This is a genomic window from Isoptericola sp. b515 (assembly GCF_030588125.1).
GTDB lineage: Bacteria > Actinomycetota > Actinomycetes > Actinomycetales > Cellulomonadaceae > Isoptericola > Isoptericola sediminis.
On record NZ_JAUQYR010000001.1, the window covers coordinates 583,265 to 640,935 of the forward strand.

Consider the following 57,671-nt stretch of genomic DNA (forward strand, 5'->3'; position numbering starts at 1 on the left):
CCCCTCCCTGATCGACCCCCGGCGGCGGCCCGGTGCGACCTGGTCGGAGGTCCTCGAGCTGCTGCGCAAGCGCCGCAGCCTCCTGGACGGCCTGGTGATCTCCGGCGGTGAACCCACCCTCCAGCCCGGCCTGGCGGACGCCTGCCGCGACGTCCGCGACCTCGGGCTCGAGGTCGGCGTGCACTCCGGCGGCCCCTGGCCGACCCGGCTCGCCCGCGTGCTGCCCCTGGTGGACTGGGTCGGCCTGGACATCAAGGCGGTGCCGGACCGGTACGAGCTCGTCACCGGAGCGGCACCGTCCGGGCGGGCGGCGTGGGAGTCGGCCCGGCTCGTGGTCGAGTCCGGGGTCGACCACGAGATCCGCACCACCGTCGACCCCACCGTGCACACCCGCGAGGACGTCCTGGCGATCGGCGCGCGCCTCACCGCGCTCGGCGTCCGCCGGTGGGTGCTGCAGGAGGCGCGACCGGACGGCGCACGGGCCGGGTGGGTGCGCCGCCTGGACCGCCGACGGCTGTCCGACGTGCTGCGCGAGGACGACCTGCCGGGCGTCGAGCGCCGCGTGGGGGTCTGAACCGCCCGGACCCGGAAGGAGCGCCCGGCTCGGTAGGTTGGCTCCCATGACCGAGCGCCCCGAGGACGACCTCTCCTTCGCCTCGCCCGGCCCGGAGGCGTCCGGCCCCGCCCCGGACGGGACGCGGGGTCCGGCCCGTCCCTCCCCCGGCCCGGCACCGACGGGCGCGTCGGACCGCCGGCCGGTGGACCCCGGGGCCCGCTGGGGCGCCCCCGGACCCACGCCGGCCGAGCGCGCCGCGGCGCGGCGCCGGGCCCGGATCTGGGTGCTGTCGGTCCTCGCCCTGATCCTGCTCGTGGTCGGCGGCGCCGTGGGGGCCTCCTACCTGACGACGAGCACGCGCGAGGAGGCGTGGGAACCCGTCGCGGCCGACGTCACCGCGCCGCAGACCGTCAACGCCGTGCAGCTCGTCCTCGGCTCGTGCCTCGCCGAGGCCCCGACCGACGGCGCCGTGGGACGCGTCGAGGTGGTGCCGTGCGGCGAGCCGCACGCGGCCGAGGTGGTCGGGCGCACCGACGCGTCGGCGGACGCCGTCTGGCCCGGCGCGGACGAGGCCGCGGCCCGCACCGCGCGGGGCTGCACCCCGGACCTCCTGGGCCCGCAGGCGCGCGCGGACGACTCCACACGGGTCGAGCTGGTGGTCTGGGCGCCGAGCGAGGAGTCCTGGGCCGCCGGGGACCGCACGGGGCTGTGCGTGGCCGTCGTGGACGGCACGCGGACCGGCTCGCTCCTGGACTGAGCGGCCGGGAACGTCATCGGATCGGTGCCCGATCTTCACCTCCCCGGCACCCCGGATGGGTCGATCGCCCGATCCCGGCCCTCGGTCGACGGCCGTTTCCGACGGTTCCGGCGTGCCGTGTCCGTCATGTCGGACAGCGTCCCGCCGCCGGATCCCTTCACACCGCCTCCACCATCGGCGCAGGAGGTGACCGTTATCTGACCGTGACCTCCGACCGTTTCGGGGCTAGCGTCCTGTCGTCGCCCGGAGACCGGGCGGCGACCGGCCCGGTGCCCAGTGCTGCCGACGGGACGGCCCACCGGAGCACCGACGGCAGCAGCGGGAGACCCAGGTTCTTCGGGTGACGTCAGCGCCACCCTCGGGGTGAAGCCGTCCATCGGCGGCAGGCCACCACTTCTCGGCCTAACCCGACAGCTCATCTCGCCGGCTGGAGGAGTACCCCATGTCCACACCCTCGCTGGATGCTGCGCGCCCGCAGGGTGCCGTGCGCACCCCCAGGAAACGCCACGCCGCCGTCGCCATGACGCTCACGGCGGCCCTCGCCGGCGGCACGCTGGTCGCCGGCGCCGGATCGGCCGCCGCCGACGACGCGCTCACGACCACCACGGACGAGACCGTCGCCGACGAGACCACCTCGGCCGGCACGACCACCACGGACGCGACCGACACGTCGGTCTCCGACGGCACCGCGACCCCGACGCCGGAACCCGTCGTCGAGGACACCGCGTCGCCCGAGCCGACGACCACCACGGACGGGACGACCACGACGCCGACCGAGGAACCGGCCGCCGAGGACACCGGCACCGCCACCGAGGAGCCCGTCGTCGTGAGCACGACGCCCGACGTCTCGGTGTCGAAGTCCCGCAGCACCGGCCGCAAGGGACAGGGCCACACCCGCCCCCGCTACACGGTCCGCGCGACCGCGGACGGCGAGGCGTTCGCCGGCCGGGTCCGGCTCTACGTCCAGGGCACCAAGGTCGCGGTCAAGAGCCTCGACGGGGACGGCACGATCCACTTCCGCCCCGGGTTCTCCCACTACGACGTCGGCCGCAACGGCATCCGCGTCGTCGTCGCGCCGGCCGCCTCCACCGGGTTGGAGCAGGTGACGAAGCACCGCAGGGTGTGGATCAAGCCCAAGGCGACGACCAACATGTACGTCTCCAAGAGCCGTCACACGGCCACGAAGGGCAAGTGGCACACCCGCCCGAAGTACACGGTGAAGCTGCGCAAGTGGGGCGAGCCCGTCCAGGGCCGCGTGCGCCTGTTCATCTCCGGCGACAAGGTCGCCGTGAAGAAGACCAACAAGTACGGGGTCGTCCGGTTCCGGCCGGGGCTCGGCAAGTACGACCTGGGCAAGAACAGGATCCGCGTCGTCGGGGTGCCGGCCCGGGCCGAGGGACTCAAGAAGTCGACCAAGTACCGGAAGGTCCACGTCAAGCCGAAGATGACCCGCGGCCAGAAGGTCGTCCGGGTCGCCCACAACTACATCGGGCACCGGTACTCGTGGGGCGGCACGTCGCCCGCCACCGGGTTCGACTGCTCGGGGTTCACGTCCTACGTGTACAAGAAGGCGATCGGCAAGACCCTGCCGCGCTCGTCGTCGGCCCAGGCCTCTCTCGGCACGCGCGTCTCGCGCAGCAACGCCCGGCAGGGCGACCTGGTCTACTCGCCGGGGCACATCGGGATCTACGCCGGCAACGGCCGGATCATCGAGTCGGCCCGTCCGGGCGTCGGCGTGGTGAAGCGCCAGATCTGGCAGAGCAGCCCGCGGTTCATCCGCATCTGACCGGCACCGGTCCGGGCGCCGCGAGCGCCCGACGGCCCCGCCTTCCGCACGGAGGGCGGGGCCGTCGTCGTCCCGGCGACGATCAGGCCAGCGAGAGCCCCTCGGCACCCTCGACGCGGTCGACGACGACGGTGTCCCCGTCGGCCGTCTCGCCGGACAGCAGCCGGCGGGCCAGCCGGTCGCCGATCTCGCGCTGGACGAGCCGCCGCAGCGGGCGGGCGCCGTAGGCGGGGTCGTACCCCTCGACCGCCAGCCACCGGCGGGCGGACGGCGTCACGTCGAGCGTGATGCGCCGGTCGGCCAGCCGCTGGGCGAGCGCCGCGACCTGCAGCTCGACGATCCGTCCCAGCTCGTCGAGGGACAGCGCGTCGAAGAGGACCACGTCGTCCAGCCGGTTGAGGAACTCGGGCTTGAAGGCCGTGCGCACCGCCGTCATGACGCTCTCGCGCTTGGCCTCCTGGTCCATCACCGGGTCGACGAGGAACTGCGAGCCGAGGTTCGAGGTCAGCACCAGGATGGTGTTGCGGAAGTCCACGGTGCGGCCCTGGCCGTCGGTGAGGCGACCGTCGTCGAGCACCTGCAGCAGGATGTCGAAGACCTCGGGGTGGGCCTTCTCCACCTCGTCGAGCAGCACCACGGAGTAGGGCCGGCGGCGCACGGCCTCGGTGAGCTGCCCGCCCTCCTCGTAGCCGACGTACCCGGGGGGTGCGCCGACCAGCCGCGCCACCGAGTGCTTCTCGGAGTACTCGGACATGTCGATGCGCACCATGGCGCGCTCGTCGTCGAAGAGGAACTCGGCCAGGGACTTGGCGAGCTCGGTCTTGCCGACACCGGTCGGCCCGAGGAACAGGAAGGACCCCGTGGGCCGGTCGGGGTCCGCCACCCCGGCCCGCGAGCGCCGCACGGCGTCGGACACGGAGCGCACCGCCGCCTGCTGCCCGATGAGCCGCTCGCCGAGCACGTCCTCCATGTGCAGGAGCTTCTCGGTCTCCCCCTGGAGCATGCGGCCGGCGGGGATGCCGGTCCAGGCCGAGACGACCTCGGCGACCTCGTCCGCCCCGACCTTGTCGGCGATCATCGGCGTCTCGTGCGCCGCCTCCTCGGCCGCCTCCTCGGAGGCCTCGGCCTGCTCGGCCTCGACGAGCTCGCGCTCGACCTGCGGGATCTCCCCGTAGAGCAGGCGCGCGGCGGACTCGAGGTCGCCCTGGCGCTGCAGGCGGTCGGCCTCGGTGCGCAGCTCGTCGATGCGGGCGCGCAGGTCGCCCACCCGGTTGTGGCCGGCCTTCTCGGCCTCCCAGCGCGCGGTGAGGGCGGCGAGCTCCTCGCGGCGATCGGCCAGGTCGGCGCGCAGCTTCTCCAGCCGGTCCCGGGAGGCCGTGTCGTCGGAGTCCTTGAGGACGACCTCCTCCATCTCCAGCCGGGTGACGGCGCGCTGCAGCTCGTCGATCTCCACCGGGGAGGAGTCCATCTCCATGCGCAGCCGGGAGGCGGCCTCGTCGACCAGGTCGATCGCCTTGTCCGGGAGCTGGCGCCCGGAGATGTACCGGTCGGACAGCGCCGCGGCGGCGACCAGCGCGGAGTCGGCGATGGTGACCTTGTGGTGGGCCTCGTAGCGCTCCTTGAGGCCGCGCAGGATCGCCACCGTGTCCTCCACGGAGGGCTCGCCGACGAACACCTGCTGGAACCGCCGCTCCAGGGCGGGGTCCTTCTCGATGTTCTCGCGGTACTCGTCGAGCGTGGTGGCGCCGACCATGCGCAGCTCGCCGCGGGCGAGCATCGGCTTGAGCATGTTGCCGGCGTCCATGGCGCCCTCGCCGCCGGCGCCCGCGCCGACCACGGTGTGCAGCTCGTCGATGAAGGTGATGACCTCGCCGTCGGAGGCGGTGATCTCCTCCAGGACGGCCTTGAGCCGCTCCTCGAACTCGCCGCGGTACTTGGCCCCGGCGACCATGCCGGCCAGGTCGAGGGCGACGAGCCGCTTGCCCTGCAGGGAGGTGGGCACGTCCCCGGCGACCACGCGCTGGGCCAGCCCCTCGACGACGGCCGTCTTGCCGACACCGGGCTCGCCGATGAGCACGGGGTTGTTCTTGGTGCGGCGGGACAGCACCTGCACGACCCGGCGGATCTCGGCGTCCCGGCCGATGACCGGGTCGAGCCGGCCGTCCCGGGCCTGCTGGGTCAGGTCGGTGCCGTACTGCTCCAGGGCCTTGTAGGTGCCCTCGGGGTTGGGGCTGGTGACCTTCCCGGAGCCGCGGACGGCGGGCAGGGCCGCACGCAGCGCGTCCGCGGTGGCGCCGGCGTCGGTGAGGGCCTGGGCGGCGGCCGACCGGCCGGCGGCGACCGCGATGAGCAGGTGCTCGGTGGAGACGTACTCGTCGCCGAGCGCCTCGGCCTCCTGGGCCGCGGTGCTCAGCACGGTCTGCATGGCGCGGGACGGCGAGGGCTGGGCCACGCCCTCACCGCTGGCGGTGGGCAGGGCGACGAGGGCCGCACGGGTCTTCTGCCCGATCTGCTGGGGGTTGGCACCGACCGCCTCGAGCAGACCGACCGCCACCCCGCCGGTCTGCTGGAGCAGCGCCGACAGGAGGTGGGCCGGCTCGAGCTGCGGGTTGCCGGCCGCCGATGCCGACTGCACGGCGTCGCCGATCGCCTGCTGCGACATCGTCGTGAACTTGGTGTCCATGGATCCTCCGGGTCCGGGGTCGTGATGACTGCTGAGGTCAACCTCCGCAGAGTTGAGTCTATTCCGCTCAACTTTGCGTCGCCACGCGAGGGTCGGCGCTGATGGGACGTCGCCCGGCACCGCGGGTGAATCCTGCCGGGCGACCCGGGGCCGGGGTGCCGGTCCCCGCCCGGTCGGCGATGCTGGAACGGTGAGGACCATCACGCCCGTCCACGCGCCCGCCACGGACCGCCCCCGTCGCCGGCACCCGCTGCGGCGCGCCTCCGTCGCGGCGCTCGCGACCGTCGGCCTGCTCGCCCTGGGCGGCTGCATGAAGGTCGACTGGGACATGACCCTGCACGAGGACGACACCGCGTCCGGCACCGTGATCATGGGTTTCTCCGACGAGCTCGCCGAGTCGATGGGCATGGACCCCCAGGAGCTGTGGGACATGTCCAACGAGGGGGGCGACTCGTTCACCGAGGGCATGCCCGAGGGGTCCACCGAGCAGCCGTACTCGGACGGCGAGTACACCGGCGTGGAGGTCACGTTCACCGACCAGCCGATCTCCGAGATGGCCGGCGGCGCGGAGGACGAGCTCTCCGTCACCCGCGAGGGCGACGAGTTCGTCGTGGACGGCGTCTTCGACCTCAGCGAGGACGCCGCGGACATGGGGGACACCGGCGACCTGCCCGAAGGCCTCCTCGACAGCTTCGACATGCGCATCGCCGTGACCTTCCCCGGCGAGGTCACCGAGACCACGGGCGAGGTCGAGGGGACCACCGTCGTGTGGACCCCTACGTTCGGCCAGGTCACCGAGGTCTACGCCCGCGGCTCCGCGGTGGGCGACGGCGCGGCAGCCCCGGAGGAGGGTGCCACCGACGAGCCCACCGAGGACGCCGACGAGGGCACCACCGGCACCGGTGACGACGTCGCCGACGCGGCCCAGCAGGACGACGCGGGCTTCCCCTGGTGGATCGTCGGCCTGGTGCTCGGCCTGGCGGTCCTGGGTGTGGTGGTCGCCCTCGTCGTGCGCAACAACCGTCGGCCGGGTCCACCCGCCGCGGGGGCACCCGGGAGCGGCCCGGCGCCCTACGCCGCCGGCGGCGTCCCGCCCGGGTACGGTCAGCCGCAGCAGCCGGCACCGCCCGTCGTGCCACCGCAGCAGACCGCACCGCAGCCCTACCCCCCGCCGTACCAGGGACCTGCGCAGCAGCCGCCGGCAGGTCCGCAGCAGCCCCCGGCGGGCCCCCAGCAGCCTCCGCAGGACCCGGACGGCACCCCGCCCGCCGCTCCGCGCTGACCCTCCGTGGCCGCTAGCCTCGGGCCATGACGCAGCTCGAGGACGGCACGGCCCCCACGCCCGGCACCGACTGGCACCCGGACCTGCTGGGTGACGGGTTCGAGGCCCGGACACTGCACCTGCCCGACGACGCGACGGCCACCCTGGTCCGCCACACGCCGTCCGTGGCCCCGCAGGGCGCCCCGGCACGGGTCGCCGTGCTGGTCGTGCACGGCCTGGCGGACTACTTCTTCCACCCCCACGTGGCCAGGGCACTGGCGGCGGCCGGGTTCGCGGCCTACGCCGTCGACCTGCGCGGCCACGGACGATCCTGGGACGCCCACGCCGCCGCCGGCCGGGACCCGAACCAGGAACCGGACCTCGCGGTCCACGCCGTGGATCTCGACGCGGCTGCCGACGCCGTCCGCGCGGCCGGGCACGAACGCCTCGTGGTCATGGCCCACTCCACCGGCGGCCTCGTCGTGCCGCTGTGGGCGTCGGCCCGCCCGGGACGCGCCGACGCGCTGGTGCTCAACAGCCCGTGGTTCGAGCACCACGCCCCTGCTCCCGTGCGGTGGGTCTCCGCCGCCGTCGCCGAGGCGGTCGCCCCGCTGGCGCCCCGGGCCGTGCTCGGCCATCTCGACGACGCCTACCCCCGCGCCCTGCACCGCGCGCACGAGGGGGAGTGGGACTTCGACCCCGCGTGGAAGCCGCTCGAGCCGTTCCCGGTGCGGGCCGCCTGGTTCCGCTCCGTCCGTCGGTCGCAGCGACGTCTGGCGCGCGGGCTGGACCTGGAGATCCCGGTGCTCGTGCTGACCTCGGACCGCACGACCCGCACCGAGCACCTGAGCAGCGACACGGTGCTCGACGTCGGCCACATGCGCAAGATCGCCCCCCGGCTGGGGGACGACGTCAGCCTCGTCACGATCCGCGGTGGGATGCACGACCTCGCGCTCTCGCCCTCCCCCGCGCGCGAGGAGTACCTGCAGGTCGTCGTCGACTGGATCCGCGCCGCCGTCTGAGCCGCGCCGCCCGGGCGCTCACCGTCGTGTCCGATTCCCGCTAGCCATCGTGCCGCCCGCCGGGTGACGATGACGCCATGACCGACGAACGTGCCGAGCGCTACCGCGCCATCGCCGCGCGCGACGCACGGTTCGACGGCCAGTTCGTCACCGCCGTGCGCACCACCGGCATCTACTGCCGGCCGTCCTGCCCCGCCCGCACGCCCAAGCCCGAGAACGTCACGTTCTACCTGACCAGCGCGGCCGCGCACGACGCCGGCTTCCGCGCCTGCAAGCGGTGCCTGCCCGAGGCCACCCCCGGCACCCCCGCCTGGGACGTGCGCCGGGACGCCGCGGGCCGCGCGATGCGACTCGTGGCCGACGGCGTCGTGGACCGCGAGGGCGTGGCCGGGCTCGCCGCACGCCTGGGCTACAGCCCCCGCCACCTGCACCGGGTGCTGCGCACCGAGCTCGGCGCGGGCCCCCTCACCCTGGCTCGCGCGCAGCGTGCCCAGACGGCGCGCACCCTGCTGACGGGCACGGACCTGCCCGTGGCGGACGTCGCCTTCGCCGCCGGGTTCGGCAGCATCCGCCAGCTCAACGACACCGTGCGCGCCGTGTTCGCCACCACGCCCACGGACCTGCGGCGACGGCGTCCGGCACCCGTCGGCACCGCGACGGCCGGGGACCGGGTCCACCTGGACCTCACCCTGCCGGTGCGCGAGCCGTTCGACGCCGCGGGCACGGTCGCCTACCTGGCGGCCCGCGCCGTCGCGGGCGTCGAGACCGCCTCGCTCGACGGCCCCACCGTGCGCTACGCCCGCACCCTGCACCTGCCGCACGGCCCGGGTGCCGTCGCGGTCACCGCCGGGCCCACCGTCGGACCCGGCCGGGTCGCCGCCCACCTGGAGCTCTCCTCGTGGCAGGACGTCGCCACCGCCGTGGCCCGGCTGCGCCGGCTGCTGGACCTCGACGCCGACCCGGTCGCCGTCGACACCGCGCTGGCCGACGACCCCGTCCTCGCCCCGTCGGTCGCCGCCCGCCCCGGGACCCGGGTGCCGGGGGCCGTGGACGCCCACGAGATCGTCGTCCGCGCCTGCGTGGGACAGCAGATCTCCGTGGCCGCCGCCCGCACGCACCTGGACCGGCTCACGTCGGCCGCCGGCACGCCGTACCCGTCCACGATCGACGGCTTGGACCGCCTCTTCCCGACCGCCGCCCAGGTGGCCGACGACGACGGGACGCACCTGGCGCTGCCCGCCCGGCAGCGCCGCACCGTCGTCGACACGGCCCGCGCCCTGGCCGACGGCACCCTCACCGTCGACGTGGGCGCCGACGCCGCCGACCTGCGCGCCGTCCTTGAGGCCCGGCACGGGATCGGCCCGTGGACGTCGGGCTACGTGGCCCTGCGGGTCCTGGGCGACCCCGACGTCTGGCTGGACGGGGATGCTGCCCTGCGGGCCGGGGCCCGCGCCCTGGGGCTCCCTGACGACGCCTCCCTCGCCGCCCGGGCCGACCGCTGGGCCCCGTGGCGCTCGTACGCCGCCCGGCACGTGTGGCAGGCCGCCGCACCCCGCTCTGGAAGGAACACCCCATGATCGCCGCCACCACGCTCGACACCCCCGACGGAGCATTCACGCTCGTCGCCGACGACGGCACCGTCCTGGCCTCGGGCTGGACCGACGACGTCGACGCGCTGGTCGGACTCGTCCACCCGGACCTGCGCCCCACCGCCGTGACCGAGGTCGACCCGGGGCACGCGGCGGTCTCCGGACCGGCCGCGGCCGTCGCCGCGTACTACGCGGGCGACCTCGACGCCGTCGGCCGCGTCGCCGTCGTCCAGCGGTCCGGCCCGTTCCGCGAGCACGCCTGGCAGGTGCTGCGCCAGGTGTCGCCCGGCGCCCCGGTCACCTACGCCGAGTACGCGGACCGGGCCGGGCGCCCGGCCGCCGTCCGGGCGGCGGCCGGGGCGTGCGCGCACAACGCGGCGGCCCTGTTCGTCCCGTGCCACCGGGTGCTGCGCAGCGACGGCACGACGGGCGGCTTCCGGTACGGACCGGCGGTCAAGGAGTCGCTGCTGGCCCGCGAGCGCTCCGCGGCCGGCTGACCGGAGCCGTCAGCCCAGGTCCTCCGGCGCGAGGAGGAACTCCGACTCGTCGGCGATCTCGCCGCCGACGGCCGCGTGGATCGCGGCGGCGACCTTGGCCACCAGGTCGGCCGCCCGCTTGCGGGCGACCACCAGACCGGCCTGCGGGAACTCCATCTGGGCCTCGAACTGGTCCGGCGGGTCCCACACGACGCGGTAGCAGATCGCCCCGGCGGCGGCCCACGGCAGCTCCTTGACCAGCAGCGGCAGCACCTCGTCGCCGCTGACCTCCACCGTGACCCAGCCGTCGTGGCCGAGGTCGATCGTCAGCCCGTAGCCGTCCAGGACGACGGGCGCCTGCAGCGCGGCGATGTCGAAGTCGTCCGCCCGCGCGTGCACCTCACGGCGCAGGTCCGGGTCCATCTTCTCGCCCGGGTACAGCGGCTTGTCGGCGATGCCCTGCGGCGGCCCCTGGTAGTCGGCGCCCTGGGTGGCCAGGACGACGCGGGGATGGACCTCCTGCAGCACCCGGTGGGCGGCCTGGGGGTCGAGCCACACGTCGGACCACACCGTGAGGTCGACCGCCGCACCCGGGTCCGGGGTCAGCACGACGCCGGACCCGGCGCCGCGGCGCTGGGCCTCGGCCGGGTCCCAGAGACCGGCCACGTCCAGACGGACCGCACCGCCGAGGCGGCGGGCCGCCGCGATGAGCCACTGCACGACCCGGTCCTCCTCGCGGGTGGGCAGACCCGCCGGGAACGCCCGGGCGAGGCCGTCGCGGTCGCCGCCACCGGGGTAGGGCGCGTCGTCCCAGCGCTCGCGCGGGCAGACGACGTCGAAGACGAGGGCGGAGCGGGCGGGCAGCCCCGGCTCGAACCCGTCGCCGGACGGCGCGTAGGGGCCGTGGACGTGGCTGTGCCGCGTCAGACGGAGCACACCGGGCTCGCCGGGGCCGGCGATCCGGCCGGCGGGCAGGTCGGCGCCGGGCAGGTCCGCCGGGACGACGTCCCAGCGGGTGCCGCTGAACCGGGACAGGGCGAGCACCTCGACCTCGTCGACGGCCACGTCGTCGGGCACGGCGAGCAGGTGCCGGGCCTGGTGCCCCTGCGTGGAGGCACGCGGGAGCGGTGGCAGGGGCGGGGACGAGGTCTGGGCCATCGGGTGACGTTCCTTCCGGGTCCGGGAGTCCGGCCGACGGAGGTCGCCGGCGCGGCGGGTCCGAGCGTACCGACGACGGTCGCCGCCGTTGAAGGGCCCGTTCATACGTCGGTGCGGTGGAAGGACTGCCAGGACCGGCTCGCCGTCGGGCCGCGCTGGCCCTGGTAGCGCGAGCCGTACCGGGCGGAGCCGTACGGGTGCTCGGCCGCGGAGGAGAGCCGGAAGAAGCAGAGCTGTCCGATCTTCATCCCGGGCCAGAGCGTGATCGGCAGGGTGGCCACGTTGCTGAGCTCGAGCGTGACGTGCCCGGAGAACCCCGGGTCGATGAACCCGGCGGTGGAGTGCGTCAGCAGCCCGAGACGACCGAGCGAGGACTTGCCCTCCAGCCGGGCGGCGACGTCGTCCGGCAGCGTCACCGTCTCGTAGGTGGACCCGAGGACGAACTCTCCCGGGTGCAGCACCAGCGGCTCGCCGGACTCCACCTCGACGAGACGGGTCAGCTCCGGCTGCTCCTGCGAGGGGTCGATGAACGGGTAGCGGTGGTTGTCGAACAGCCGGAAGAACCGGTCCAGGCGCACGTCGATGCTCGACGGCTGGACCATCGCCGGGTCGTACGGGTCCAGAGCGACGCGTCCGCCGTCCAGCTCGGCCCGGATGTCGCGGTCGGAGAGCAGCACGAGGCCCACGGTAGTCCGCCACGCGGCCCCGCGTCAGGAGGTCCGCGGCGTGGTCCGGCACGCGCTCAGGCGCCGATTCGGGTCACCAGCGGTTGTTGGGTATGATCGCCGTGCGCGCATCGACGTCGGTGCGCCGCGCGGGTGTAGTTCAATGGTAGAACTTCAGCTTCCCAAGCTGACAGCGCGGGTTCGATTCCCGTCACCCGCTCCACAGCATCACTGCAGGTCAGCCCCCTCAACAGAGGGGGCGCACCCTGTCTGAAACCCTCTCTCCAGGTCGGCGCGTGCCACTACGTGCCACTACGAAATCTGGAGAGAGCATGGCAGCACGCAAGCAGCGCAGGCAGTCCCCGGGCACAGGGGGCGTCCGACGGCTCCCGTCCGGCCGATGGCAGGCACGCCACACCGGCCCCGACGGCAAGATGCGTTCGATAGGCACCTTCGCCACCAAGACGGAGGCAGACACGGCACGCGCCCGACAGATCGTGTCTGTGCAGGACGGTCGCTGGCGCAGCCCCGAGGAGGCCGGCCTCCCACTCGGCGCGTTTCTGAGGAGCTGGCTCGAGAACCGCACCGACGTCAGCGCACGAACTCGCTCTCTCAACGAGCGGCTGTTCGCGACCTGGATCGCGCAGCCGCACGGGCGCATGCCCATGGCGCTCGCGGACCTCCCGCTCGGCTCGATCAACCAAGCGACGATTCGCCAGTGGCACTCCGTTGTCAGCGCGGAGGCGGAACGCCGCGCCCACGACAGAGCCCGGCGCGCCGCGAACAGCCCACAGGCGGTCAACCGGGCCATCCGGACCTGGGCGCGCCAGTCCGGGATGGTCGTCGCAGACACCGGTCGAATCCCGACGGAGATTCTGCACGCATGGCATCAGCGCATGGGTACGGACGTCGAGCTCCCGTACGAGGTCGACGCCAACGCCGGAACCACCGAACCCGCGCAGGCGTACCGCTTGCTCCATGCGGCGTTCCAACGGGCGATCGACGACGGATTGATCCGCGCCAACCCGTGCACTATCAAGGGAGCCGGTCAACGAGACTCACGCAACCGTCGCGAGCGCATCCCCGCGAACTACGAAGAGGCGAAGGCGCTTGCCGCTGCGATGCCCGATCGCTACCGGGCGGCCGTCGTGGTCACCATGCTGACCGGTCTCCGGGCGGGTGAGCTGTTCGCGCTTCAGCGCAAGCACGTCGATCTCGGGGCGGGCACCATCCGTGTCGAGCAATCACTCGCGCAGGAGACCAGCGGACGCTGGTTCGCGCCCACGAAGTCAGCAACGAGCCGCCGCACCGTCGACCTGCCGGCCGCGGCGGTCGAGGTCCTCCGGGTCCACCTGGAGACCTATGTGCCGGTCGACAAGAGGAGCCTGATCTTCGCCACCTCGACCGGGACTCCCCTCCAGTCAGGATCGCGCTCGAGGATGTTCCGACGTGCACGATCCTCCATCGGCCGTGACGACCTGACCTGGCACGACCTTCGGCACTCGGCCATGGTGCTGTGGGCCAAGACCGGCGCCTCACTGGCCGAGCTGATGGTGATCGCCGGACACTCGAGCTCCAAGTCCGCGATGCACTACCAGCACGTCGTCAGCGGCGCGCAGCAGGGGCTCGCCAGGAAGCTCGACCACCTCGTCGCGTCCGACGACGCGCAGCCCACCGGCCGCCCTGTGTCGAGGCTTCACGCCGCATAGAGGGGGGCGCACCTCGCTGTGTACGGTGACGCACAGCTTCACCACGAAGCGCACTGACGTCGCTCGAGACACCTGGAGGTCGATGACACCATCCACGCCGCTCGCAATCCTGCGAGCAGCCCCAGGCCGCCGAAGGTCTGGTGCGGAACGTGTCTCCAAGGAGGCCGCTCATGGCTGCTCCGACCCCCACCGCACCCTGCCCCTGCTCTAGCCCCGACGACAACCCCGACCGCCTCATGAGCGTGCCCGAGTGGTGCGCCTACTGGGGCATCGGTGAGCCCTTCACCAGGAAACTCATCCGGCTCGAGAAGATCTACCCGGTCCGACTCGGCCGCCGCGTCTTCCTCCCCAAGAGCGAGGGCAACGCGGTGATCGCGCGCAACACTGACTACGACCCGATGTGCCACTTCCGGTGATGGCACTCGACATGCCCGGGCCCCTCGAGGGGCCCGGGCATGACCCGACCTCTTCTGACAGCCCCGACCAGGGGTCACACCTTGACCACCTGGGGCGCTTCGGCATCGACACCATCGACGTGTTCGTGCCGACGACCCGGGACGCGATAAGGGAGCTACCCGTCCAAAGACTGCTTCAGCACCTGGACCACGCCACTGGCGAACTCAGCGAACCCGTGCCCACGACGAGCGAGGTAAGACTCGCCAACGGCCAACAGGTCCGCGCACTCCGGCAGGCAGGCGTCCACGGCGTCCTGGCGAGTTTCTCGGCTCCGAAGTGGCTGCGGGGCGACAACCGACGGCCGGCCACCAGCGATGAGGTGCGTACGGTGGTCGACGATTTCACCAACCTCGTCGCCGAGCACGTGCCCTTCGCAACGCCAGTGCCCGAGGTCAGGCTGAGGCGGGTCGACGTCGCACGTGACTTCGTCGGTGTCGCAGCCCCCGCGCAGGTACTCGACGCTCTCACCTTTGAACGACCGCGTCGCCCGATGAAGACGAACCTTTACCGGGACAAGGCCCTGCTCGGAGCGCAGACGGTGTACCGCGCGAATACCAGGTGGAAGGCACGCCTCTACCATCGCGGCGAGATGTACCAGGACCGCTCGGCTCCAGCCTCCTGCGATCCCGGCCTTGCTCAGGAAGAAGAGGGGATCGTCAGGTTCGAGCTCGAGCTACGGACCGAGGTCCTGGGCGAACTCGGCATGGCAAGAGTCGAAGCCCTCGATGACGCTCGACTCTGGAGCACGGCCTCGAAGTACTGGGGGCGAACCAGGTTCGGGGCGACGGTGGGCAGCGATCCGAAACGTCTGCGCGCAGCCGAAGAGTGCCTAAGCACCCAGGAGCTCGGGCTCGTGTGTGTCCACCTGCTGTTCCCCGGACGAGGACTCGCGAGGGGTTCGAGACGCAAGGCCAAGGCGCTCGCGGCCAGGTTCGGATTGACTCGTGATGACCTCATCCACAGCACGGGTGCTCCCGCCGGGACTCTGGACCTCCATAGGGGACGGTTCATCGCCACCGAGTCCGACGCCGCTGATCCACTCCCCTGAACGGTGTAGCCAGGAGGCTTGGCTCGCGGGGTCGAGGCAAGCCTCCTGGAGGCCCCGCACAACCACTAGAGCGCCGACTGCCCACCCACCGGCTTCACCTTTACGGTTCCTGCGGGCTGGGCGGTACGCCGTTCCAGCACGAACCGCCGACGTTGGGGAAGAACTTCTCCCGAACGGCGCAGTCCCCGTCGTTTGGCTGGTCGAGATAGTCCTCAAGATCCGGAACGGCATCGCTGTATCCGACATACACACCTGGTGCGACCGCCACGGACTTCTCGGTGGGGATCGCGTTGGCGACTCGGTAGTCGATCTGCTCGGTGTCGACCAATACCGGGTAGCCCTCGACGACCGTGTCACCTGATGGGTAGGCCAGTGAGGCCGATTCAGCCTCGGCAGCTTCCTCCGTCACCGTGACGGTCGGGGCTGGCTCAGGCGTTGCCGTGACTGTCGCTGTCACCGTGACCGTCGGGGCCGGCGCAGGGGTCTGGTCGCCGCTACACCCCGTGAGCAGCAGGCCGAACGCGACGAGCGGGAACGCAGCACGGTACATCCTCGGCTTGGCCACCATGTGCGCGAACGTACCGATGCCTGCCCGTGGCGGCACGCCGGACGCGGGTGAAGTCAGCGGGCGACTCGCGCATGTGAACTGGGAGATGCCGACCTACCACGACCACCCACGATCCGTCGGACTACCGGCGACGTGCCCTGTCAGCAACGAACTCGTCGATGCCCGCGTCGAGCCGCTGGGCGAACTCACGCCACTCCGTCAGGTCTCGGGCTCCGCAATCGGGTCCGCGCGTCTCGCGCCAGCCGTCCTCCTCGGGGGCTACGCCGCAGTCGCACTGCACCTCGGTGTCCATGTCGCCCTCCCGTCCGATCGGCCCGCTGTTCCCAACAGGGTAGGACCCGGCCCGCCGAACTGCACAGGCATTGCGGTGCGCTTTGTGCGCCTCGCTACGCGCGTGTGCGCGCGAGAGACACGGGCAGCAGGCAAATCACAGCCCCGACGGGACCGCGAAGTCACCAGGGCGACGGGGGCGCCAGCATGAGCGCGCCGACCGAGGCCGTTGGGGCACGTTCGCAGTTCTTAGCTATGGCCGTCCGTCTACCTGCGGCCCTAGGTCTGACCGCTCCCAACGCTCGTACTGTGCGCGGCCCACGGCGTCATACTCGTAGCGCGCAACCGTCTCGAGGAACTCACGTTGCTCAAGTTCCCGAACGGCGCGCTCAATGAACTGCTGTGCGCTCTCGCCATTCCGCGCGGCGCCGGCTTCAACCCTGCGACGGAGGCGCCCGCTGACCCTGATCGCCCTCCCGATGGTCCTCATCGTCCAATGATGAGCCCGCCGCCCCAGTGCTGCCACGCACACCGGTGGCCATCGATGACCGGCTGGGGTTCGGGATCTCAGGCGAACCACGGCGAACCGGCACGCAACGGAACTCCGCGTTATCTGACGAATCGCCTGCGTGTGTGAGACATGTGCCAGCAGCAACGAGCCCTCCTGCTCCCCACGTTCAAGGACCTGTGGCGCTCAGCCCTACCGCACCTCACCTGACGGCCCAGGACGGTGCTGGAGTCACCAACGGGGTCGTATGATGCTGGCGTGCCGCGGTCCTGCGGCAACCACCGCCCGAGGAGTGATCGGGCAACCTGACTCACGTGCGCTAGCGACGCGGCCCTGAGGGGCCTGTGAACGTTGCCCAGCGCGCTCCTGAGAGGAGACCCGTGAGTCAGTCCCGAACGAACGTTCACCCCGCGTGCCCTGGAGGGCCCGGACAGGCAGCCATTCGAATCGCGGAAGCCGCCCGAGTGCTTGGCGATTTGTGCCACCGCGTCGCCCGTCGCTTGTCGCGTGGCCCTTCGCTCCCCCGCGAGACACCGGTGGGCGTCCTGCGGTCGGCTGTTTTCTCTCCAACTGAGGTCGCCCGGCTCTATGGTGTCTCACCCGCGACGATTCGCCGGCAGTGCCAGCGGGGGGAGATCCCCGCGGTCAAGCAGGGCCAGCGGTGGCAGATCCGTCTCGATCAGCTGCCGCGCGAGCATCGTCAACCGTGACTCTCGCGGCTGACTCCAGTGCTGGCAGGGCGCCACTGACGCGAAGTCCGACGCCGGAGCAGTTCAAGCCGGCTCTGGGCATGTTCCATAGTCCGACGTGGCGCTCGGGCTCGGCCTTGAGACTTGACTTGAGACCGGTCGTGATAAGGCAGGGTGGTAGTTCACCCGGACTCCGAGACCTCTGCTGCCGCGGTCCCGTGGCTGGCTCTGTCATCCTGTTCCGATGAGTGTGGTGGGCCGGTGGTTGCATGGGTGGCGCCTCGTCGCTGTGGTGGTCGCTGTAGGCGCGTTGATGCTCTGCGCCGCACTGGTCATCTCCCTCGTCGGAGGCGATCAGGATCAAGGTGGACTACGGCCGTGGCTGACGGCAGTTCTAATCAACCTGGGTGCGGCGGTACTCCTGATCGTTCCCATCGAACTGTTGGCCACTGCGCTGCGTCGACAGGTGACCGCCTCCGAGCAACGCACGCAAGAGCAGGTCGAGTCCGTCCGGCGGGAAAGCACCGAGCGGATCGACGAGCTGACGAGCCGAATCGAGTCCCTGGCGGGGGCCGAGAACCACATCGACGAGGTCATGGCCGAGGAAGTGTCGGCCGACCGCGAGTTGTACCAGTGCTTCCTCAACGAGGAGGTGAACGCGGCAGACGCATGGAAGGCCCTGGACCGGGCCACGAGGCGTGGGCTCATCAGTCCCGCAGGAGTCAAGGTCTCGTTCGACGCCGATGGCAAGACCTATGTGACGTTCAAACACATTCCGCAAGACCGCATCCAGGTATTCCTGATCCAAGGTGGCCAGAGGATCGTCAGCCATATCTGGGCCGGATCGATGACTGGAAAGGGTCTACTCGCAATACTGTACCGCAAGACCCGCAACACCGGCCGGGACATCCGGCCCGAGCCCAAGATGATCTGGGGCGGCCTCGCGAGAACACTCATCTACGCAGAGGAGCACGAGGAAGAGCGACCCGTCACGGAACTTCCGGCGCTCGGCGAGGATTGAAGGACATGCACCTCGCCCCTTGGCGACCGGAGCGCACTCTGCGCGCAGCTGAAACGTCATTTGAGAGACCGCGGGCATGAATACAAGCGCCATAAATGAACTCGCGTGGCTGCTGCGCGGACCCCACCGGTCCTCCCGAAGAGATACCTGCGGCTTGGCTAGGCCCGGTCTCCGGGCCTCGCTCAGGGAACTACGGCGCTGGCTGGTGGATACACGCCCTTACAAGCCCATCCAAGAGCGTGCCTGGACCTCTCTCGTGCGGGACGTCACACACTCCCTTGAGGCGATGGGTCCGCATACACGGGTCAAGGCACCGGCTTACGCAGACCTCATTGCCGGGCTGGCGGAACCCGAGTTGGGCGCTTCCTCTGCGCGGCGGGCGGCATGTTGTTCCATCACCGACGCACTCGAAGACCAACTCCGCCAAGGGAAGGCTTCTGTCGCAGCTCTCGACGACCTCTACACAACCATTCGTGATGTGTCGGCCACACACGACAAAGTCACTGAGCTACTCGGAGTTCTCAGCGATGTACTGCAGGTATCCCAGAGGTCGTTGAGTTCTGTCGGTTACGTTTTGGGGTCAATTCTCGACGACGAAAGCTGGGGAGTCGACATCGCGCGGCCCCAAGATGCTCCGCCGCCCAGCCTAGCTCGGAGACCAGACACCCCCGCCGGCCTTAGCGAACCGGAACGAATAGAACTCTGCCGCGGTTTGCTTCTTGAGCCCAGTGGCGCGCCCCGTACCGAAGCCGTTTGGGTCTGCTTCGAGCGGGCGACGTGTCGTGTTCCTGACTGGATCGTGCGGGTTGGGGCTGTCGAGTTCATCGATGGCCCGACACTACAGTCGGTGGTTCATTCTGTCGCCGCAGGGACCCCTCTTGCGCCTCATCTTGGCGAACGCCTTCCTCCGGAGGTGATAAATGCCGACGAGTTGTTCGCGCAGCAACTTGACGTCAGCCGGGTCAACGCCGGAGTCGAGGAGTGGGTGTGGGCACGCGTCGAACTCGACGGCACTGAGCAGACTCCAGCGGTCGAACACGGCAGAACCGTCGCGAGCAGTCTCGTTGGGCTCGCCGCATTTCATGACGGCGGTACCCGATGGAAGCCCATGACCGGAGGGATCGTGGTCCACGATGGCAGGCCGGGCATTGGCCCCTTCATCTTTCGTGATATCGACGAATCTGAGCATGACTCATCCTGGACCAGCGAAACCCTTGGCGATATCGGGGAGCAGATCGAGCCAGGCTCCACGGCCCCAAGTGAGGAACTTCTGGGGTTGCTTGCCACGGCAAACCTCGTTCGAGTCAACGGCTCGGGAGAGCCTAGCCCTTCGGGGCTACTCATCGACGTGCAGGTCATCGAGTCCATGGCGAGCCAAGCTGGGGCGAAAAACTGGCAGCCACACATGAAGAGAACTTTCGCCCTCGCGTGGGCAAGGCAGACCGTGGCGCACGAACTAATTAACGCGCACACCACACCGACCGGCGTCTATGATTTGAGAGTCATCCCAGAGGTGGTCGCCATACGGGACCTCTACGAACACGATCACGGCAGCCATGCTCCACGTGTTCACATCCGCTTCGATCTGGCGCTCGAACGACTACCTGGTCTTGTATCCGCACTGCCGGACCACGCGCCCGGCGCACGTCGGCTGCGCACACTCGCCAACCGCCTCGTCACGGCCTCGGCTGCGTCAGCTTGGGTCGACGAACTCGTCGCGCAGTTTGAACAGGGCGTCGACCGGCTCGCTCGGTGCCGCAACGCGGCCGCCCATGGCGGCCCCACCGAGATCGACGTCATCGCATCCGTCCGCGAGTTCGCGAATCACGAAGCAGCACGCACCATCAATCTGGGAGTCTGGGCGACCGTGAAGATGGAGGCGCTCACCACCGCACACGATCGCGTCCGGGCGCGAGATCAGGCGTGGCGCCAGGCGCTCGATGAGGGCCCGGAGCTGTCCGTGGAGACACTCATCGGAACCGACAGCGGCGCTTGAGGGTCAGTCCGTGATGCTGCAGTTCATCCCCCTTGAGCGCAGGTGCCTTCGTCCGCCCAACTCCCCAGGCTGACCGCTATGGCGCAATGTGGTGGAGTAGTGCGAGCGCGGGCAGCGTAGCGATCCGTTGTCACGGCATCGGCAATCGCGAGCCGAGCACTGGGCGGTCATTGCCTCGAACCCCATTCCGTCTTCGTCGCCAAGTCGCGGTTCCCCATTCGCAGCCCACTGCGTGTCGTGCCACTGCGTGCCACTCCGGTGTGCCACTCGGTATCTCTCGGTGCACCTCCATGTACTCTGAATCCGCAGGATCGTGCCGATCCTGACGAGGCTTCAGGGCTGAGGAACATGGGTGCGTCAGCTTCCCAAGCTGACAGCGCGGGTTCGATTCCCGTCACCCGCTCGCTGATCGACGAGGCCCCGCACCGGTTCCGGTGCGGGGCCTCGTCGCGTTCGGGCGGCCAGGGGGGCTGCCGTCAGCGCGGCGGCTGCGTGCGCGGCTTCAGCCGCACGTCGGGCAGCGCGGGGGCGCGCAGGGGGCCGCCCTCGTAGCCGTCCACCCGACCGAAGCGGCGTCCTTCCGCCCCCTCGACGTACCCGGTGGACCCGTCGGCGAGGTCCGTGAGCTGCGCCGACCAGTCGGCCCGTGCCGCGACGACGTCCTCGTGGCTGCGGCCCACGAAGTTCCACCACATCACGACGTCCTCGGTGAAGGGCGCACCCCCGAGAAGGATCGCCCGCACGGGCTCCGCACCGGCGGTGATGACGAGCCGGTCGCGGCCGGGTGCGGCGTAGGCGAGCTCGGACGGCGGCACCACGGTGTCCTCGAGCGTCGCCTCGCCGGCGTCGACCAGCAGCCCGTGCTCGAAGCCGGGGTCGACGTCCAGCTCGAGCCGGCTCCCGGCCGGGAGGTCGAGCTGGGCCCCCACGAGCGGGGAGTAGGTCCGGGCCGGCGAGGCCAGCAGGTCGCCCGCGACACGGAGCGAGCCGAGGAAGACCTGGACGCGCACCCCGTCGGCGTCCGCCACCGGTAGGTCGGCGTGGTGGTCGAACCGCGGGGCCGTGCCGGCGTCGGACGAGGGCAGCACCGTCCACAGCTGGACGCCGTGCAGCGTCGGGGGGCGGGGACGGTCCGGCGTGGACGGCGTCGACTCCTCCGAGTGGGAGATCCCGTGCCCTGCGGTCATGAGGTTCAGCTCGCCCGGACGGACGAGCTGCTCGGAGCCCACCGAGTCGCGGTGCAGGATCTCCCCGGCGAAGAGCCACGACACCGTCTGCAGGCCGATGTGCGGGTGCGGCGGCACCTGCATCCCGGCGGAGGACGAGACGTCGTCGGGCCCGTAGTGGTCGCAGAAGCACCACGCCCCGATGAGGGACCGTCGGCGCTGCGGGATCGTGCGCCGGACGGTCATCGCCCGGGGTCCGCCGAGTGGCACCTCACGGGAGGTGAGGAGCTCGATGTCGTCGGGGGCGTCACCGACGGCGCACACCCGCTCGGCCGGTCGCAGCTCGAGGTTGCTCATGGATCGGAGCCTACGCGCGCCAGCAGTCCGTGACATGGCCGAGGCCCCCGGGGCGGCCGGGGGCCTCGGCAGGAACCACGTTCCCCGCGCGATCGCTGGCGGGGCGCCGTGTCGACGTCACGGCCCCGGGCCACTGTCGGCGCGGCGGGGCCTGGTGCGTCGTCGCCCCGTCCACCCCGTTTCTCCACAGCGAGACCCGGACGTGGGTGGTCTTCCGGCCACGCCCGGACACCCGCGTCGTCACCCGCGGCCCGCACTCGGTGCGGATCGGCCCGTCGTTCTCCGGTCGACCGTCGTCCCGTCGACGAGCCGGCCCGCAACCGTGCGGTCCGGAGGTGCTCCCCGGCGGAACTGCTACCGCCGTTTCTAGACCCGCCTCGGGCCCCCTGCAAGGGTCCCGGCGGACGAAATTCTCAGCCACAGGTTCGTCCACAGTCGGAGGCGCGGAATCCCCACACCGTCCACAGCGCTGTGGACAAAATCTGTGGACACGCGTTCACGGGATGGCCCTGCCCGGCTGCGGCACCCTGCCGCAGGGCGCCCGACGACACGCGGCGGACACCCGCGACCGGTACGAGGAACCGCAGGATCCCGGGGATGAACAGCACGGAGACACGCCGTTCCCGCTCGTCGCGGCTGTCCGAGCACCTCCCGGCCCCCGGCGTTCACCGGAAGCGGCCGGGGAAGATAGCACGGCCGGCGGGCGTCCACACTCCTGTGGACAACGTGCTGGTCAGACCCAGGCGCGTGTCGGCGACCGCTCCTCGTCGACCCGTCGGTCGACCTCCGCCGTCGTCGCGACGAAGGCGCCGTCGTCGACCAGCACTCCGCCGGACCGGGCGTGCATGAGCAGGGCCAGCCGCGCCACCGTCGCACGCATCCGGTTCCGGGCGATGACGTGCACCCCCGAGGGCTGCTCCAGCCGCAGCTCGTACGGGTCTTGCGGGACCCACCGGACCTCGACCGCGAAGGGTCCGTAGTCGTTCACGTCGACGTCGACCAGCGCCCGCGGCACGCGGTCGACCTGCCGCGCGTCGAGCACGATGCTCCCGTCGTACGGCGTGCGCGCGACCAGCCGGTGGCTCGTGGACCCGTCGGGCTCCGGGGTCTCCGCCTCGTGCTCGGCCGTGGCCACGACCGACCGGAGCAGGGCCAGGAGGTCGGCCGCGCCGATCGGGTTCGCCGAGAAGAGACGCAGGTCGACCGAGCCGGCCGGGTCGGGGCGCAGGAGCTCACGCCCGTCGGCCAGGAGCAGCCCGCCGAGCTTCCGGGCCACGGCGACCCCCCACTGGACCAGACGCAGCTCGTCATCCTCCGGCAGCCCGGCCGCGAAGGCCCGGGCCACACCGTCGCGGTCGTCCGGCGAGGCGGGTCGCGGACCACGCCGGTCGAACGTCCCGTCGACACGGCCGAGGGCGAACACCCGCACCGGCCCCGTCATCCCGAGCTGCGCGGCGACCTCGGCCGGCCCGGTGAAGGGACCGGCGACACCGTGCTCGGCGCCGATCCCGAGCACACCCGGGCCGACGTCCCGCGGGTCCGGCGCCGCCGCGGCCATCCCGCGGAATCGCGCGCCCCGCATCGGCTGCGGCCCCGAACGCGCCTCGGGTTCCTTCAGCCACCGGGCGTCGGAGAACCAGGACTCCGCCAGCCGTCGCACCGTCGCGACCTCGGTCGCGTCAGGCAGGACGAGCAGGTGGTTCGACACGTGCTCCGGGGGGACGAGCGCCTGGACGTACGACATGTCGCGGACGCTACTCCCCTCGGGGGCGCGGCGGGAGCCCCGAAGGTGACGTCCGTGTTACGTCTGCTCGGGAACGAGCAGACCGTCCGGATGCCGGGATGCCGCGCGGGACACGCCGGCCCCGGAGTGGTGTCGCTCACAGGGACGCGTGTGCCGGGCACTGACCTGACGACCGGGCCCTATGCTGTCAGCATGCCCAAGATCATCGGCAAGAGTCTTCACGAGCACCGCCAGATGACCCGGCACAAGCTGTTCGCGGCGTTGTCCACGCTCATGGCGGAGCGGGGGTTCGACACGATCACGCTGGCCGACATCGCCCAGGCCGCCGGCGTGGGCCGGACCGCCGTGTACAACCACTTCGCGGACAAGGAAGCCCTGCTCCTGGGCTTCATCACCCACGAGACCGAGCAGTACGCCCACACCCTGGAACGCGCCCTCGCGGAGGTCGACGACCCCGTCACCCAGCTGCGCACCTACATCCGTCAGCAGGCGCAGCTGACCACCGTATTCCACCTCGCGCCGGGTCCGGACCTGCGCACGGTGCTGTCCCGCAGCACCCAGTCCCGGCTGCGCGAGCACGCCGAGATCGTCGAGTCGATCCTCAAGCGCATCCTGCGTGACGGCGTCGAGACGGGCGCCTTCCCGCCCCAGGACATCGAGCCCACGGTGCAGCTCGTCAACGCCTGCCTGTCGGGACGGCTCATCCCGACCGACCAGGAAGCCCGCGAGCGCACGATCCGCGCCACCGAGACCTTCGTGCTGCGCGCCGTCGGCGCCCGGCCTCAGATGGCGGCCTGACCGCCCGTCACCACCAGGCGTCGGCAGGACGGTGGCGGTGCTCCGGCGGCGGCGTCACGTACGGCACGGGCACCGGCGCGAGATAGGCGCGGGCGAACTCCAGGGCCGCCGCCAGGTCGGAGTGCCGCTCGTGGGCGTCGTTGGCCTTCCGCGTCCCGATCTCCAGGCAGACGTCACCGCGGTAGCCGTTGTGGGCCAGCTCGGTGAGCACCTTGTCGCAGTGCATGTCGCCCCGGCCCGGCACCAGGTGCTCGTCACGGATGTTCGACGTGCCGTCCGCCAGGTGCACGTGCCGCAGCCGGTCGCCGAACTCCCGGACGAGGTCCAGGCCGTCCTGCTGGGCGACCGCGGCGTGCGACAGGTCCAGCGTGACGGCGTCGTAGTCGTGCTCGGAGGGGTCCCAGCCGGGCAGGTACGCCTTGAGCTCACGGTCGAGACGGGAGTGCGGCCGCCACGGGTACATGTTCTCCACGGCGACCGTCACCGGGCCCTTGGCGTTGAGCTCGCGGACCTGGTCCTCGAAGCCGCGCGCGTACTTGTACTGCCACCGGAACGGCGGGTGCACCACCACGGTGTCGGCGCCGAGCTCGCCGGCCATGTCGACCGCGCGGTCGAGCTTGGCCGCCGGGTCACGCCCCCAGACGCGCTGGCTGATCAGCAGGGTCGGGGCGTGGATGGACCGGATCGGCATCCCGGTGCGCTCGGACAGGCGCGCGAGCGTGCGCGGGTCCTGCGTGGCCGGGTCGGACCAGACCATCACCTCGACGCCGTCGTACCCGATCTCGGCCGCCACCTCGAAGGCGAACGCCGCGCGCCGAGGGTACACCGACGCGGTGGAGAGAGTTACGGAGATCGGCGTCTCGGCCATGTCGCCACCCTAGCTCGGGCACCTGCAAGAACGCTGGACACGTTACCCCCGAAAGACGTGGGGCGCTGCGGTCGGTCCCGACGCACCGATCGGGGGCGGCTACCCTCGGTGCCATGGTGCGCGCGGTGGTGTTCGACGTCGGGGAGACCCTGATCGACGAGACCAGGATCTTCTCCCGGTGGGCCGACCGGCTCGAGGTGCCGCGGGGCACGTTCCTGGGCCTCGTGGGCGCCTGCGCCGCGGCGGACCGGCCGCTCGTCGAGGCCTTCGAGCTCGTCCGGCCGGGCCTCGACCTCCCCTCCGAGATGGCCCGCTGGGCCGCCGAGGACCCCACGGGACTCCGCGAGAACTTCGACGCCGACGACCTGTACGACGACGTCCGTCCCGCGCTGTCCGCGCTGCGCGACGCCGGGCTCGCCGTCGTCGTCGCCGGGAACCAGCCTCCGCAGGCCCGGGCCGCGCTCGAGGCCATGGACCTGCCCGTCGACGCCATCCGCACCTCCGACGAGTGGGGGGTGGAGAAACCCGCGCCGGCCTTCTTCGACCGCGTCGCCGAGCTGGCCGGGCACGCGGCCTCGGACATCGCCTACGTGGGCGACCGCCTCGACAACGACGTGCTCCCCGCCGCCGACGCCGGGATGCGGCCCGTGCTGGTCCGTCGCGGACCGTGGGGCTACTGGCACGCGACCCGACCGGAGGCCGCACGGGTCGACGTCGTCGACTCGCTCGCGGAGCTGGTCGGGCTGCTGACCCGCTGACGCCGTCGCCGGCTCCGGTCAGTCCCGGTCCGGAGGCGCTGCGGCCGCGTCGTGCTCCATCTCGTTCGGCACCAGCGCGTCCTCGTCGATCTTCCCGGTCCGGAAACCCGCCCGGCTGACCAGGTGGGCGGCCACCGGTGCGGTCGCGAGCTGGAAGACGACGACGAGCGCGAGCATCGTCACCGCCGACCAGCTGCGCACCCGCAGCGCGAGCCCGAGCAGCAGCAGGATCAGTCCCAGCACCTGCGGCTTGGTCACCGCGTGCATCCGGCCGAGCAGCGAGTCGAAGCGCACGGCGCCGACCGCCGCGGCGAGCGTGAGGAACGCCCCGGCGAGCAGGCTCACGCCCGCGACGACGTCGGCGAGCGTCGTCCAGAACCCCGGGTCGACCTCGGTCATCGGTCCCCCTCCTCGGCCTCGGGGGCCTCGCCCGGCACGGAGTCGGGGTCGTCGGCGGCTCGGTGCCGGACGGCCGACGGCTCCCGTGCGGCGAACCGGGCGATGGCGACCGACCCGACGAAACCGACCAGGGACATCGCCACGAGGATCGGGATGGTCTCGGTCCGCCGGGTCCAGGCGGCCTCGATGGCGACCACCCCGACCAGGGCCGCCGCGAGCAGCTCGAGCCCCAGCGCGCGGTCCAGCATCGACGGTCCCCGTTCGAGACGCACGAGCGCCAGCAGCGCGGCGACGGCCACCATCACCGCGGCCAGCACGACGACGACGATCATGGGTGCGCCTCCGTCCCGTCCTGCGCCCGGCACCGGTCGAGCACGTCGCGCGGCGCGAAGCTGCGCAGCACGCGGTCCTCCAGGTCGAGCAGGTAGTCGCGGACCCCGTCGGGCCCGCCGGAGCTGCCGATGTCCAGCACGTGCACGGACAGCAGACCGGTATCCCGCTCGGTCTCGACCACCAGCGTCCCCGGCACCAGCGTGGAGAGCACGGCGGTGGTGGTCAGGAAGACGTCCTCCGGGTTGCGCAGCCGCACCTGCACGACCGCGGCCTGCGGGGCCGGCCCCGGGCGGATCGCGATCCACGCGACGTTGAACGACGCCACCACGAGGTCGACGACGAAACGTCCGAGCAGCCCCAGGAAGGGGCCCGGACGGACGGTCCAGCGCGACGGGATCGGCGGCAGGGGCAGGGCGACGACGACGAGCACGCCCAGCGCCAGCCCGCCGAGCACGTTGGCCCAGGACAGGTCGCCCCACAGCAGCACCCAGACCACGGTGAGGCCGGCCAGGGCGGGCCACTGCGCGGCCACGCGGCGGGCCCGGGCGCGCAGGGTCTTCTCCGCCCCATCGTTCACGGCCCGTCACCCCCCTCGGTCTGCGCGTCCGTGACGTCGGCGGACTGTCCCGTGCCGCGGTCGGACCCGCCCGGGTACACCGCCTCGATGTAGGTGAACCCGTCCATGGTCGTCGCCGCGGAGCGGTCCGCGTACCCGTACAGCGGACCGGCGACCACCGTCAGCGACAGCCCGAAGGTCACCAGGGCGGCGGCCGGCCACACCATCGTGCGCGGCATCGGCGCGTGCTCGGGGATCTCGGCGGGCGCGGTCTGCCAGAACGCCTTGTTCCACGCCTTGACCACGGCGTAGAGCGTCAGCAGCGAGGTGGCGACCGAACCCACCACGAGCGCCCAGGCCAGCGGCGTGCCGATCCGGACGCCCTCGGTGAGCAGCCCGACCTTGCCGAGGAACCCGGACAGCGGCGGGATGCCCGCGAGGTTGAGGGCCGGGACGAAGAACAGCACCGCCAGCAGCGGGGCGAGCTTCGCCAGGCCGCCGAGCCGGTCCAGGGACGTCGACCCGCCCCGCCACTCGACCAGCCCCACCACGAGGAACAGGGCCGTCTGGACGGAGATGTGGTGCACGACGTAGAAGATCGCCGCGGCGGTCCCTGCCTCGGACGCCAGCGCGACGCCGAAGATCATGAACCCGATGTGGCTGACCAGCGTGAACGACAGCAGACGTTTGACGTCGTTCTGGGCCACCGCACCCAGGATGCCGATGACCATGGTGGCCAGGGCGACGACGAGGAGGATCTGGTCGACCACGGGGCTGTCCGGGAAGATCAGCGTCTGGGTGCGCAGGATCGAGTACACGCCCACCTTGGTGAGCAGCCCCGCGAACACGGCCGTGACCGGGGCGGGGGCCGTCGGGTAGGAGTCCGGCAGCCAGAACGACAGCGGGAACACCGCCGCCTTGATCCCGAACGCCAGCAGAAGCAGGAGCTGCAGCGCGACCCGGACCGTGTCGTCGATCTCGGGCAGGCGCACGGCGAGCTGGGCCATGTTGACCGTGCCCGTGGCGGCGTAGATCAGCGCGATCGCCGAGAGGAACAGCACCGAGGAGGCCAGCGCCACGATGAGGTACACGGACCCGGCCCGCACCCGTTCCGCCGTGCCACCGAGCGTGAGCAGCACCGCCGACGCGGCGAGCAGGATCTCGAACCCGACGTAGAGGTTGAACAGGTCACCGGTGAGGAACGCGTTGGAGACGCCGGCAGCCAGCACCAGGTAGGTGGGGTGGAAGATGGCCACCGGGATCGCCCCGCCGACGCGTGCCTCGTCGACCGTCTCCGCCTCGTTCTCGGGCACGCCCTGACCGAGCGAGTACAGCAGGACGCAGAGCAGCATCACGCCGCTGACCGTGAGCATCAGGGCGGCGAGCCGGTCCGCGACCAGGGCGATGCCGACCGGTGCGGCCCAGCCGCCCACGTCCACGACGACGGGACCGGCGTCGGCCGCGAGGACCAGGCCCACGGAGGCCAGGGTCGAGGCGACCAGCGCCGCGACCGAGATCGTGCGCTGGACGTTGGCGTAGCGGTGCAGCGCCAGGGTGAGACCGGCCGCGAACAGCGGCACCAGCACCGGCAGCGGGACGAGGGTCTCCGGCCCCCAGGCTGCGGGGATCCAGCTCATCGCGCCTCCCCCGGTGTCGTCACGTCGGAGGTGTCGTCGCCGGGGGCCTCGTCACCGGCGACGTCGTCGTGCACGGCGGCGGCCTCCTCGTCGAGCGTCTGGCCGGTCTCGTCCGCGTCCGCGTCCTCGTAGGCCGGGGCGTTGAGCGCGGCGTGCCGCGCGACCCGGCGGTCCTCGACGTCGTCGGCGACCTCGTCGTGGCCGTGCAGCTGCCACGACCGGTAGGCGAGCGCCAGGATGAACGCGGTCAGGCCCAGGGTGATGACGATCGCGGTGAGCGTCATCGCCTGCGCCAGCGGGTCGCTCATCGGCTCGTCGGAGCTGCCCACGATCGGCGACGCGCCCGCCCGGCCGCCCGCGACCAGCAGCATGAGGTTGACGCCGTTGCTGATCAGGATGAACCCGAGCAGGATCCGCGTCAGCGGCCGCTCGAGCAGCAGGTAGACGCCCGTGCCGCACAGCACGCCGACGGCGAGGACCAGCACGGCCGAGGGGGTGTTCTCCAGGACGATCACCGCGACTCCTCCCCCGCGACGGCGACGACGTTCTCGGGCAGCTCGCCCTGCCGGTCGATCTCGGCGCCGAGCGTGCGCAGGACGTCCAGGACCAGCCCGACGACGAGGAGCATCACGCCGACGTCGAAGAACAGGGAGGTCACCAGGTGCACCTTGCCCAGCAGCGGGACGTGGAAGTCGAAGGTGAAGCTCTCCAGCACCTCCTGCCCGATCAGAAGAGCCCCGAGGCCGACGCCGGCCGACAGGAACAGCCCGGTCCCCAGCAGCAGGCCCGGTGGGACGGGCATCGCCTCACCGAGCTCGTACCGGCCGCCGGCGAGGTAGCGCACCGCCAGCGCGATCCCCACGACCAGCCCCGCCGCGAAGCCCCCGCCCGGCGCGTTGTGCCCGCTGAACAGCAGGAACAGCGCGAAGACGATCATGGCGTGGAAGACCAGCCGGGTCACGACCTCGAACATGACCGACCGTCGCTCGGGGGCGAGCGTGCGGCCGGCGGCCAGCCACTCCTTGCGCTCCCCGGAGTCCGCCCCCGGGGCGCGCGACAGCCGCAGCACCGCACCGCTGCGCTGCCGCAGGAACACCAGCGACGCCACGCCGGTGGCCGCCACGAGCAGCACGGACAGCTCCCCGACGGTGTCCCAGGCCCGGATGTCGACCAGCGTGACGTTGACGATGTTGTCCCCGCTGCCGTACTCCACCGCCTCGGCGGGGAAGTCCACGCTGATGGGCGGCTGCACCCGGGCCAGCGGGGCCGCGAGGGTGAGTCCCATCATCACGACGCCCGTCGTGACGCCGAGGACGACCCGCACCCACCGGCTGGCGGTGAGCGGCCGGTCGGTGAAGTACGGCGGCATCCGGCGCAGCACGAGGACCAGCACCACCAGGGTGACCGTCTCCACCAGGACCTGGGTCAGCGCCAGGTCGGGAGCCCCGTGCAGCAGGAACAGCGCGGCGTTGGCGTACCCCGCGACACCGACCAGGACGACCGCCTTGAGCCGACGCCGGGCCCGCGCCGCGAGCACGGACGCCACGGCCACGATCGCCACGACGGCCGCCTGCGCGGGCCGGTCCCACGGCACCACGTCGACGGCGACCGTGGTGCCGGTGAGCAGGCCCGACAGGATCACGGCCCCCGGGGCGACCGCCAGCACGACCAGCACGATGCCGAGGTAGAACGGCAACGAGCCGCGCTGCGTGGCTCCGGTGACGTCCGCCGCCAGGTCGTCCAGCCGGCGCATCGACCGGCGGTAGACGAGGTCGGCGCCGCGCGGTGACGGCAGGGACGCCTGCCAGCGCTCCACACGGACCCGTTGCCCGAAGAGCACGGCGCCGACGGCGAGCACCAGCACGGAGGTCGCCAGTGCCGGCGTGAACCCGCCCCACAGCACGAGCTTCCCGGGGTCACCGCTCGGGTAGGTGTCGGCGAAGGGCGCCAGCACCCGCTCGCCGACGGACGGCACGAGCGCGACGAGCAGCCCGCCGAGCGCGAGCACGGCCGGCGGCGCGACCAGCAGCGCCGGCTGGCGACGGTGCGGCACCGCCGGGGCACCGCCGTCGGGCAGGGAGCCCTTGGTGCCGAACGCCCCCCACCAGAACCGCAGCCCGTACGCCACGGTCAGGATCGACCCGACGACGACCGCGACGAGCGCGGCGACCTCGAGGCCGCCCGCCCCGTGGGTCACGTCGTGCCAGAGCCCCTCCAGGGCCGCCTCCTTGGCCACGTACCCGGCGAACGGCGGCAGCCCGATCATCGACGCCGTGGCGAGCAGTCCCGCCGCCGCCGTGACGGGCATGGCTCTCCACAGGCCGGACAGACGGCGCAGGTCACGGGTGCCGGTGGCGACGTCGACGACCCCGACGACCAGGAACAGCGCCGCCTTGAACAGGGCGTGGGCGCCGAGCAGGGCGAGCCCGGCGAGCGCCGCGGCGCGGGTGCCGAGCCCGAGCAGCAGCACGAGCAGCCCGAGCTGGGAGACCGTGCCGAAGGCGAGCACGAGCTTGAGGTCGTGCTGGCGCAGGGCCCGGTAGCCGCCGAGGAGCAGCGTCGCCGCGCCCAACGAGACGACCGACCAGCGCCAGACCGGCTCCCCGGACAGGCCCGGGGCGAACCGCGCCACGAGGTAGACGCCGGCCTTCACCATCGCGGCGGCGTGCAGGTAGGCCGAGACCGGGGTGGGGGCCGCCATCGCGGCCGGGAGCCAGAAGTGGAAGGGCACGAGGGCCGACTTCGTGGCGGTGCCGGCGACGAGGCAGAGCGACGCCACGACGGCCGCGGTGCCCGTGGGCGGGTCCGCGACGACCTCGGAGACGCGCCAGGTGCCGGTCGACACCCCGAGCACGATGAGGCCGACGAGCATGGCCAGCCCACCGGCGGTCGTGACGACGATGGCCTGCATCGCGGCCCGCCGGGACGCCTTGCGGTCGGCGTAGTGGCCGATCAGCAGGTAGGAGAAGACCGTGGTCAGCTCCCAGAAGACGAACAGCAGCAGGAGGTCGTCGGCGGTGACCAGGCCCATCATCGCGCCCGCGAACGCGGTCAGCGTGCCGGCGAAGCGTCCCGTACCGAAGGCATCGCGGGAGAAGTACGCCGAGCAGTACAGCAGCACCAGGGCACCGACGCCGCCGACGACGAGCAGCAGGAGCCAGGAGAGGGCGTCGAGCCGCAGGTCGATGGTCAGGTGCAGACCGGGCACCCAGGGGATGCTCGTGACCGGTGGGTCGCCGTCGAGCACCGCCCGGGTGCTCGCCAGGGCGTAGCCCGCCGCGGCCGCAGGCCCGACCGCGAGCACCCAGAACGCCCGCCGACCCAGCAGCGCCACCAGAGCGGGCGCCGCCACGGCCAGCGCGAAGGTCAGGAGCAGGACTGCCAGCACGGCGCTCCGTCCGGTCGTGGGGCGGGGACATGACTCTAACCGGGGACGGCGCCGCCGTCCCGGCGGACGCGACGGGCCCGGGTCAGCCGCGCAGCGGCAGCGTCAACGTCGCGGCGCCGTCCGCCGTGACCGTCACGGGGACGCCCCAGTCCTGCTGGGCGAGGTGGCAGGCGGGGAAGAAGTCCTCCGGCTCACCGTCGGGGCCGAGGGCGGCGTCCTGCGGCGGCAGGTCGCAGGAGGCCGCCTTCGCGGTCACGTGCAGCACGCCCTCGGCGACCGCGGGGTCGATGCGCAGGTCACGCACCAGGTCGGTGCCGTCGCCGGCCCCGTCGAGCAGCAGCTCCGGCGGCGTGGCGCTGATCCGCAGCTCGGTGGACGGCCCGAACCGGTCGTCGAGCTTCTGCCCGGGCGCCGGGGTGAACGGCACCTCGAGACGGACCGTGCCCCCGGCGATCTCCGTGGCCTCGCGGGCGACGCGGTGCGCGCCGCCGTCGAGGACCCGGCCGACGAGGTCGGCGGGCAGCGCGACCCGGGTCAGCCGGTGCGCCGCGGACTCCACGACGAGCAGGTGCACCCGGCCCTCGCCCTCCTGGACGAGCACGTCGCTGGGTTCGGCGAGCCCGGTGGCGAGCGTGGTGACCTCCCCCGAGCGCGGGTCGTACCGACGCAGCGCGCCGTTGTAGGTGTCGGCCACGACGGCCGACCCGTCCGGCAGCGTGGCGACACCCAGCGGGTGCTGGAGCAGCGCCTCGGCGGCCGTACCGTCCCGGTGCCCGAAGTCGTACAGACCCTGCCCGACGGCGGTGCTGACGTCGACGTCCGCGGCTCCCGCGGGCGTGACACGGCGCAGCGCGGACGTCTCGGCGTCGGCGAGCCAGAACCCCCCGTCCGGTCGGCGGTCCTCGTCGAGCGTGGGGGCGAGCCGGGAGGGCTGGGCGAACCACGCCGCCGCACCCGGGCCGTCCTCGAGGCCCTCGTTCATCGTGCCCGCCAGCAGGCGCAGGCTGCCGTCCTCGTCGGACGCCACCGGGTCGAACGCCCACAACGTGTGGTTGCCGGCCATGGCCACCACGAAGGCGGACAGCGGCTCCGACCACGCCACGTCCCACGGGGAGGACAGCCGGACCGTCGACGCCAGGAGCTCCTCGTCGGACGGGTGGGCCCGCGGCTGCTCACCCGGGACCTCCACGTTCTCGTGACCGCCGACCATGTACTGACGGCCGGTCCCGGCCACGGTGTACACCTCACCCGACTCCAGGTGGACGCCGCGCAGCGTGTGGTTGACCGTGTCCGCCACCAGGACGTCGTAGCCCAGGCGCCCCCGCAGCGCGTCCGGCACGAGGCACAGCCCGTTCGGCTCGCTGAACCGCGCGGCGTGCGTGCCGTCGGGAGCGGGACCGCCGTCGACCAGCCCCCGCTCGCCGGAGCCGATGCGCCGCACCAGCGTCTCGCCGTCGGGCGCGAGCTCCGCCAGCCCGTGGTGCCCGGCGTCGGCCACCAGCAGGTTCCCGCCCGGCAGCTCCACCGCCGCCGCGGGGAACCGCACCGTCGTCGGCTCCGGCGTCGGCGCCACGTACGGGCCGTCCCCGCGGTGCAGGGTGCCCTTCGCCTCGTGCTCGGCGACCAGGTCGCGCACGAGCGCCGCGACCGCGGACGCGTGCCCCTCGCCGGCCATCTGCGCGACGACGTACCCCTGCGGGTCCACGACGACGAGCGTGGGCCACGCGCGGGCGGTGTAGGCATCCCAGGTCACGAGCTCCGGGTCGTCCAGGACCGGGTGGCGCACGTCGTAGCGCTCGACGGCCGCCGCGAGGGCGTCCGGGTCGGCCTCGTGGGCGAACTTCGGGGAGTGCACGCCGACGATCACCAGCACGTCGCGATGAGCCTCCTCGATCTCGCGCAGCTCGTCGAGGACGTGCAGGCAGTTCAGGCAGCAGAACGTCCAGAAGTCCAGCACGACGATCTTGCCGCGCAGGTCGGCGAGCTGCAGCTCACGGCCGCCGGTGTTCAGCCAGCCGCGGCCGACGAGCTCGGACGCGCGGACCTTCGGGAGGGTGGGAGTGGTGCTCACCGCCCCATTGTCCCCGCGCGGGCGCGATCGCGGCGAGGTGACCGCACACCGGGACGCCGGGCTCCGGGGAGTGGCCGGGGCTCGGCACGACTACGCGTCGACGTCTCCGGCCCGCTGGTCGAGGAAGGCATCGATCTCGCTCCAGGCGCGCGCGTACGACGCCAGGATCGCGGCCTTCATCTCCTCGCTCGCGCCCGCGGCCTGGGCCTCGTGCACCGCCAGGAAGGAACCCTGGGCGACGGCCGCCTGGACACGTGGCTTGACGTTGCGCATCGCCTGCTCCGTCGTGAACAGCGCCGGCTCGGAATCGTGCATGACCAGCACCGTAGGCACCGACACCGACACGATGCGTCTCAGAGCGCCTGGACGGCCCCCACGACGTGCACCCGGACCGGGACGCCCTCGACGTCGGGCGGCACGTCCTTGCGCGCCCGCACGGTGGTGACGTTCACCTGCAGGACCCAGTCGTGGGAGTCGCCCCGCTGGGCCAGACCCACCCCGCACACGCCGTCGACCTGGGCGACCTTCTCCCGCAGCGCGCCCTTGGCGGCTCGGGCCTGCTCGATCGTGGCCATGGCCACCACCTCCTGGTCCCATTCTCCCCCGCGGCGCGCTGCAGTGCCACGATGGGCGGGTGACGACGATTCCCACCGTGACCCTGAACAACGGCGTCCCCATCCCGCAGGTCGGTTTCGGGACGTACAAGATCGGCGACGACGAGACGCGAGAGGCGGTGCTGCAGGCCTTCGAGGCCGGGTACCGGCACATCGACACCGCTCAGATGTACCGGAACGAACGCGGCGTGGGCGAGGCGATCACCGCCTCGGGGCTCCAGCGCGGCGAGGTCTTCGTGACCAGCAAGCTCAACAACGCCAACCATGCCTACGACGACGCCCTCGCGTCGTTCGACCGCACCCTGGAGGAGCTGGGGCTCGAGTTCGTGGACCTCTTCCTCATCCACTGGCCGCTGCCCGCCGTGGGCCGCTACCTGGAGGCCTGGCGCGCGCTGGAGGAGATCCTGCGCAGCGGGCGGGCGCGGGCGATCGGCGTGTCGAACTTCCAGCCGACGCACCTGCGCACGCTGCTGGACGAGGCGACGATCGTGCCGGCCGTGAACCAGATCGAGATGCACCCCTGGTTCACGAACTCCGACGTGCGGTACTTCGACGAGAGCCACGGCATCACCACCGAGGCGTGGTCGCCGCTCGGCCGCGGCAAGGCGCTGGAGGACCCGACGATCACGCGGATCGCGCAGGAGCACGACGCGACGCCGGCCCAGGTCGTGCTCGCCTGGCACCTGGCCCGCGACGTCGTCGTCATCCCCAAGTCGGTGACGCCGTCGCGCATCGCCTCGAACCTGCGGGCGGTGGACCTCACGCTCAGCGACGACGAGGTCGCGGCGATCACGGCCCTCGACCGTGGCGAGCGCATCGGGTCCCACCCCGACACCGAGAACCGCACCGACCGCTGACCCCCGCCCCCGGTCCGCTGTGGGTATGGAATCTGCGGGTCCGGAGCGGTCCGGACCCGCAGATTCCATACCCACAGCGGGGTCGGGCGGCCCGGCGGGGCGACGGCGGGCAGAATGACCTCATGGAACGCCACACCGTGGTCGCGATCCGCGAGGGGCTGCACGCCCGCCCCGCTGCGCTGTTCACCCAGCTCGCGGCCTCCCAGCCGCTGCCCGTCCGGATCGCCCGGGACGGCGGGGAGCCCGTCGACGCCGCCAGCATCCTCGCCGTGATGACGCTCGGGGCCGACGCCGGCACCTCCGTCACGCTGTCGGTCGACGCCGACGGCCACGACGAGGACGAGGAGACCGCCACGGCGGTCCTGGACACCCTCGAGGAGTTCCTGTCCGACCCGGAACCGGGCTGACCTGCCCGAGGGTCACAGACCCAGGTCGACCAGCACCGGGCGGATGGCGTCCCGCACCGCGTTGCGCGCCTCCATCGGGTCGTCCTCGGCCAGCGCCAGCCGCGCCAGCTCGACGCACTCCTCGTCGGTGACCCGCTGCAGGACCGCCGCGACGTCCGCGAGCGCCCGGGGCGTCATCGACAGCGACCGCACGCCCAGCCCGACGAGCACGGGGGCCAGGGTGGCGTCCGCGGCGGCCTCCCCGCAGACCCCGACGGGTCGGTCGTGCCGGGCCGCCCCCTCGCAGGTCGCGCGGATCAGCTCCAGCACCGCGGGCTGCCACGGGGTGGACAGCGCGGCGAGCTCGCCGAGCATGCGGTCGGCGGCCATCGTGTACTGGATGAGGTCGTTGGTGCCCACCGACCCGAAGGCGGCGTGGGCGAAGACGTCGGCGGCCCGCAGCGCCGCGGCCGGCACCTCGACCATGACCCCGGCGTGGCGCAGCCCGTGCTGCTCGCAGAGCGCGACGAAGTCGGCGGCCTCGCCCGCGGTGGCGACCATCGGCGCCATCACCCACACCTCAGCGTTCTCGGCCTCGGCGGCGGCTGCGATCGCCTGCAGCTGCCGCTCCAGCACGCCGGGCCGTGACGAGGCCGTGCGCAGCCCGCGCACGCCCAGGGCCGGGTTGGGCTCGCCGTCGGCGGTGACGAACGGCAGCGGCTTGTCGGCGCCGGCGTCGAGGGTGCGGACCACGACCTTGCGCCGCGGGAACGCGGACAGCACCTGGCGGTAGGCGGCGACCTGCTCGGACACCCCGGGCTCGGTGCTGCGGCCCAGGAAGCAGAACTCGGTGCGGAACAGCCCGACCCCCTCGGCGGAGGCCTCCAGCGCGGCCTGGGCCCCGGCGGGGTCGGCGACGTTGGCGAGCAGCTCGACGCGGGTGCCGTCGGCGGTGCGTCCGGTCCCGTCGAACGCGCGACGTTCCGCCTCGTGCTGCTGGGCGGCCGCCACGGTGTCGGGGTCGGGGTCGAGGACGACGACGCCGGCCGCCCCGTCCAGGAGCACCGTGTCGCCGTCGGAGATCGCCTCGGCGCCGCGGACCGCGACGACGGCGGGGATCCCGAGTGCCCGGGCGAGGATCGCGGTGTGCGAGGTGGGCCCGCCGCCGCTGGTCACGACGCCGAGCACCACGTCGGGGTCGAGCGTGGCGGTGTCCGCCGGGGCGAGGTCGTCACCGACCAGGACGAACGGGTGGTCGAGCTGCGGCACCCCGGGCGGGCGGACGCCGATGAGCTCGGCGACGATGCGGTCCCGCACGTCGCGCACGTCCCGGGCGCGCTCCGCCAGGGGCGGCCCGAGCTTCTCGAACTGCTTGATCAGCCCGCGCGCGGCGTCCCAGATCGCACGCTCCGGGGTGAGGTGGTCGGTGCGGATGCGCCGTTCGCCGTCGGCGACCAGGGCGGGGTCCGCCGCCATCGCCGCGGTGACGGCGAGGAGGTCGGCCGCGGTGCCGGTGGCGCGGCCGGCCCGGTCGGTCAGCTCGTCGCGGACCGCCCGGGCGGCGGCCGTGAGCTGGGTGACGGCCGCCTCGACGCCCTCGCCCTCCAGACGCGTCGTGCGGGGTTCGGGCACGGGCGGAGGCATGGTGGCCGCGGGGCCCGCCGCCCTGCCCGGACTGACGGGCGCACCCGTGAGAGTCGTGCTCATCGCTGCCGTGACCTCCGTCCGCCCCACCGGTGCCGCGCGGTCGCGTCTCCGATCCTGCTGTGCCTGGCACGCTGTCGGATGAGGCACTCTGTGTCAAGGATCACGTCCGTCACGGCCCACGACTCCTCGGAGGACCCCCGATGCCCCTGATCGTCAGCTCTCCCGTCGCCGGCACCGTGGTCGACGTCCGCGAGGTCCCGGACCCGGTGTTCTCCGCCGGGCTCGTCGGTCCCGGCACGGCCGTCGAGCCCGAGGGGACCGAGGTGGTCTCCCCGGTGGGCGGGCGGATCGTCAAGCTGCACCCGCACGCCTTCGTCGTGCAGGCCGCGGACGGACCGGCGGTGCTGGTGCACCTGGGGATCGACACCGTCCAGCTCGGCGGCGCGGGGTTCACCCTGCACGTCTCCGAGGGGGACGAGGTGGTGACCGGGCAGCTCCTGGTGGAGTGGGACCCGGCGGCGGTGCGCGACGGTGGCCGGGCGGCCGTCTGCCCCGTGGTGCTCCTGGAGGCGGACCCGGAGCAGGTGGAACCACGGGTCGCCCCCGGCACCGCCGTCGTGCCCGGGGACCCGCTCCTGGCAGCCCGCTGACCGGTGGCAGACTGGGCCGGGAACGAGCCGGTCCCCGTCCGGCGTGGTCAGGGAGGACTCGACTCGACGATGGCGACGCGCCCCGCCGGCCGGACCGGCACCGGTCAGAAGTACCGCGTGGTCCGCGCCTACCTGGCCGAGCTGGTGGACCACCTCGCCGTGGGCGACGCGATCCCGTCCGAGCGGGCGCTCGGGGACCGCTTCGGCGTCTCGCGCATGACGGTCCGCCAGGCGATCGACGCCCTGGTCGCCGACGGGCTGCTGGAGCGGGCGCAGGGCCGCGGGACGTTCGTCGCCCCGCCGCCCGCCGACCTCGAGATGCGGCTGACGACGTTCGGCGAGGAGGTGCGCCGCCGCGGCATGACACCGGGGTCGCAGGTGCTGGAGGCCTCGACCACGCCGTGCCCGGCCCCCGTGGCGGACCTCCTGGCGCTCCGCCCCGGCGACGACGCCCACCGCGTGCTGCGGGTGCGCAGCGCCGACGACGAGCCCTGGGCCGTGGAGGACGCCTGGATCCCGGCGCACCTCGCCCCCGACCTGCTCGCCCACGGCGTGCCGGAGAGCCTGGACGCCGAGCTGCGTCGGCGCGGCCACGCACCGACCGGTGGGGACGAGACCATCACGGCCGCGGACGCCACCCCCACCGAGCGCCGGCTGCTCGCCATGACCGGCACGCACGCCGTCATGCGCATCGAGCGCCGCACCTACGTCGACCAGACGCCGCTGATCCACTCGCGGTTCTCCTACCGCGGCGACCGGTACAGCGTGTTCGTGCCCCTGGGTGAGGCCCGCTCCCCCGTCCCGGTGTGGGCCTGACCCGCAGCGGCCCGGCACCGGCTCACACCAGGCGCACGCCGAGCGCGTCGAGGACGGCCGAGATGGGGTTGACGTAGGTCAGGCCCGTCCCGTCCGGCCCTCCGGTCTCCGACCCGGCGAACAGCAGGCCCAGGGCGGTGGCGTCGGTGCGGTAGACCAGGGACCCGGAGTCGCCTCCCCGGGAGAACGGGCCGGTGCCGGTCGACTCGACCTCGATCTGGCCGTCGAACGCGAGCAGTCCGAGCTCGGGGCCGTACCCCACCAGGACGTCGTCCATCTCGACGGCGCTGACGCGCCCGTGGGTGTGGCCGGTGGTCCGCCCGATCTTCTCGACGAGGTCGCCCGGCAGCGCCTCCGCCGTCGTCGACACCGCCCCCACGGGGTAGGTCGGGTCGATCTCGGGCCGGTCGAGCAGCGCGACGGCGGCGTCCACCGTGGCGCGCTCCCCCTCGGTCAGGGGAACCACCGCCGCCACGGACCCGACGAGGTCGTGAGGGGCGCGGCCGCCGTCCGCCGGGCCGGGCTGCAGCACGCCGTCCCCGGGGACGCCGTCGAGCACGTGCCGGTTCGACAGCGCGTACACCGACTCCGCGTCCCCGGGCAGGTCGACCGCGACACCGGCGCACGAGGCGTCCGGGACGACGAACGCGCCGAGCGTGCCGGCGGTGACGTCGACGTGCGCGATCGACACCCCGGGACGCAGGGGGCGCACCCGGCCCGTCTCGCCGACCGCGAGGGCGGTCGCGACCGGGGGCTGCGGACCGAGACCGGTCTCCCGCGGAGTGCCGCGCAGCCCGGGCGCGAGCCGCCGGATGCGGCCGGTGCGGCGGACGTCGGGCGCCTGCCCGGCCTCGGCGGCGATCTTGCGGACCACCGCGCGCGCGGCGGGCAGCCCCAGTCGGTAGCGCACGGCGATCTCGTACTCGCCCTCGTGCTCCGCGGGCGCCAGCCCGATCGCGAGGGTGGGGGCCCGCACCAGGTCCGGTGCCGAGACCGTCCCGGCAGCGCGTGGTCCGACGGCCACCCCGTACCGTCCCGCCAGGTCACGAGCGTAGTCGGTGAGCTGGGCCTTGATCGCACGCGCCTGGGTCAGATCCATGCGGCGAGTCTGGCCCACCCCGCGGCGCGCGGCTCGCCGGGCACGCCGCGCAGCCCCGGAGGGGCCGATCCGAAAAAGATGGCCCGATCACGTCATGAACCGCGGTCGGGTCCCTCTCCCCTGGTGTGAGGAACCCCACGGTCACCGACGTCCGCGCCGCGGTGCGCTGGGCGCTGAGCCACGACCTGGTGGCGCTGCGCGACTACCGCCAGGTGACGCTGCTCGACCGCAGCGCCCGCTGGCAGGCCGACGCGGCACTGGTCGCGCGGTGGCGCGAGGCCACCGGCAACCTGTTCGCCGCCTCCTGGACGCGGGACCCCGCGTCCGAGGAGCCGTCGCGGCACCACGTCTCGCACTGACCCGTCAGGCGCGCAGCAGCGCCGAGACCCGCGTCCGCCGCGCACGTGCCGCCGCGGCGACCCCCAGCCCGAGACCGACGAGGGTCCACAGCACCAGTCCGGTCAGCGCGATGCCCAGGCCGTCGACCGCGGGCAGCAGCACGGCGGCGAAGGCGTCCCGGCCGGCACCGGTCGGCAGGAACTCCACCAGCGAGACGAGCACGTCGGGCACGGTGGCCACGACCCCGGTGCCGATGAGCAGCACCGCCATCAGCAGGCTGATGCCGCGGCCGACGTGGCCGAGCCAGCCGAGGAAGCCCAGGTGGGCGGCGACGAAGCACACCGACACCAGCACCCCGACCAGGACCGCCCCGACCCAGCCGAGCAGGGACGCACCCTCGACGGCGGCGAGGATGCCGCCGACGAGCGCCCCGGTCCCGGCACCGATCGCCGCCGGGAGCGCCAGCGCCTCCAGGGCGAGCCGCGCCGACGACCGGGTGGAGCCGAGGGCGTGCGCCGCGACGGGCGGGTACACGGTCATCAGCCCGAGCGCCCCCAGCCACAGGGCGACGACGGCGAACAGCGGTCCGGTCGCACCGGTCGACAGGTCGTCGACCCCCGGCGCGGAGACCGGGTCGGCGACGACACCCGCGAGGTTCTCCCGTTCGTCGTCCGAGTAGGTCGGGATGCCCTCGGCGGCCTCGTCGAGGCCCACGGCGAGGTCGTCGGCGCCCGAGGCGAGCTGGTCGACGCCGTCGGCGAGCTGGCCGGAACCGTCAGCCACGCCGTCCGCACCGGCGGCGAGCTGCTGGGCACCCGAGTCGAGCTGCCCGACGCCGGAGGCGAAGCCGTTCACCCCGGACGCCAGCTCCTGCGCACCCGAGTCGAGCCGCCCGACGCCCGAGGCGAACCCGTTCACCCCCGAGGCCAGCTCCTGCGCACCCGAGTCGAGCCGCCCGACGCCCGAGGCGAACCCGTTCACCCCCGAGGCCAGCTCCTGCGCACCCGAGTCCAGCTGCCCCACCCCCGAGGCGAACCCGTTCACCCCGGACGCCAGCTCCTGCGCACCCGAGTCCAGCTGCCCCACCCCCGAGGCGAACCCGTTCACCCCCGAGGCCAGCTCCTGCGCACCGGCGTCGAGCCGGTTCACGCCGGTCGCCAGCTCGTTCACCCCGGTCGCCAGCTCCTGCGCTCCTGTGTCGAGCTGCCCGACGCCGGACGCCAGCTCGGCGGCACCGGTCGCCACGCCGTCGGTCCCCACGACGAGCTCGTCCGCACCGGCGGAGAGCTGGTCGAGACCGTCGGCGAGCGCCGTCGCCCCGTCGGCCGCCTCGCCCGCGCCGGCCGCGAGCTCGTCCGCGCCCGACGCGAGCTGGTCCGCGCCGTCGCTCGACGCGGCGATGCCCGCGGTGAGGGCGAAGAGGCCGGTCGGAGCACTGGTCTCGGTGCCCGGTTGTCCGGCCTGCGCGACCAGACCGTCACCCAGAGCCGCCATCCCCGCCTGGATCTCGGGGAGGGTGGGGACCTCCTGGCATGCCGCGCTCGTCGGGTCGGCGCCGCAGTCGAACGCGATGTAGGCGCCGAGCGCATCGGCCAGGTCCTGCGCGGAGGTCCCCGCCGTCACGATCCCGTCCGGCAGCGGGGCAGCCTCGGCCGCGAGCGTCTCGAGGCCGCTCGCCAGGTCACCCGCACCGGAGGCGAGCTCCTCGGCGCCCGTCGCCAGCTCGGTGGTCCCGGCGGCCAGCGCGTCCGCGCCGGCGGCGCTCTCCTGCAGACCGGCGGCGAGCTCGTCCGTGCCCCCGGCGACCTGCCGGGCACCGGTGGCCAGCTCCTCGGCGCCCGTGGCCGCCCCGGCCACGCCCGCGGCGTACTGGTCGGCCCCCGCCGCGAGCTCGTCCGCTCCCGTGGCGGCCTGCCCGGCACCGGCCGCGTACTGGTCGGCGCCGTCGGCCAGCGCGAAGCCGCCGTCCGCTGCCTGCCCGACACCCGAGGCGAACTGGTCCGCCCCCGCCGCCAACGAGAACCCACCGTCCGCCGCCTCCCCGACACCCGAGGCGAACTGGTCCGCCCCCGCCGCCAACGAGAACCCACCGTCCGCGGCCTCGCCCACACCCGAGGCGAACTGGTTCGCCCCCGCCGCCAGCGAGAACCCACCGTCCGCCGCCTGCCCGACACCCGAGGCGAACTGGTTCGCCCCCGCAGCCAGCGAGAACCCACCGTCCGCGGCCTCGCCCACGCCGGCGGCGTACTGGTCGACGCCGTCGGCGTACTGCTCCGCCCCGTCGGCCAGGTCATCGGCACCGGACGCGGTCTCGTCGACCCCGTCGGCGAGCTGGTTCGCGCCGTCGGCGGCCTCCCCGATCCCGTCCGAGAGGTCGTTGAACCCGACGAGCACGTTGTCCACGTACGTCTCGGTGAGCGAGGACCCCATGATGGTGGTGGCCGTCGTCGCCACGATGCGGGCGAGAGCGTCGTCCACGACACGGCCGCCGGGCGGTGTGGAGATGTCGATCGTCGCCTGCCGCGCCTCGGCGGGGTCGTCGGACCCGAACGACGTCGCGGCGGCCGAGAAGTCCTCCGGGATGGTCACCACGGCGGCGTACGTGCCGTCGTCCAGCCCCTCGGCGGCGTGCTCGGTGTCGGTGAGGGTCCAGTCGTAGTTGACGTCGGAGTCCTCGGCCCCGCCGACCAGACCGGCCGCGAGCTGGCGGCCGAGCGGGACGGTCTGCCCGTCGACCTCGACGGGCTCGTCGTCGTTCACGATCGCCGCGGGCACCGTGTCGAGCCGGTCGACCGGGTTCCACAGGGACGCGAGCAGGATGCCCAGCACGAGCACGGGGAGCAGGACGACCGCTGCGACCGCCCACGGGTTCTGCCTGACGCGGTTCATGCCCGGACCTCCTCGGGGTCGTCGGTGTGCTCGGCCTGCTGGTCGGAGGGTGGTGGCGGCGGGGCCTCCCCACCGCGCAGGGTGCTCGGGGCGCCCCAGCCGGCGCCGACGTCGAGCACGGGGGTGCCGTCGGGGAGCAGGTCGGTGGCCGCGACGCCGGTCGAGCCGACCAGCAGGGTGGTGCCCGCGGCCGCGGCGGCGGACAGCGCGTGCGCGAGCGATTCGCGGGCGGCGCGGTCGGCGACGACGTCGGTGCGGTCGACGACGAGGAGACGCGTGCCCTGGCGCACGGCCTCGGTCACGGCCCCGGCGGCGCCGCCGTCCGAGGCGTCGACCACGGCCACGCGCGACCGGACCGCCGGTGCCCGTTCCGGCAGCACGTACCCGGCGGTCTTCACCGCGCCCTGGTCCGGGTGGATGCGGCCGGCGAAGGCCAGGAGCAGGGCGTTGACCGCGGCCGTGGCGTCCCCGTGCACGGCGAGGGCTCCGCCCTCGGGGACCCGGACGCTGACGGGGCCCACCAGCGGCGCCCCGCCGGGGCGGTCGTGCGGGCCGGCGACGGTGACCTCGTGCGCGACGACGGCGTCCTGCCGGCCGTCGTCCCGCGGCCCGGGCCACGGGGCGAGCCGCAGCTCGCGGGCGATGCCCTCGCCCTCGACGTCGAAGGTCGGCAGGGTCCGGTCGAGCCAGCGCGGGATCCACCAGGCGCGGTCGCCGAGCAGGGCGAGGACGGCGGGCACGAGGACCATCCGCACCACGAAGGCGTCGACGGCCACACCGACCGCCAGTCCGAGCGCGATCGGCTTGAGGGACATGTCGCCCTCGGGGACGAACGCCACGAAGACGCTGAACATGATGATCGCGGCCGCGGTGACGACCTTCGCGGCGCCCTGGAAACCGGTGTGCACCGCTCGCCGGGCCCGCCGGCCGTTGTGGACGAAGTCCTCCCGGATGCGGGACACGAGGAAGACCTCGTAGTCCATGGCCAGCCCGAACAGCACACCCATGAGGATGATCGGCATGAAGCTGATGACGGGACCCTGCTTGGTCACGTGCAGCGCGTCGGCGAACAGGCCGTTCTCGAAGACGAGGGCGACGGCGCCGAACGCCGCACCCACGCTGAGCAGGTAGCCGACGGTCGCCTTGACGGGTACCCAGATCGAGCGGAACACCATCATGAGCAGCAGCAGCGACAGGCCGACGACCACGACGGCGAACGGCAGCAGCGCCTGCCCGAGCTTGTCCGAGACGTCGATCCCGACGGCGGTGAACCCGGTGACCGACAGGTCGACGCCGTACTCGTCGATCCAGTAGTCGTGCATCGAGCGGATCTCGTCGACCAGCGCCTTGGTCTCCTCGGAGTCCGGCGCACCGGTCGGCACGACCTGGATGATGCCGGTGTCGGCGCTCTGGTTGGGGGTGGCCAGGGGGACGTCGGCGACGCCGGAGAGGTCCTCGATCTCGGCCGCGAGGTCGTCCATCAGCCCCAGCGGGTCCGTGGACTCGATGATCGACCCGGTGACGATGAGCGGTCCGTTGAACCCGTCGCCGAAGTACTCCCCGACCAGGTCGTACGTCTGCCGGGCCTCGTTGTCCTCGGGCAGGTAGCCGGCGTCGGGCAGCGCGAGGCGCAGGTTCGTGGCGGGGAACGCGAGGGCCCCGAGCGCGACGACGACGAGCACGATCGTCACCACCGGCCTCTTCGTCACGCCCGCGACCCAGCCGGCGAAGAACCGGTTCTCGTGACCGGTCGCACCGCCCTCGACGGGTGTCGGCGCGGCCTTGCTGCGGCGACCGCGGGACTTCTTCGGCCGGGGGCGCAGCCGGTCCCCGGCGAGGGCGAGCACGGCCGGCAGGAGCGTCAGCGACACGATGACGGCGAACCCGACGGCGACGGCCGCCGCGATACCCATGACCGACAGGAACGGGATCCCGGCGACGCTGAGACCGACGAGCGCGATCATGACGGTCAGCCCGGCGAACACGACGGCGGAGCCGGCGGTGGCGGTGGACCGGGCGACGGACTCGTGGACGTCGACGCCGTCGCGCAGCAGCTCCTGGTGGCGCGAGACGATGAACAGCGCGTAGTCGATGCCGACGGCGAGGCCGAGCATCAGCCCGAGCATCGGGGTGGTGGAGTTGATCGGCCCGAAGACGGTGGCGGCGAGCAGCAGCAGCATCGACACCCCGACGCCGACGAGCGCGTTGACCAGCGGCAGCCCGGCGGCGACGAAGGAGCCGAGGGTGAGGACGAGGACGACCAGCGCGACGACGAGGCCGATCGCCTCGACGATGCTCAGCGCGGGCAGCTCCTGGGAGAACAGCTCACCGCCGAGGGACGCCTGCGACCCGGCGGGCAGGGACGCGCCCAGCTCGTCGGTGGTGTCGTGCATCGCCTCCTTGGTGGCGTCGCTGATGGAGAAGACGTCGCCGTCGAGCTGGACCTGCAGGATGGTCGCCCGCTCGTCGTCGCTGACGGAGGCGGACAGCTGCTCGTCGTACGGCGTGCTGACGACCCGGACCTCGTCGAGCTCGCCGATCTCCTCGGCGGCGTCCTCCACCGGTTCCCGCACGGCGTCGTCCTGGATCGTGGTGCCCTCCGGGGCGACGACGACGAGCTGCGCGGACGCTCCGCTGACCTCGGGGAACGTCGCGGAGAGCTGGTCGAGCGCCTGCTGCGCCTCGGTGCCGGGGATCGTGATCGAGTTGTCGAACCCCTGGTAGAGCAGGCCGCCGGCCGCCCCGGTGACCACGAGGATCCCGAGCCACGCGACGACGACGAGCCGACGGGCCCCGGCGGCCCAGCGGCCGAGCGAGTACAGGACGGATGACACGCGGGACTCCCCGGAACATGGACGACGGGCTGTCGATACGTCACTGTATCCGATACGGGTTTGTATCGGATACACCGGTGCACTGACTACGATGGACCCTGCACCGGACCCAGGAGGCCACCACCGTGACGACCGAGCCCGCCACCAGCGTGCGCTCCGCGCGCCGCGAGCGCACGCGTGAGCGCCTGCTCGACGCCGCCTTCGCGCTGTTCTCGGAGCACGGGGTCGCGGCCACCCCGATCGAGGCGATCTGCGAGGCCGCAGGGTTCACGCGCGGGGCGTTCTACTCGAACTTCGCCTCCCGCGAGGAGCTGTTCCGCGCCCTGGTGGAACGCAAGGAGCGCGACCACCTCGAGGCGCTCGAACGGCTCGGCCCGCAGATCGCCGCCGCCCAGGTCGCCACTCCCGAGGGGTTCCGCGACGCCGTGCGGCAGGTGCTGCTCGCCTTCGAGCTCGACGAGGAGAACCACCGCCTCTGGCGTCTGATGAACGCCGAGTTCGAGCTGATGGCCATGCGCGACCCGGAGGTCGCCCGGCAGTACGTCGCCGACCAGAACCGCCTCCGCGGGGAGGTCGCCACGGTCATCGACCGCCTGCTGGAGCAGTGCGGTCTCCGGTTCACCGTCGACACGCCGACCGCCGTCGACCTGCTCATGTGCGTCGAGGACGCCGGTTCCCGGGCGGCGGTCCTCGGCGCGCCCCCCGAGCAGCAGGCGACGGCGCGCCTGGAACAGCTGGTCGACCTCCTCGTGACGCCCCGGTAGGCGCCACGAGGAGGTCGTTCCTCAGCCGAGCGTGGTCGGCAGGACGGTGTCACCCTCCCCGGCCGGCACCCCGAGCACGTGCTCGGCCAGGAACGCCAGCACGCCCTGGTACCAGACCTTCGCGTGCTGCGGGGTCAGGATCCAGTGGTTCTCGTCCGGGAAGTACAGGAACCGGTGCACGGTGGAGCCGTCGTCCGCGGCGGGCAGCCCCGAGTCGGCCAGCAGCTCGCGCCACAGGCGCAGGCCCTCGCCGATCGGCACCCGGTAGTCCTTGTCGCCGTGGATCACCAGCACCGGGGTGGTGATGCCCTTGACGAACCGGTGCGGGCTGTGGGCGTCGCGCATCTCGGGAGTCATCTCCCGGGCCCAGTAGTAGGCGTGGTCCGTCGTCGGGCCGAAACCGTCCAGGGCCCACAGGGAGGCGTGCGTGACGATCGCCCGGAAGCGGTCGGTGTGCCCGGCCACCCAGTTCGCCATGTAGCCGCCGAACGAGCCGCCCATGGCCGCGGTCCGGGTGGCGTCGACGTCCTCCCGCGCCTCCGTGGCGTCCGTGATCGCCATGAGGTCGGTGTACGGCGCGTCCCCCCAGGCACCCCAGCCCCGGGCGACGAACTCCTGGCCGTAGCCGGTGGACAGCGCCGGGTCCGGCAGCAGCACCGCGTAGCCGCGGGCCACCATCAGCCACGGGTTCCAGCGCCACGACCAGGCGTTCCACGAACCGAGGGGACCGCCGTGGATCCACAGCAGCAGCGGTGCCGGGTCCGCCGACGACGCCCCCTCCGGCAGGGCCAGCCAGGCGCGGACCCGGCTGCCGTCCGCCGCCGTCGTCTCCACCTCGGTCAGGTGACCCGGCAGGGCCGGGGCCGGCACCGGCGACGGCAGCACGACGGCGGCGACGGGCTCGCGGTCGCCCCGAGCGCCCGAGGCGACGAACGCCGCCAGGTCGACCCGCACCGGCTCCGCGGGCGCCGCGTAGGACGTCCGCAGCGCGTACAGCGCCGAGCCGTCCGGGGCGACGCGGACGTCGGTCAGCACGGCGTCGTCCGCCGTCACCCGCTCCACGGTCACGGGGCCCTGGCCGGGGACGCCGTCGAAGGTCAGCAGGAAGACCGGGCCGCGGCCGTCCTCGTCGGCGGTGAGGACCAGGCCGCTCGTGTCGGGGAGCCAGGCGGCCGACGTCGGCCAGCGGTCCCAGTCGTCGGCGAGCACCTCGGGCTCGCCGGTACCGTCCAGCGCCACGAGGCCGAGGCGGACCACCGGGGGGTCGGTGGGCGAGGTGATCGTCGAGGTGACGTAGGCGACCCAGCGGCCGTCGGGGGACACCGTCGGACCGCCGACCTCGGCGTCCGGGTCGTCGACCAGCGTGCGGCGTTCGCCCGAGACGGTGTCGACCGCGACCAGCGTGGTGCGTCGCGCCGCGCCGGGGTCGGCCACGGCCCAGGTCGTCACGAGCGTGCGCCCGTCCGGGGACAGCGCGGCGTCGTGCTCCTCGAGCTGCCGGCCGGGGCCGGTGAGCTGGCTCAGCTCGGCCCGCTCGCCCTCGGCCACGTCGCCGAGCGTGAACGCGTAGCGCCGCGGGGCGTCCGGTCCGAGATCGTGGTCCCAGTGCCGCACCGGGTAGCCGGTGTGCCAGATGGCGTTCACCTTCGCGTCACGACGTGCCTCGCGCAGCTCGCCGTCGGCCTCGAGACCCTCCGCGGAGGGCAGCACGGCCGCCGAGACCGAGACGACGTCGGCGTCACGGGCGGCGAGCACACCACCGACCCCGCCCGGCGCCGTCGCCACGACGCGGGCCTCGCCACCCGCCGCGGGCAGCGACCAGAGCGCGGCCTTCTTCTCGTCGCCGTCCGTGGTCTCGGGGTCCGGGCGCGCCGAGGTGAAGAGCAGGTCACCGCCGGCGGTGAACACGGCGGCCGCCTCGCCCTGGGTGCTGCGGGTCAGCCGGCGGGCAGGGCGCTCCCCCGCCGGGTCGACCTCCCACAGCGCCGACACGTAGCCGGTGCCGTCCGGGTCGAGGGTCTGCACGGTCGTCACCAGCCGGCGTCCGTCGGCGCTGAGGGCCAGGCCGCCGAGCCGCCCGAGCGCGATGTAGTCGTCGAGGTCGTCGAAGGGGGTCTGCGGGGTGTCCGCGGTGGTGTCCTGAGTCACCTACCCGGGTCTACCACACGCCGGGCCCGCCCGGCCCGCACGAGCGCGCTCACGACGCTGCACGACGCCGCGGGAACGTCCGCCCCAACAGCCGGTGAACAGTGGTCGAACTCCTGCTCAGGGGGTCACGCACGCCTTGAACGGCACCCGCGGGCTCGGGCAGATTCTGGACGTGAACCACCACAGCGCCCTGCCCCCGTTGCCCGCCAAGGCCGACCTCGTCGTCGTCGGTGCGGGCGTCGTGGGTCTGGCGCACGCCGTCGAGGCCCAGGCCCGCGGCTGCTCGGTGGTGGTGGTCGACGCCGCCGACCGTCCCGACGGCTCCACCGCACGACGCAGCGGGCACGTGGCCGTCACCACCCAGGACTCGACGGCGCTGGCCTGCGCGCTCGCCTCGCGCGAACGCTGGCTCAAGCTCGGCCGGGACGCCGGGTTCGGGGTCCGCGAGAGCGGCGCCGTCGTCGTCGCGCAGCACGAGGACGAGCTCGCCGTCCTCGACGACCTGGTCGCCGCGCGCGCCGGGGACGCCACGCTGCTGGACCACCGCAGCGTCGCCGACCGCACCCCCGTGACGCGGGCCGTCGGCGGTGCCTGGCTGCCGCTGGACCTGCGCCTGGACCCGCCCGCCGCCCTGGCGGCCGTCAGCGACTGGCTGGGGACCCGGCCCCAGGTCCACGTCGCCTGGCGTACCGCCGCCCAGACCCTCGACGCCGGCAGCGGCCGCACCCTGGTGCGCACCTCCCGCGGCGAGGTGGTGGCCAAGCGCGTCGTGGTCGCCGTCGGGCAGGACGTCGGCTCGCTGTGCTGGGAGGTCGGCGCCGAGCTGACGCCGGTGCGCCGCCAGCTCCTGCGGGTCGCACCCCCGATGCCGGACGACGCCGCCGCCCGGGGACGCCTCACGACCGGGCCGGTCGTCCTGGGCGGGACGACCCTGCTGCGCGACACCGCCTACCGGCACTCCCGCGCCCTCGGTGAGGTGCGTGACCGGTGGCGCCGGCACCGCCCGGACGTGCTGGCCGCCGAGATCCACCTGTCGCTGCAGGCCCGGGCGGACGGCTCCGTGGTGGTCGGGGACGGTCGGGCCCCCGCCGACGTGCCCGGACGGTCCGAGGCGGTGGACGGGCTGCTGCTGACCGCGGCCGCCGAGCTGCTCGGCACCGGGCCCCTGACGGTGCTCGGCCGCTGGACGGCGACGGAGCCCGTCCGCGCCCGGACCTCGCCCGCCGCGGACCCGTTCGTCCTCGGCGAGCCGCTGCCCGGGGTGCGCACGGTCAACGTCACCGACGGTCTGGCCACGACGACCGCGCTCGGCCTGGCCCCCCGGGTGCTGGACGAGCTGTTCTGAGCACCGCCCGGCAGGGCGTCACGCCAGGTCACGAGCCGATCACGGTTCGGGGGTGAAGTTCGGGTCCTGTGTTGACAACGGGGAAGGCCGAGCGTTCTCTGAAATCGGGGATGACGGGTGCACCGACGCACCTGGTCGTGGCCCCGGGCCTCGATCCCCTCGCACCGCACCGAAGGCGATGAGGAGAATGCGTAGCGCACGACTCATGACAGCGACGGCGGGCGCCGCCGTCCTCGCCCTGGGCCTGGCGGCCTGCGGCGGCTCCGACGACAGCTCGGACGGGAGCACCTCCGGCGAGGAGATGTCCGGCGGCGGGGAGGTCGAGGTCTTCACCTGGTGGGCCGCAGGCTCGGAGAAGGCCGGGCTCGACGCCCTCGTGGGCGTGTTCGAGGAGCAGCACCCGGACTACACGTTCGTCAACGGCGCCGTGGCAGGTGGCGCGGGCTCCGCGGCGAAGGACCTCCTGCAGTCCCGGCTGCAGGCCAGCGACCCGCCGGACACCTTCCAGGCGCATGCCGGTGCGGAGCTGCAGGACTACATCGACGCCGCGCAGATCGAGGACGTCTCGGCCCTGTACGACGAGTTCGGCCTGACCGACGCGTTCCCGGCCGACCTGGTCGACCGCCTGAGCACCGAGGACGGCGCGATCTACTCCATCCCCTCGAACATCCACCGGGCGAACGTGGTGTGGGCCAACCCGACGGTGCTCGAGGACGCCGGGCTCGACCCCGCCGCCGAGTACGCCGACCTCGACGCCTGGTACGAGGCGCTCGACGCCGTCGAGGAGAGCGGCCAGACGGCCCTGTCCATCGCGACGACGTGGACGCAGGTCCACCTGCTGGAGACCGTGCTGCTCTCCGAGCTCGGCCCCGAGGCCTACACGGGCCTGTGGGACGGGTCGACCGACTGGGAGGGCCCCGAGGTGACGGCCGCCCTGGAGGACTTCGAGAAGCTCATGGGGTACACGAACGACGACCGTGACGGTCTGGACTGGCCCGACGCGACCCAGCAGGTCATCGACGGCCAGGCCGGGTTCAACGTCATGGGCGACTGGGCCGAGGCCGCGTTCCAGGAGGCCGGCGCGATGTCGCCCGACGACTACGTCTACTTCCCGGTCCCGGGCACCGACGGGGAGTTCGACTTCCTCGCGGACTCGTTCACCATGCCGGTGGGCGCGCCCAACCCCGACGGCACGAAGGCGTGGCTGGAGACGGTCGGCTCGGTCGAGGGCCAGGAGGCGTTCAACAAGGCCAAGGGATCCATCCCGGCCCGCACGGACGCCGACACCTCGGACTTCTCCGAGTACCAGCAGAGCGCCGTCGAGGCGTTCGCGAACGACACCATCGTGTCCTCGCTCGCGCACGGCGCCGCGACACCGATCGCGACGCTGAACGCGATCTCCGACGCGACGAGCAAGTTCACGACCGGGGCCTCCGACCTGGCCACCTTCCAGTCGGAGCTCGCCGCGGCGAACATGTGACGCCGTCGGGGCGGGGGTCGCGGCCGCACCGGCCCGGCCCCCGCCCTCCCGGCCCGGAGGACGCGGAGGACGCATGAGACACCGCCTGCGACGGCTCGGAGCCCCGCTCCTGCTGCTCGCCCCGTCACTGATCCTGCTGGGCGTGTTCGTCTACGGCCTCATCGCGGCGAACTTCAACACCTCGATCACGGACAACCACACGGCCGCGCAGGCCACGGGCCAGGAGCCCGTGACGACGGTCTGGTTCCAGAACTACGTCGACCTGCTGGGCAGCGACGACTTCCAGCACTCGTTGACCAACCTCGTGCTGTTCACGGTCGTGTTCCTCGTCGGCACCATGGTCATGGGCTTCGGCTGGGCCTGGATGCTGGACCGGCCGGACCGCGGGGAGGGGTTCTTCCGCTCGATCTACCTGTTCCCGATGGCGGTGTCCTTCGTGGCCTCCGGCGTCGTGTGGCGGTGGCTGCTCAACTCGAACCAGGGGGAGAGCGCGAGCGGCCTCAACCGGCTGTTCCAGATGGTCGGGCTCGACTTCCTGCAGAACAACTGGTGGAACAACATCACCTTCGGGATCACGGCGATCGCGCTGCCGGCGATCTGGCAGCTGTCCGGCTACGTGATGGCGCTGTTCCTCGCCGGCTTCCGGGGCATCCCCGAGGAGCTGCGCGAGGCGGCCCGCGTGGACGGCGCCAGCGAGTGGAAGGTCTACCGGCTGGTGCTGTTCCCGCAGCTCTCGCCGATCGCGCTGTCCGCGCTGATCATCATCGGCCACATGTCGTTGAAGTCGTTCGACCTCATCATGTCGATCTCGAAACCGGCGAACTACCAGACCAAGGTGCCGGCCGTGGACATGTACGTGTTCAAGTCGAGCTTCAACTACGCCGACGCGGCCGCCGTGGGGACGATCCTGCTCGTCATCGTGGCGCTGGTCGTCGTGCCCTACCTGGTCCGGACCCATCAGGCGGAGAAGCGATGAGCACCCACGTCTCCACGCCGCCGGGCGTCACGGGCGAACCCGTCGAGCTCCGGGACGACACCGCGCGCAACAGGTTCACCGTGGGCCGCACCGCCAAGTACGCGGCGATGATCCTGTTCGTCCTCATCGTGCTGATCCCCGTCTACGTGCTGTTCGTGACGAGCTTCAAGGGTGCCGGTGACGCCTCGCCCAGCCGCGCCTGGAACCTGCCCACCGACTGGACCCTCGACAACTGGCGCGGCGCCTGGAACGCCCTCTCACCGGCGATCTGGCGCACGTTCCAGATGGTGATCCCGGCGGCGATCATCTCGGCGATGCTGGGGTCGATGAACGGCTTCGTGCTGTCGCGCTGGTCGTTCCGCGGCGCCGACGTCGTGTTCACGCTGATCCTGTTCGGCATGTTCATCCCGTACCAGGCGGTGATGATCCCGCTGCTGGAGCTGATGCTCGGGGCGGGCATCCCCAGCGGCGTCCCGTCGCTGATCATCCTGCACGTCATCTACGGCATACCGATCACGACGCTCATCTTCCGGAACTACTACCAGACCGTCCCGCACGAGCTGGTCGAGGCCGGACGCGTCGACGGCGCGGGGATGCTGCGCACCTACTGGTCGATCATCCTGCCGATCTCGGTGCCGAGCTTCGTCGTGGTGCTCATCTGGCAGTTCACCAACGCCTGGAACGACTTCCTGTTCGCCGTGTTCTTCTCCTCGAGCCAGAACGGCCCGGTCACCCTGGCCCTGAACAACCTGGCCAACGGTGCGCTGCTGCAGGACTACGGCGTCTCCATGGCAGGCGCGCTCCTCGCCTCGCTGCCGCCCCTGCTGGTGTACATCCTGCTCGGCAAGTACTTCGTCGGCGGGCTCATGTCCGGGTCGGTCAAGGGCTGACCGACCGGGTCGGGGGGCGGCGCGGTCAGTCCCGCCCGTCGCGCTCGGCCATGTCGGCCAGCATGCGGTTGTAGGCCCGCAGCTCGGCGTCGTCGTCCCGCTCGGCCCGGCGGTCGTTGCGGCGCGCCTCGCGCTCGTCGGACCGGGCCCACTGCACGCCCACGACGACGGCGAGCACCAGCGTCGGCAGCTCGCCGATCCCCCAGGCGATGGCCCCGCCGAGCTGCTGGTCGTCGATCGCGGACAGCCCCCACGGCCGCCCCATGTTCCCGAACCAGTCCGCCACGAGCAGCGACGTGCCGGTGGTGAGCACGACCCCGAAGAAGGCGTGGAACACCATGGTGGCGAACAGCAGCAGCAAGCGCTGCGGGTACGGCGGGCGCTGCGGACCGGGGTCGATGCCGATGAGCGCGTTGGCGAACAGGTACCCGGCCAGGGTGAAGTGGATGATCATCCACACGTGCCCCGCGTGGTTGGACAGCGCCCAGCCGAACACCGGCGTGAAGTAGAAGGCGATCATGCCGCCGGCGAAGATGACCGCGGCCACGACCGGCTTCGCGACGAAGCTGCCGAACCGGGAGTGCACGATCGCCAGCACCCACTCGCGCGGACCGCGGGAGCCGTCCTTGCGGGGCGGGACGGCCCGCAGCAGCAGGGTCACCGGCGCGGCCAGCACGAGCAGCAGCGGGATGACCATCGCCAGGACCATGTGCTGGGTCATGTGGCCGGAGAAGATCACGTGCCCGTACACCGACGGGCCGCCGTTGGTGACCCAGACCATGACGACCATGCCGGCGCACCAGGAGATGGTCCGACCCACGGGCCAGCGGTCGCCGCGACGGCGCAGGCGCAGCGCCCAGGTGACGTAGACCAGCGCGCCGGCGGCGCAGGCGACGGCGAAGAGCGGGTCGAAGCTCCACTGCGTGAAGTAGTTGCCCACGGTGTTCTCGGGCGGGAGCGCGTAACCCGTGAGCTGGAAGGCCGGTGAGGCGTCGACGATCTCCTCGTCCGGCACGGGCGGTGCCGTCGACCCGAGCGCGACGGCGACGCCGGAGACCGCCCCGATCGTGGCGAGCTCGACCGCGAGCAGCTGCCAGAACAGCCGGCGCACCCGGCCGGGGTCGGCGGCGAGACGCCCGACGACCCAGCGCCGGTGCGCCCACCCGAACGCGCCGAGCGCCAGCAGCAGCAGCACCTTGGCCTGCAGCAGGAGGCCCCACCGGGTGACGAGGTCGTCCAGGTGCTCCATGCGGATCAGTGCGCTCATCACGCCGGACGCGGCCACGAGGACGAAGGACCAGGCGGCCACGGGCGAGAACCGGGCGACCGCTGAGGCGGCGACGCGGTCGTCGTCCCGCCGACGGCCGGTGCGGGTCAGCGCGACGACGAGCAGCGCCGCCAGGCCGCCGACCCACAGTGCCGCCCCGACGAGGTGGAGCAGCATCGCCCCGACGGCCAGGTCGTGGTTCACCGCCCCGGCGGCGTGCCCGGTGGTGGACTGCAGGGCGAGCGCCGCGGCGGGCAGCACGGCCGTCCACAGGGCTCCGACCGGTCCCCGCACCCCGAGGGCGAGGGCGGAGGTGACGGCCGCCAGCAGGATCGTCCACAGCCCGATCCGGCCGAGCTCGACGTCCCGCGCGAACTGCCACAGCCCCTGCCCGAAGGTGTCGGCGGTCACGGAGATCGTCGAGACGTAGGAGTAGTTGAGGACGAGCTGGGCGACGGCGGCGACGGCCCACAGGCTCGACGCCCAGCCGGCCACGAGCAGGACGCGGTCCGCGTGCCGGCCCCGGGGCAGCAGGAACGCCGCCGCGAACAGCCCGCCGACGGTCACCGACAGCGCGAGCTCGGCGACCACGGTCGCGGCGGGCAGGCCCCACCGCACCACCGGCCCGGGGTCGCTGAACGTCCCCAGCGGGTCGAAGGCGCCCGAGTACGCGCCGGCGGCCAGCAGGGCGAGCAGGGCGACGACGACGGCGCCCGGCCCGGCGGCGACCAGCCACCACGGGCGCGCGGACGTCGACGCCGGGGCGGGGCGACTCGTCGGGCGGGCGGGCGCTGTCACGCCGTCCAGCCTAGGCCTCTCCCGCGGGGCTCCGGCCGCGTCGACGGTGTGACGCTCGCCCCGGGACACCCTGGGGAACGGCCCGCGCTCAGCCCCAGACGAGACCCTGCGCGGGATCCTCGAGCACCCGGGCGACGTCCGACAGGAACCTCGCCCCGAGCTCGCCGTCGACGAGCCGGTGGTCGAAGCTCAGCGCGAGCTGGGTGACCCAGCGCGGCTTGACCTTGCCCTTGTGCACCCACGGCTGCTGCCGGATCGCCCCGACGGCGAGGATCCCGGACTCGCCCGGGTTGAGGATCGGCGTCCCGGTGTCGATGCCGAACACCCCCACGTTCGTGATCGTGAACGTGCCGTCGGCCATGTCCGCCGGGGACGTGCGCCCGGCCCGGGCGGTCGCGGTGAGCTCGCCGAGCGCCTGCGCGAGCCCGAGCAGCTCGAGCCGGTGGGCGTCCTTGACGTTGGGCACGACGAGCCCGCGCGGGGTCGCGGCGGCGATCCCCAGGTTCACGTAGTGCTGGTAGACGATCTCCTGGGCGGCCTCGTCCCAGCTCGCGTTGACCTCCGGGTGCCGCTGGAGGGCGAGCAGCGCCGCCTTGGCGGCGATCAGCAGCGGGGTGACCCGCACGTCGGCGAAGTCGCGGTCGCGCTTGAGCCGCTCGACGAGCTTCATCGTCCGCGTGACGTCCACCGTGCGGAAGACCGTCACGTGCGGGGCGGTGAACGCGCTGGCCACCATGGCCTCGGCGGTGCGCTTGCGCACGGACCTCACCGGCACGCGGGTGGTGCGCCCGTCGGCGGAGAGGCCGTCCGAGGCCGTCCAGGGCCGGTCCTCGCCGTGGGACGTGGCCAGGGGTCGCGGTGCGGCGGCCGCCGCGTGCGCCGTCACGTCCTCACGGGTGACGATCCCTCCGGGACCCGTGGGGCGGACCGAGGCCAGGTCGACCCCGAGGTCGCGGGCGAGCTTGCGCACCGGAGGCTTGGCGAGCACCCGCGCCCGGGTCGAGGTCGGCGTGTCGGCCGGGGACGAGGCCGCGGGCACGCTGACCATCGCGCGGTCGAGGGACGGCCCGGACCGCGCCGCGGGGGTCTCGGCCGCCGGCGGGGTCGCCGCGGGCTGCCGGACCTCCGGGGGCCCCGCCGGGGCCGGCGGGGTCGCCGCGGCGGTGCTCGCACCCCCGCGACGGCGGCGACGCCGTCCGCCCGCGCCGGCATCGGCGGTGCCGTACCCGACGAGTACCGAGCCCGAGGACTCCCCGGCCGCCGCGGCGGCCGGCTCGGCGGGAGCGGCCTGCGCCGGCGCCTCCGGCGCCGTGGACCCGGGGGACGCCGCCGACCCGTCGCCGATCTCCAGGATCGGCGTGCCGACGTCGACGGTGGTGCCCTCCTCGGCGAGCAGCCCGGTCACGGTGCCGGCCCAGGGGCTGGGCAGCTCCACCAGGGACTTGGCGGTCTCGATCTCCACGACGACCTGGTTGACGGTGACGGTGTCGCCGACCGCGACCTTCCACTCGACGATCTCGGCCTCGGTCAGTCCCTCGCCGACGTCCGGCAGGGGGAAACGCTGGGTGCTCATCTCGCT

At 73.0% G+C, this 57,671-nt stretch carries 48 protein-coding genes, 1 tRNA gene and 1 riboswitch (1 of these 50 cut by a window edge); of the genes, 26 read left to right on the forward strand and 23 right to left on the reverse strand.

Annotated features, from left to right (window positions below):
* The 3 genes from Q6350_RS02745 to Q6350_RS02755 all read left to right on the forward strand — a co-directional run.
* On the forward strand, nt 1–574 hold the 3' portion of the coding sequence (locus Q6350_RS02745; protein WP_171246916.1) for an anaerobic ribonucleoside-triphosphate reductase activating protein. Its footprint begins 137 nt before the window's first position; only the last 574 of its 711 coding nucleotides appear in the window; its start codon lies off the left edge, out of view; it ends in the stop codon at nt 572–574.
* 46 nt (nt 575–620) lie between these two features.
* A complete protein-coding gene (locus tag Q6350_RS02750; protein WP_304606626.1) occupies nt 621–1,313 on the forward strand; it encodes a septum formation family protein in 693 nt (230 codons plus the stop codon).
* A gap of 294 nt (nt 1,314–1,607) precedes the next feature.
* A riboswitch (cyclic di-AMP (ydaO/yuaA leader) is annotated at nt 1,608–1,751 on the forward strand.
* Nucleotides 1,752–1,755: 4 nt separating this feature from the next.
* A complete protein-coding gene (locus Q6350_RS02755; RefSeq protein ID WP_304602750.1) occupies nt 1,756–3,099 on the forward strand; it encodes a C40 family peptidase in 1,344 nt (447 codons plus the stop codon).
* A gap of 82 nt (nt 3,100–3,181) precedes the next feature.
* On the opposite strand, the gene clpB is transcribed toward Q6350_RS02755, so the two are convergent.
* A complete protein-coding gene (clpB, locus tag Q6350_RS02760) occupies nt 3,182–5,782 on the reverse strand; it encodes an ATP-dependent chaperone ClpB (protein WP_304602751.1) in 2,601 nt (866 codons plus the stop codon).
* A 190-nt stretch (nt 5,783–5,972) separates the two neighbouring features.
* Between clpB and Q6350_RS02765 the strand changes: the two genes are divergently transcribed.
* From Q6350_RS02765 to Q6350_RS02780, 4 genes are all read left to right on the forward strand, one after another.
* On the forward strand, nt 5,973–7,064 hold the full coding sequence (locus Q6350_RS02765; RefSeq protein ID WP_304606623.1) for a hypothetical protein: 1,092 nt from the start codon (nt 5,973–5,975) through the stop codon (nt 7,062–7,064).
* Between the two features lie 26 nt (nt 7,065–7,090).
* The gene (locus tag Q6350_RS02770; protein WP_305065040.1) at nt 7,091–8,065 is read left to right on the forward strand and encodes an alpha/beta hydrolase; all 975 of its coding nucleotides are present in this window, start codon (nt 7,091–7,093) and stop codon (nt 8,063–8,065) included.
* Between the two features lie 77 nt (nt 8,066–8,142).
* Nucleotides 8,143–9,642 (forward strand): AlkA N-terminal domain-containing protein, encoded by a 1,500-nt coding sequence (locus Q6350_RS02775; RefSeq protein ID WP_304606621.1) that lies wholly within the window; start codon nt 8,143–8,145, stop codon nt 9,640–9,642.
* Nucleotides 9,639–10,151 (forward strand): methylated-DNA--[protein]-cysteine S-methyltransferase, encoded by a 513-nt coding sequence (locus tag Q6350_RS02780; RefSeq protein ID WP_304602755.1) that lies wholly within the window; start codon nt 9,639–9,641, stop codon nt 10,149–10,151. Before Q6350_RS02775 ends, Q6350_RS02780 begins: the two co-directional genes overlap by 4 nt.
* Nucleotides 10,152–10,160: 9 nt before the next feature.
* Here Q6350_RS02780 and Q6350_RS02785 read toward each other — a convergent pair whose 3' ends face one another.
* Nucleotides 10,161–11,288 (reverse strand): hypothetical protein, encoded by a 1,128-nt coding sequence (locus tag Q6350_RS02785; RefSeq protein WP_304602756.1) that lies wholly within the window; start codon nt 11,286–11,288, stop codon nt 10,161–10,163.
* 101 nt (nt 11,289–11,389) lie between these two features.
* Entirely contained in the window at nt 11,390–11,965 is a 576-nt protein-coding gene (gene dcd, locus Q6350_RS02790; protein ID WP_171246924.1) for a dCTP deaminase, read from the reverse strand.
* 137 nt (nt 11,966–12,102) lie between these two features.
* On the opposite strand from dcd, the gene Q6350_RS02795 reads away from it, so the two are divergent.
* The 4 genes from Q6350_RS02795 to Q6350_RS02810 all read left to right on the forward strand — a co-directional run bounded on the left by Q6350_RS02795 (nt 12,103) and on the right by Q6350_RS02810 (nt 15,166).
* Nucleotides 12,103–12,176, forward strand: a tRNA-Gly gene (locus Q6350_RS02795).
* Between the two features lie 109 nt (nt 12,177–12,285).
* Nucleotides 12,286–13,662 carry a histone-like nucleoid-structuring protein Lsr2 gene (locus Q6350_RS02800; protein ID WP_305065044.1) on the forward strand — a complete coding sequence of 459 codons (1,377 nt, stop codon included), beginning with the start codon at nt 12,286–12,288 and terminating at the stop codon, nt 13,660–13,662.
* A 170-nt stretch (nt 13,663–13,832) separates the two neighbouring features.
* Nucleotides 13,833–14,078: a helix-turn-helix domain-containing protein gene (locus Q6350_RS02805; protein ID WP_305065046.1), complete on the forward strand. Its 246-nt coding sequence runs from the start codon at nt 13,833–13,835 to the stop codon at nt 14,076–14,078.
* Complete coding sequence (locus Q6350_RS02810; protein ID WP_305065048.1) at nt 14,078–15,166, forward strand: hypothetical protein; 1,089 nt, start codon at nt 14,078–14,080, stop codon at nt 15,164–15,166. The genes Q6350_RS02805 and Q6350_RS02810 overlap by 1 nt, the downstream gene beginning before the upstream one ends.
* A gap of 100 nt (nt 15,167–15,266) precedes the next feature.
* Here the strand turns inward: Q6350_RS02810 and Q6350_RS02815 are convergent, their stop codons facing one another.
* Nucleotides 15,267–15,734, reverse strand: coding sequence for a hypothetical protein (locus Q6350_RS02815; protein ID WP_305065050.1), 468 nt, complete (start codon nt 15,732–15,734; stop codon nt 15,267–15,269).
* 1,314 nt (nt 15,735–17,048) lie between these two features.
* On the opposite strand from Q6350_RS02815, the gene Q6350_RS15325 reads away from it, so the two are divergent.
* The 3 genes from Q6350_RS15325 to Q6350_RS02825 all read left to right on the forward strand — a co-directional run bounded on the left by Q6350_RS15325 (nt 17,049) and on the right by Q6350_RS02825 (nt 20,218).
* Nucleotides 17,049–17,222 (forward strand): helix-turn-helix domain-containing protein, encoded by a 174-nt coding sequence (locus Q6350_RS15325; RefSeq protein ID WP_370375356.1) that lies wholly within the window; start codon nt 17,049–17,051, stop codon nt 17,220–17,222.
* Nucleotides 17,223–17,445: 223 nt separating this feature from the next.
* Nucleotides 17,446–18,222, forward strand: coding sequence for a hypothetical protein (locus Q6350_RS02820; protein WP_305065052.1), 777 nt, complete (start codon nt 17,446–17,448; stop codon nt 18,220–18,222).
* Nucleotides 18,223–19,135: 913 nt separating this feature from the next.
* On the forward strand, nt 19,136–20,218 hold the full coding sequence (locus Q6350_RS02825) for a hypothetical protein (protein WP_305065054.1): 1,083 nt from the start codon (nt 19,136–19,138) through the stop codon (nt 20,216–20,218).
* A gap of 476 nt (nt 20,219–20,694) precedes the next feature.
* Here Q6350_RS02825 and Q6350_RS02830 read toward each other — a convergent pair whose 3' ends face one another.
* Nucleotides 20,695–21,741: a pirin family protein gene (locus tag Q6350_RS02830; protein WP_305065056.1), complete on the reverse strand. Its 1,047-nt coding sequence runs from the start codon at nt 21,739–21,741 to the stop codon at nt 20,695–20,697.
* Nucleotides 21,742–22,474: 733 nt separating this feature from the next.
* A complete protein-coding gene (locus Q6350_RS02835; protein WP_305065057.1) occupies nt 22,475–23,485 on the reverse strand; it encodes a hypothetical protein in 1,011 nt (336 codons plus the stop codon).
* A gap of 192 nt (nt 23,486–23,677) precedes the next feature.
* Between Q6350_RS02835 and Q6350_RS02840 the strand changes: the two genes are divergently transcribed.
* Nucleotides 23,678–24,283: a TetR/AcrR family transcriptional regulator gene (locus Q6350_RS02840; RefSeq protein ID WP_171246927.1), complete on the forward strand. Its 606-nt coding sequence runs from the start codon at nt 23,678–23,680 to the stop codon at nt 24,281–24,283.
* 7 nt (nt 24,284–24,290) lie between these two features.
* Here Q6350_RS02840 and Q6350_RS02845 read toward each other — a convergent pair whose 3' ends face one another.
* Complete coding sequence (locus tag Q6350_RS02845; RefSeq protein WP_304602761.1) at nt 24,291–25,151, reverse strand: sugar phosphate isomerase/epimerase; 861 nt, start codon at nt 25,149–25,151, stop codon at nt 24,291–24,293.
* A gap of 113 nt (nt 25,152–25,264) precedes the next feature.
* Here Q6350_RS02845 and Q6350_RS02850 point away from each other — a divergent pair, with 113 nt between their 5' ends.
* Entirely contained in the window at nt 25,265–25,909 is a 645-nt protein-coding gene (locus Q6350_RS02850; protein ID WP_304602762.1) for an HAD family hydrolase, read from the forward strand.
* An 18-nt stretch (nt 25,910–25,927) separates the two neighbouring features.
* Here the strand turns inward: Q6350_RS02850 and mnhG are convergent, their stop codons facing one another.
* The 9 genes from mnhG to Q6350_RS02895 all read right to left on the reverse strand — a co-directional run bounded on the left by mnhG (nt 25,928) and on the right by Q6350_RS02895 (nt 34,868).
* A complete protein-coding gene (gene mnhG / locus Q6350_RS02855; RefSeq protein ID WP_171246930.1) occupies nt 25,928–26,308 on the reverse strand; it encodes a monovalent cation/H(+) antiporter subunit G in 381 nt (126 codons plus the stop codon).
* Nucleotides 26,305–26,640: a monovalent cation/H+ antiporter complex subunit F gene (locus tag Q6350_RS02860; protein ID WP_304606616.1), complete on the reverse strand. Its 336-nt coding sequence runs from the start codon at nt 26,638–26,640 to the stop codon at nt 26,305–26,307. Before Q6350_RS02860 ends, mnhG begins: the two co-directional genes overlap by 4 nt.
* Entirely contained in the window at nt 26,637–27,218 is a 582-nt protein-coding gene (locus Q6350_RS02865) for a Na+/H+ antiporter subunit E (protein WP_304606615.1), read from the reverse strand. Before Q6350_RS02865 ends, Q6350_RS02860 begins: the two co-directional genes overlap by 4 nt.
* Nucleotides 27,215–28,834, reverse strand: coding sequence for a Na+/H+ antiporter subunit D (locus Q6350_RS02870; protein WP_304602765.1), 1,620 nt, complete (start codon nt 28,832–28,834; stop codon nt 27,215–27,217). Before Q6350_RS02870 ends, Q6350_RS02865 begins: the two co-directional genes overlap by 4 nt.
* Nucleotides 28,831–29,349 carry a Na(+)/H(+) antiporter subunit C gene (locus Q6350_RS02875; protein ID WP_304606614.1) on the reverse strand — a complete coding sequence of 173 codons (519 nt, stop codon included), beginning with the start codon at nt 29,347–29,349 and terminating at the stop codon, nt 28,831–28,833. Before Q6350_RS02875 ends, Q6350_RS02870 begins: the two co-directional genes overlap by 4 nt.
* Nucleotides 29,346–32,222 (reverse strand): Na+/H+ antiporter subunit A, encoded by a 2,877-nt coding sequence (locus Q6350_RS02880; RefSeq protein WP_305065061.1) that lies wholly within the window; start codon nt 32,220–32,222, stop codon nt 29,346–29,348. Before Q6350_RS02880 ends, Q6350_RS02875 begins: the two co-directional genes overlap by 4 nt.
* An 82-nt stretch (nt 32,223–32,304) precedes the next feature.
* The gene (locus tag Q6350_RS02885) at nt 32,305–34,293 is read right to left on the reverse strand and encodes an NHL domain-containing thioredoxin family protein (protein ID WP_305065063.1); all 1,989 of its coding nucleotides are present in this window, start codon (nt 34,291–34,293) and stop codon (nt 32,305–32,307) included.
* Nucleotides 34,294–34,383: 90 nt separating this feature from the next.
* Complete coding sequence (locus tag Q6350_RS02890; protein WP_304602769.1) at nt 34,384–34,608, reverse strand: hypothetical protein; 225 nt, start codon at nt 34,606–34,608, stop codon at nt 34,384–34,386.
* A gap of 38 nt (nt 34,609–34,646) precedes the next feature.
* Nucleotides 34,647–34,868, reverse strand: a complete 222-nt coding sequence (locus Q6350_RS02895) for a hypothetical protein (RefSeq protein ID WP_171246937.1) — start codon at nt 34,866–34,868, stop codon at nt 34,647–34,649.
* A 59-nt stretch (nt 34,869–34,927) separates the two neighbouring features.
* Between Q6350_RS02895 and Q6350_RS02900 the strand changes: the two genes are divergently transcribed.
* Together Q6350_RS02900 and Q6350_RS02905 are read left to right on the forward strand one after the other, a co-directional pair.
* Nucleotides 34,928–35,764 carry an aldo/keto reductase gene (locus Q6350_RS02900; protein ID WP_305065066.1) on the forward strand — a complete coding sequence of 279 codons (837 nt, stop codon included), beginning with the start codon at nt 34,928–34,930 and terminating at the stop codon, nt 35,762–35,764.
* 122 nt (nt 35,765–35,886) lie between these two features.
* On the forward strand, nt 35,887–36,171 hold the full coding sequence (locus Q6350_RS02905) for an HPr family phosphocarrier protein (protein ID WP_304602771.1): 285 nt from the start codon (nt 35,887–35,889) through the stop codon (nt 36,169–36,171).
* A 12-nt stretch (nt 36,172–36,183) separates the two neighbouring features.
* Here the strand turns inward: Q6350_RS02905 and ptsP are convergent, their stop codons facing one another.
* Entirely contained in the window at nt 36,184–37,857 is a 1,674-nt protein-coding gene (gene ptsP, locus Q6350_RS02910) for a phosphoenolpyruvate--protein phosphotransferase (RefSeq protein ID WP_305065069.1), read from the reverse strand.
* A 140-nt stretch (nt 37,858–37,997) separates the two neighbouring features.
* Here ptsP and Q6350_RS02915 point away from each other — a divergent pair, with 140 nt between their 5' ends.
* A complete protein-coding gene (locus Q6350_RS02915; protein ID WP_305065071.1) occupies nt 37,998–38,447 on the forward strand; it encodes a PTS glucose transporter subunit IIA in 450 nt (149 codons plus the stop codon).
* A gap of 69 nt (nt 38,448–38,516) precedes the next feature.
* Nucleotides 38,517–39,263, forward strand: a complete 747-nt coding sequence (locus Q6350_RS02920) for a GntR family transcriptional regulator (protein WP_305065073.1) — start codon at nt 38,517–38,519, stop codon at nt 39,261–39,263.
* Between the two features lie 22 nt (nt 39,264–39,285).
* Here Q6350_RS02920 and Q6350_RS02925 read toward each other — a convergent pair whose 3' ends face one another.
* On the reverse strand, nt 39,286–40,362 hold the full coding sequence (locus Q6350_RS02925) for a hypothetical protein (RefSeq protein WP_305065075.1): 1,077 nt from the start codon (nt 40,360–40,362) through the stop codon (nt 39,286–39,288).
* A 125-nt stretch (nt 40,363–40,487) separates the two neighbouring features.
* On the opposite strand from Q6350_RS02925, the gene Q6350_RS02930 reads away from it, so the two are divergent.
* The gene (locus Q6350_RS02930; RefSeq protein WP_171246944.1) at nt 40,488–40,721 is read left to right on the forward strand and encodes a hypothetical protein; all 234 of its coding nucleotides are present in this window, start codon (nt 40,488–40,490) and stop codon (nt 40,719–40,721) included.
* A gap of 4 nt (nt 40,722–40,725) precedes the next feature.
* On the opposite strand, the gene Q6350_RS02935 is transcribed toward Q6350_RS02930, so the two are convergent.
* Both Q6350_RS02935 and Q6350_RS02940 read right to left on the reverse strand, forming a co-directional pair.
* Nucleotides 40,726–43,590, reverse strand: a complete 2,865-nt coding sequence (locus Q6350_RS02935; RefSeq protein ID WP_305065078.1) for a YhgE/Pip family protein — start codon at nt 43,588–43,590, stop codon at nt 40,726–40,728.
* Nucleotides 43,587–46,424: an efflux RND transporter permease subunit gene (locus Q6350_RS02940; RefSeq protein ID WP_305065080.1), complete on the reverse strand. Its 2,838-nt coding sequence runs from the start codon at nt 46,422–46,424 to the stop codon at nt 43,587–43,589. The genes Q6350_RS02935 and Q6350_RS02940 overlap by 4 nt, the downstream gene beginning before the upstream one ends.
* Nucleotides 46,425–46,549: 125 nt before the next feature.
* On the opposite strand from Q6350_RS02940, the gene Q6350_RS02945 reads away from it, so the two are divergent.
* Nucleotides 46,550–47,188 (forward strand): TetR/AcrR family transcriptional regulator, encoded by a 639-nt coding sequence (locus tag Q6350_RS02945; RefSeq protein ID WP_304602778.1) that lies wholly within the window; start codon nt 46,550–46,552, stop codon nt 47,186–47,188.
* A 21-nt stretch (nt 47,189–47,209) separates the two neighbouring features.
* Here Q6350_RS02945 and Q6350_RS02950 read toward each other — a convergent pair whose 3' ends face one another.
* The gene (locus tag Q6350_RS02950) at nt 47,210–49,336 is read right to left on the reverse strand and encodes an alpha/beta fold hydrolase (protein WP_305065083.1); all 2,127 of its coding nucleotides are present in this window, start codon (nt 49,334–49,336) and stop codon (nt 47,210–47,212) included.
* A 172-nt stretch (nt 49,337–49,508) separates the two neighbouring features.
* On the opposite strand from Q6350_RS02950, the gene Q6350_RS02955 reads away from it, so the two are divergent.
* The 4 genes from Q6350_RS02955 (at nt 49,509) to Q6350_RS02970 (ending at nt 54,027) form a co-directional block, all read left to right on the forward strand.
* Entirely contained in the window at nt 49,509–50,681 is a 1,173-nt protein-coding gene (locus Q6350_RS02955) for an FAD-dependent oxidoreductase (protein ID WP_171246949.1), read from the forward strand.
* A gap of 205 nt (nt 50,682–50,886) precedes the next feature.
* A complete protein-coding gene (locus tag Q6350_RS02960) occupies nt 50,887–52,161 on the forward strand; it encodes an ABC transporter substrate-binding protein (protein ID WP_304602780.1) in 1,275 nt (424 codons plus the stop codon).
* Nucleotides 52,162–52,234: 73 nt separating this feature from the next.
* Nucleotides 52,235–53,137 carry a carbohydrate ABC transporter permease gene (locus Q6350_RS02965; protein WP_304602781.1) on the forward strand — a complete coding sequence of 301 codons (903 nt, stop codon included), beginning with the start codon at nt 52,235–52,237 and terminating at the stop codon, nt 53,135–53,137.
* The gene (locus Q6350_RS02970) at nt 53,134–54,027 is read left to right on the forward strand and encodes a carbohydrate ABC transporter permease (RefSeq protein WP_171246952.1); all 894 of its coding nucleotides are present in this window, start codon (nt 53,134–53,136) and stop codon (nt 54,025–54,027) included. The genes Q6350_RS02965 and Q6350_RS02970 overlap by 4 nt, the downstream gene beginning before the upstream one ends.
* Nucleotides 54,028–54,052: 25 nt before the next feature.
* Here the strand turns inward: Q6350_RS02970 and Q6350_RS02975 are convergent, their stop codons facing one another.
* Entirely contained in the window at nt 54,053–56,092 is a 2,040-nt protein-coding gene (locus Q6350_RS02975; RefSeq protein WP_305065085.1) for a cytochrome c oxidase assembly protein, read from the reverse strand.
* A gap of 88 nt (nt 56,093–56,180) precedes the next feature.
* On the reverse strand, nt 56,181–57,665 hold the full coding sequence (locus tag Q6350_RS02980) for a dihydrolipoamide acetyltransferase family protein (protein WP_305065087.1): 1,485 nt from the start codon (nt 57,663–57,665) through the stop codon (nt 56,181–56,183).
* Nucleotides 57,666–57,671 lie beyond the last annotated feature (6 nt).

Bases quoted from the DNA above. Each gene is read 5' to 3' on its own strand.
- Q6350_RS02750 (WP_304606626.1), top strand. From the start codon at position 621: ATGACCGAGCGCCCCGAGGACGACCTCTCCTTCGCCTCGCCCGGCCCG.
- Q6350_RS02755 (WP_304602750.1), top strand. From the start codon at position 1,756: ATGTCCACACCCTCGCTGGATGCTGCGCGCCCGCAGGGTGCCGTGCGC.
- clpB (WP_304602751.1), bottom strand. From the start codon at position 5,782: ATGGACACCAAGTTCACGACGATGTCGCAGCAGGCGATCGGCGACGCC.
- Q6350_RS02770 (WP_305065040.1), top strand. From the start codon at position 7,091: ATGACGCAGCTCGAGGACGGCACGGCCCCCACGCCCGGCACCGACTGG.
- Q6350_RS02775 (WP_304606621.1), top strand. From the start codon at position 8,143: ATGACCGACGAACGTGCCGAGCGCTACCGCGCCATCGCCGCGCGCGAC.
- Q6350_RS02780 (WP_304602755.1), top strand. From the start codon at position 9,639: ATGATCGCCGCCACCACGCTCGACACCCCCGACGGAGCATTCACGCTC.
- Q6350_RS02785 (WP_304602756.1), bottom strand. From the start codon at position 11,288: ATGGCCCAGACCTCGTCCCCGCCCCTGCCACCGCTCCCGCGTGCCTCC.
- Q6350_RS02800 (WP_305065044.1), top strand. From the start codon at position 12,286: ATGGCAGCACGCAAGCAGCGCAGGCAGTCCCCGGGCACAGGGGGCGTC.
- Q6350_RS02805 (WP_305065046.1), top strand. From the start codon at position 13,833: ATGGCTGCTCCGACCCCCACCGCACCCTGCCCCTGCTCTAGCCCCGAC.
- Q6350_RS02810 (WP_305065048.1), top strand. From the start codon at position 14,078: ATGGCACTCGACATGCCCGGGCCCCTCGAGGGGCCCGGGCATGACCCG.
- Q6350_RS02815 (WP_305065050.1), bottom strand. From the start codon at position 15,734: ATGGTGGCCAAGCCGAGGATGTACCGTGCTGCGTTCCCGCTCGTCGCG.
- Q6350_RS02820 (WP_305065052.1), top strand. From the start codon at position 17,446: ATGAGTGTGGTGGGCCGGTGGTTGCATGGGTGGCGCCTCGTCGCTGTG.
- Q6350_RS02830 (WP_305065056.1), bottom strand. From the start codon at position 21,741: ATGAGCAACCTCGAGCTGCGACCGGCCGAGCGGGTGTGCGCCGTCGGT.
- Q6350_RS02835 (WP_305065057.1), bottom strand. From the start codon at position 23,485: ATGTCGTACGTCCAGGCGCTCGTCCCCCCGGAGCACGTGTCGAACCAC.
- Q6350_RS02840 (WP_171246927.1), top strand. From the start codon at position 23,678: ATGCCCAAGATCATCGGCAAGAGTCTTCACGAGCACCGCCAGATGACC.
- Q6350_RS02845 (WP_304602761.1), bottom strand. From the start codon at position 25,151: ATGGCCGAGACGCCGATCTCCGTAACTCTCTCCACCGCGTCGGTGTAC.
- Q6350_RS02850 (WP_304602762.1), top strand. From the start codon at position 25,265: ATGGTGCGCGCGGTGGTGTTCGACGTCGGGGAGACCCTGATCGACGAG.
- mnhG (WP_171246930.1), bottom strand. From the start codon at position 26,308: ATGACCGAGGTCGACCCGGGGTTCTGGACGACGCTCGCCGACGTCGTC.
- Q6350_RS02860 (WP_304606616.1), bottom strand. From the start codon at position 26,640: ATGATCGTCGTCGTCGTGCTGGCCGCGGTGATGGTGGCCGTCGCCGCG.
- Q6350_RS02870 (WP_304602765.1), bottom strand. From the start codon at position 28,834: ATGAGCTGGATCCCCGCAGCCTGGGGGCCGGAGACCCTCGTCCCGCTG.
- Q6350_RS02890 (WP_304602769.1), bottom strand. From the start codon at position 34,608: ATGCACGATTCCGAGCCGGCGCTGTTCACGACGGAGCAGGCGATGCGC.
- Q6350_RS02895 (WP_171246937.1), bottom strand. From the start codon at position 34,868: ATGGCCACGATCGAGCAGGCCCGAGCCGCCAAGGGCGCGCTGCGGGAG.
- Q6350_RS02905 (WP_304602771.1), top strand. From the start codon at position 35,887: ATGGAACGCCACACCGTGGTCGCGATCCGCGAGGGGCTGCACGCCCGC.
- ptsP (WP_305065069.1), bottom strand. From the start codon at position 37,857: ATGAGCACGACTCTCACGGGTGCGCCCGTCAGTCCGGGCAGGGCGGCG.
- Q6350_RS02915 (WP_305065071.1), top strand. From the start codon at position 37,998: ATGCCCCTGATCGTCAGCTCTCCCGTCGCCGGCACCGTGGTCGACGTC.
- Q6350_RS02920 (WP_305065073.1), top strand. From the start codon at position 38,517: ATGGCGACGCGCCCCGCCGGCCGGACCGGCACCGGTCAGAAGTACCGC.
- Q6350_RS02925 (WP_305065075.1), bottom strand. From the start codon at position 40,362: ATGGATCTGACCCAGGCGCGTGCGATCAAGGCCCAGCTCACCGACTAC.
- Q6350_RS02935 (WP_305065078.1), bottom strand. From the start codon at position 43,590: ATGAACCGCGTCAGGCAGAACCCGTGGGCGGTCGCAGCGGTCGTCCTG.
- Q6350_RS02960 (WP_304602780.1), top strand. From the start codon at position 50,887: ATGACAGCGACGGCGGGCGCCGCCGTCCTCGCCCTGGGCCTGGCGGCC.
- Q6350_RS02965 (WP_304602781.1), top strand. From the start codon at position 52,235: ATGAGACACCGCCTGCGACGGCTCGGAGCCCCGCTCCTGCTGCTCGCC.
- Q6350_RS02970 (WP_171246952.1), top strand. From the start codon at position 53,134: ATGAGCACCCACGTCTCCACGCCGCCGGGCGTCACGGGCGAACCCGTC.
- Q6350_RS02980 (WP_305065087.1), bottom strand. From the start codon at position 57,665: ATGAGCACCCAGCGTTTCCCCCTGCCGGACGTCGGCGAGGGACTGACC.